Consider the following 57,671-nt stretch of genomic DNA (forward strand, 5'->3'; position numbering starts at 1 on the left):
TGAGAAAAACCCTGAGTTAACGACTTTCGTACAAAAATACGAAAAAATTGCGTTACCAATTTCGCAAGAAGTGATGGGTTCTCTGAGCGCGGATTCAGACAAGAAATTATTGTCTGGTGGGGATTCAACGCTAGGTAAAATCATTGCCGATGGCCAATTGTACGTTGCTTCTGCAAAAGATGCGGGTGGCGCACAAATCGCCTTCATGAACAGTGGTGGTATTCGTGCTGACATGAAAGCGGGTCAACAGACTTACGGTGATATCTTTACCGTTCAACCATTCTCTAACGTTGTGGTAACACAGTCCCTGACTGGTGCTCAAATTAAAAAAGCCCTTGAGCAACAATGGGATCGTGCGCGTCCACAAGTGATGCCAGTTTCTAAAGGTTTCTACTATGAGTGGGATGACAGTCGCGCAGTGGGCGATAAAGTTATCCAAAACTCAATCAAGTTAAATGGCAAACCATTAGACATGAAAAAAACCTACCGTGTTGCTGCTAATGAGTTCTTAGCAACGGGTGGTAGCCGTTTCTCAGCCTTCGATGAAGGTAAAGACCGTGTTTACAGCTTGCCAGATAACGAAGCATTAATGCAATACTTCAAAGATAACTCACCAGTTGCAGTCCCAACTGACGTGCGTATTAAAAAAATCAAATAACAAAAATTGATTTTTGAATAATTGAAACCCGAGGCGCTCAGCGTTTCGGTTTTTTGTTGTTTTTATTCATTCCGCTATCCCACCATACAAAGATAATCAATTGTCTGTCTTAAAATAAAAATGATACAATAATGATTCTCATTATCATTAAATAATGTGTGGATTTAATCATCTGATTGATATTAAACAGTTTCAAGCTGACTCGATTCATGCCCTGACAAAAAATGATTTGAAGAGGGTTGCCGATGCCTTGATAATCAATTAAATTGATGTAAATCAATATTTGGTATTACCAATAGACCAAGCGTGATATTCTAAATTTTCTCTCAAGAATAACGAGAGCGTTAATTATTGTTATCTAAGATTTTTATCACTAGAAACCTTAAATAACTTTAATATATTTGTTCGAGGAATTTATGACCTTATCTCAACCAAAAATCATCGTTGTCGGCGGTGGTGCGGGTGGCTTAGAGCTAGCAACACGTTTGGGCCGAAAATTAGGTAGAAAAAAACGTGCGCACATTACGCTTGTTGACCGTAACCCAAGTCATCTTTGGAAACCTTTGTTACACGAAGTGGCAACGGGTTCATTGGATGATGGTGTTGATGCGATTAGTTACTTAGCGCATGCAAGGCATAATGCATTCAATTTTCAGTTAGGTTCATTAACAAATATTGACCGTGAGAATAAAAAAATCGTGTTAGGCGAACTGCATGATAAGCACGGTGAGTTATTAGTACCTTTACGGGAATTGGAATACGATATTTTAGTGATGGCGCTGGGCAGTACATCAAGTGATTTTGGAACCCCGGGTGTGAAAGAGCACTGTATTTTCTTAGATAATCCGCATCAAGCTCACCGTTTTCATGATGAAATGTTAAATTTATTCCTACGCTATTCTGTGCGTGATAACGCAGAGGAAAAAGTGAATATTGCCATTGTTGGCGGCGGTGCGACAGGGGTTGAATTATCGGCAGAACTGTACAATGCCGTTGAGCAACTCACCAGCTACGGGTTTAAAGGGTTAGATACTGATGCCTTAAATGTGACGCTGGTTGAAGCGGGTGAACGTATTTTACCTGCATTACCACCGCGAATTTCAGGGGCGGCGCATCAAGAGCTGAATAAGCTAGGTGTCAATGTATTGACGAAAACTATGGTGACTAGCGCTGAGGCTGATGGGTTAAATACTAAAGAAGACGGTAAAATTCATGCAGATCTTATGGTGTGGGCTGCTGGCATAAAAGCGCCTGATTTTATGAAAGATATCGCAGGGTTAGAAACGAATCGAATTAATCAGCTAGTTGTTAAGCCTACGCTACAAACAACACTGGATGAGATGATTTTTGCCATCGGCGATTGTGCATCTTGCGCCAAACCCGAAGGGGGCTTTGTTCCTCCACGGGCACAGTCCGCACACCAAATGGCGAGCTTATGTTACGACAATATCCTTGCCATGATGAAAGATAAACCGCTTAAGGATTATATCTATAAAGATCATGGCTCGTTAGTGTCACTTTCGCGCTTTAGTACGGTGGGTAGCCTGATGGGCAATCTAATGCGTGGTGATATGATGGTGGAAGGGCGTATCGCTCGATTCGTTTATATTTCGTTATACCGTATGCATCAAATTGCACTGCACGGCTATATTAAAACGGGTTTAATGATGTTAGTCGGCAGTATTAATCGAATTATTCGCCCAAAACTTAAACTTCACTAATTTTACTCGTAGAAAGATAATTCTAAGTCACCACTGGTTATAATCTAGCCAGTGGTGTTGTCTTTAAGTTGCGAGGCGTGGGCAGAGAAAAGAGAGCACTGATGTAAAAAACGGGTTATTAGTTTTATTCACCTCATTTATTATCTACAAATATGGCTCTCTAGATCAATTCTCTTAATTGTTTAATCATTTAATATCATACAAGTATCATAGTTGATGATTGTATAGCATATTAATTTGTATTAAGTATTATTTAAAATGTATTAATTTAATTAAATACCATTAAATTAATTTGTTATTATTTTTTTATATAACGTTAAAATTGCAATGTTTTGATAAATTCATTTTAGTTTGTTGATATATGAATTTTTTTATTAGGGTTTACAGTGAATTTGAGTGCTCACAACTAGGTAGTTAGCATTTATAATGTATACATAAATAAAGAATTTATCATAGTATATTTGTTTGAAGTTAGGATAATTCTAAAAAAACGATATTTAGGTACGTAATTATCGAATTATCCAGTTCTATAGTTACAATATCTATATGGATATTAAAAAAAGGTGAATGCGGTGAAGCTAAAATTTAAGCTGTTGTTGGCGGCAGTCGCGGTTTGCCTTGTTGTTTTTGCTGTATCAGTGTTGGTCAAAGAGCCTGAAATTAAATTAGCTACAGTGCTCTCAGTTGAACCAATAAAAGAAAATCGCCTTGTCGAGTACGAAAATTGTACATTAACCGGTGTTCTTGGGTCGTTTAATCAGCAGTCGTTATCTCGTTTTCACCCAGCCCAAAACGAATGCAAGATGATTTTTATGATTGAAGCTCTGCAAGGTAAAGGCTTTCCTTCCTTATTTGACGACCGTAATAAAATCTGTGTGAACACACAAAAAATGGAACTGGTGGTGGTGGGTTATGATGTGGTTTATCAGATAGGTAAAACTATTGGTAAGGTTAGAACATCTTATGCCCCCTCGATTTTTATTCCATTAAATGATGACGGGCGTTTGGATTTACCCTCTTCAAATTCTATCTGCGAAACAGTACGTAGTGATGTTAAAGAACTTTTACCATTTTATTGCTTGCATCAAAATGAGTTGCCATTATCAAGCACATCAAACGTGTTGGAATTACAACAAAATAAAAATGCGTTAGGTTTTTTTGAATAAAATTAACGTGGTGTTCCGAAAGCAAAAAGGCTATCTAATGATAGCCTTTTTTAGTTGATTTAAAGAGGGTTAGGCAAGCAGATGTTCTTCAAAATCAGCGAGTAACTGCTTGATAAAATCTAGACGAGTCACTCTGTCAGATAAGTCATGGAAGAATTTCAAGCGTACAGGACCGTCTAAACGATAGGTTTTAGGTTGGTTTTGTAGCAGGCTAATTAAGAAACTTGGATCAACTTTATTTTTCTCACCAAATTCAATAAAACCGCCATTTTCATGCGCTTCGATACGTTTCACACCTAAAGATTGCGCTTGTAGGCGAATAGCTGCTGAGGTAAGTAGGAATTTCCCTGCATCAGGTAAACTACCAAAGCGGTCAATCAGTTCTGTACGCAATTCATTCAGCTCTTGGCTGTCTTTTGCACTTGCAATACGCTTATAAAATGAAAGGCGCATATTAACATCGTGAATATAATCATCTGGCAGCAAGACAGGCATTCGCAACTCAACTTCTGTTTGCTGGCTAGTTAAGTCTTCTAATGATGGCTCTCGCCCCTCTTTTAAGGCATCAACCGCACTTTCCAAGAGCTCCATATACAGCGTGAAGCCGATTGTGGTCATTTGCCCACTTTGATCTTCTCCAAGGAGTTCACCTGCACCGCGAATTTCAAGATCGTGTGTGGCAAGTGCAAAGCCTGCCCCTAAATCCTCTAAAGATGAAATCGCCTCAAGGCGTTTCTGTGCATCAGTAGTCATTGCCTTCGGATGAGGGGTCAGTAAATAAGCATAAGCTTGGTGATGAGAACGGCCGACACGGCCTCGTAATTGATGTAATTGCGCTAAACCGAAGTGGTCAGCACGCTCAATAATAATCGTGTTAGCGGTCGGGATATCGATACCGGTTTCAATTATGGTGGTGCAAATTAAAACGTTGAACCGTTGATGGTGGAAGTCTGTCATGACTCGCTCTAACTCGCGTTCACGCATTTGACCATGCCCCACGACAAACCGCGCTTCAGGGACTAACGTTTCGAGCCGTGCCTTGGCTTTTTCGATATTTTCTACATCATTGTACAAATAATAAACTTGTCCACCCCGTAAGGTTTCACGCAAAATCGCTTCACGAACGACGAGTTCATCATATTGACGAACAAAGGTTTTTACTGCTAAGCGACGTGCAGGTGGTGTTGCAATAATCGATAAATCCCGCATGCCACTCATCGCCATATTTAATGTTCGAGGTATAGGTGTTGCAGTTAGTGTTAAAATATCGACATCAGCCCGCATCGCTTTAATACGTTCCTTATGACGAACGCCAAATCGATGCTCTTCATCGACAACCAACAGGCCCAAATCTTTCCAGACAATATCGCTTTGCAATAATTTGTGTGTACCAATCAAGATATCCACTTTGCCATCTGCGGCATCAGCGATAATTTGTTGTTGCTCTTTTGCCGTTTTAAAGCGAGAAAGCATTTCGATACGAACGGGCCAGTTTGCAAACCTATCTCTAAAATTATCATAGTGTTGCTGAGCAAGAAGGGTGGTTGGAACTAACACTGCGACTTGCTTATTATTATTGATAGCAAGGAATGCAGCTCGCATCGCCACTTCAGTTTTACCAAAACCAACATCACCACAAACAAGCCTATCCATCGCCAATGGCTGGCACATGTCACTCAATACCGCATTAATCGCCATTTCTTGGTCTGGTGTCGTTTCAAAAGGGAAGCCTTGGCAAAATTCTTGGTATTGCTGTTTATCATGCTTGAAAGCAAAACCAGCTTTGGCTGCGCGTTGTGCATAAATATCAAGCAGTTCGGCTGCAACATCACGCACCTTTTCGGCCGCTTTTTGGCGAGCTCGCCCCCAACTGTCACTACCCAGTTTATGTAGCGGTGCATTTTCGTCAGCACCACCTGCATAACGGCTAATTAAATGCAGTGAGGAAACTGGCACGTATAGCTTGTCATTTCCTGCATAGGTCAGAATTAAATACTCAGCTTTAATCCCACCCGCCTCAAGTGTAATTAAACCCTGGTAGCGGCCCACACCGTGTTCAATATGAACGACAGGTTGCCCCGGACGCAGTTCTGCGAGATTGCGAATTAAGGTGTCCGTATTGATCGTGCGGCGGTTATCTGTACGGCGACGAACAACACGTTCGCCTAGTAGGTCACTTTCACAAATTAATGCTTTATTAGCATCTGATTGGATAAAACCGCGTTCTGCTGCACCAATAGTAATCGCGAAGCGTGAGGTGACTGGACTTGTATAGCTTTCAATAATTTCAGGGCGTATTTTTAACCGTGCTAATAACTCCGTTACCGTTTCACGGCGGCCTTCACTTTCCACAGAAAAAACGAGCGTGCCATCGAATTGCTCACTAAACTGGCGCAGCTTTTCTAATGGCGTCTTGCTTTGCCCTTGAGTGCTGATATCAGGTAGCGGCAAATAATCTAAATTGGTATTTGCTGCTTTTTTAGGTAGCGTTTCAGATGAAAGTTGAATACGCGGCCATTGTTTTAAATTTTGGTTAAGTTGTTCAACGGTCAGCCATAAATCCGCAGGAGGAAGCAGGGGGCGCATAGGGTCAACACCGCGGCTTTCATAACGCTGTTGAGTGTCAATTTGGAAACGCTCTGCGGCTTCTTGTAGATGTTGTGAAACAATCAGGCTTGAAGGTGGTAAATAGTCGAACAATGACGGCAGTGGCTGGGCAAAAAATAATGGCTGCCAATACTCAATCCCTGTCGGTAGGGTATTCTTGCTGACTTGTTGATAAATGTGTTCAGGGTCGCGGCGTACTTCAAAGCGCTCACGCCATTGGCTACGAAAACGTTCAATCGCGTCTTTGTCTGTTGGAAATTCGTGAGCTGGCAATAAATTGATACTCGCGACTTCTTCTAATGTCCTTTGGGTATCGACATCAAACGTGCGTAAGCTGTCAATTTCATCATCAAAGAAATCAATGCGAAAGGGGAGTGAGCTGCCCATTGGGAACAAATCAAGAAGAGCGCCCCGAGTTGCATATTCGCCGTGCTCTAATACTTGTTCCACATGGCGATAACCCGCTTTGTCTAACTCATCACGTAAATTGTCACGTGACAGTTTGTCACCTTTTGCCATAACGAGTGCGTGGCCCGTTAAGAAGTCAGGTGGACACACTTTTTGCATTAAGGTATTTACAGGGAGGATCAGTGCGCCTTTTTGCAAAGTGGGTAAACGGTAAAGTGTTGATAAACGATGAGAAATGATTTCTTGATGTGGGGAGAAATTATCGTAGGGTAATGTTTCCCAATCAGAAAGTGTCTCAATAGGGTAATGTGTGAATTGTTGGATTTCATCACGTAAGCGTAATGCATTTTGCATATCTCGCGTCACAATCACAACGGGCCCTTGATGACGTTGTATCATTTCTCCACATTCAAGTGCACCAGCAGCCCCGATGAGGCAACCTAAATGGCGAACATCGCCACTACGACTAGGGAGTTCATAACGAAATTTTGAGGACATAGAAATCTTTGGTATCTCACAGCGATTAGTTAGCAGTTAAACAAGCGTCAGAACAATAATAGACAGCCTTTATATGATTCATACTTAAATAAATTAACAGACAGTTAAACAGCAAAACGAACCGTAAAACAACCTGTTTTTGTCAGTAATTTGTCCGAAATTCAAACAAAAAAGAAATGAAAGAAGAAAAAAAACCGTTGAGTGGTTCCATTCATCAATCGTACCCTTTATTATCGCTGAACACTTCGCTTTGGCAACAGGGGCATTAAAGATTTCATGCACCAATCTGTCTCATTATTTATAGGTCTACGTTATTTGCGTGGACGCGCAGCGGATAAATTTGGGCGCTTTGTTTCCAGTTTATCGGCTATTGGTATCACTCTCGGTGTTACAGCTTTAATTACTGTGACATCAGTGATGAATGGTTTCGAGCGATCACTACAAGATAGCATACTTGCCTATATGCCGCAGGCTATTTTAACGTCACCATCCGGTAATATCGACCCATCAAAACACCCTATGTCTGACTTACAGCACCTGCAAGGTGTAAGTCGTATTGCGCCCATTGTTCAATCTGATGTGGTATTGCAAAGCCGTACGAATGTTGGCGTGGGGGTTATGGCGGGCATCGAACCTGATGCGGATTCATTGTTGCTGGATAAACTCATTAGTGGCAGTCGAAGCGACCTCAAAGAAGGGAGTTATAATGTCTTTTTGGGTAACAAACTTGCAGATACATTGGGTGTGAAGCGTGGTGATGATGTTCGTTTAATTATTCCAGGCGTTAGCCAGTTGACTCCAATGGGGCGTATTCCAAGCCAGCGTTTATTTACGGTTGCAGGTATTTTTCAAACCAACGGCGAAGCGGATACGAGTGAGCTAATTGTTTCTGCTCAAGATGCCGCAAGAATGCTGCGCTATCCTGTGGGAAACATTACGGGTTGGCGCTTATATTTAAATGAGCCATTACAAGTGGATACGCTCAGCAAGCAAATTTTGCCTGAGGGACTTGTGTGGACGGATTGGCGTGAGCGTAAAGGGGAGTTTTTCCAAGCTGTTCGTATGGAAAAAAATATGATGGGCTTGCTATTGAGCTTAATCATTGCGGTTGCTGCCTTTAATATTATCACCTCCCTTTCTTTATTAGTGATGGAAAAACAGGGCGAAGTGGCGATTTTAAAAACCCTCGGTTTAAAGCGCTGGCGTATTTTGGCGATTTTTATGATCCAAGGTGCGGGAGCAGGTATTATTGGTACGTTGATTGGTACGGTTTTAGGCACGCTTTTATCAAGTCAGCTTAATGTGATTATGCCGTTAATTGGGTTATTACCCAAAGGGGTTTCTTTGCCCATTGTACTTGATTATTCAGGTATTTTAATTATTGCAGTTTCTGCGATGCTTATTTCACTGCTTGCGACGCTGTATCCTTCTTGGCGCGCAGCCGCAGTTCAACCTGCCGAGGCTTTACGTTATGAATAAACAACCACTTCTTGTCTGCGAACATTTAAGCAAAACCTATCAAGAAGGTTCTTTGTCGACGCAAGTGTTGAAAAATGTCAGTTTCTCCATGGGGCAAGGGGAAATGATGGCGATTGTCGGTAGCTCGGGGTCAGGAAAAAGTACGTTATTGCATTTATTGGGTGGTTTAGATACACCATCGGAAGGCAATGTTATTTTCCGCGGTCAGCATATTAACCAGCTTTCATCTGATGAGCGTGCGGCTATCCGTAATAAAGATTTAGGTTTTATTTATCAGTTTCATCACCTTCTGCCTGATTTTACGGCACTTGAGAACGTCGCGATGCCTCTGTTGATAGGTGCTATGGCAAAAGAATCTGCATTCGCTAAGGCGAAAGAAATGCTGGAAGCAGTGGGGTTAGAACATCGGGCAGATCATCGTCCTTCTGAGTTATCGGGTGGGGAGCGTCAACGTGTTGCGATTGCAAGAGCATTGGTGAATGAACCTGCGCTTGTGCTGGCGGATGAACCGACGGGGAACCTTGATTTACGCAATGCGGATGCGATTTTTGAGTTATTGGGTGAATTAAATCGTACACAACGCACCGCATTTTTAGTGGTTACCCATGACATGACATTGGCGCGTCGTTTATCACGCCAGTTGGAAATGCGTGATGGTCATTTACAGCAGGAAATCACGTTGGGGGCTCGGTGATGTCTAAATTGCCACTTACGCTCTTAGCTGCGCTGCGGTTTAGCCGAGGGCGCCGACGTACAGGTATGGTGTCTTTAGTGTCGATTGTCTCGACGCTGGGGATTGTGCTCGGTGTTGCAGTACTGATTATAGGCCTAAGCGCCATGAATGGTTTTGAACGTGAGCTGAACAATCGCGTATTGTCCGTTGTCCCTCACGGGCAAATCTACGCGGTAAAACCACCTTATAAAGATTGGGACTTTGCTGAGCAAGTGATCCGCAAAACGCCCGGAGTTGAAGGTGTTAGCCCATATGTGAATTTTACGGGGCTGCTTGAACGCGGTGCAAACTTAAAAGCTATTCAAGTAATGGGTGTATCTCCTGAAACGCAGTCACAAGTCAGTGCCTTGCCGCAATTTGTCTTAAATGATGCTTGGAAAAATTTTGCAGCAGGTAATCAATCGATTATTTTAGGGCAAGGCGTGGCTGATGCGTTGAATGTGAAACAAGGGGATTGGGTGACAATCATGATCCCCAACACCGATGAAAGTTTAAAGATCCAACAGCCTAAACGTATTCGTGTACAAGTCGAGGGGATTTTTAAACTCAGTGGTTTACTTGACCACCAATTGGCACTAGTGCCATTAGCAGACGCACAGCAATATTTAGATTACGGCGATGGCATAAGTGGTTTTGAAATTAAAGCGACAGATCCTTTTGAGGCCGATAAGGTCGTCTACGATGCAGGTTTAAAAACCATGCACCATGTCATTGTAAAAAGCTGGATTGGCGATTATGGCTATATGTACAATGATATTCAAATGGTGCGTAGTATCATGTACTTAGCGATGATTTTGGTTATCGGCGTTGCATGTTTTAATATTGTATCAACGCTGGTCATGGCGGTTAAAGATAAAAGCAGTGATATTGCTGTACTGCGGACTCTTGGTGCGAAGGACAGGCAAATTCGTGCCATTTTTTTATGGTACGGTTTACTCGGCGGTTTAGTTGGTTCCCTGATTGGTGTCGTACTTGGCGTATTGGTCTCTGTTAATTTAACGACCATTATTAAAGGGTTAGAGGCTGTTTTAGGTCATCCAATTCTTTCAGGGGATGTGTATTTTATTGACTTCTTACCGTCTGAACTTCACATTATGGATGTGGTTTATGTATTAATCACAACCGTTATTTTGAGCTTGCTGGCTAGTTGGTATCCAGCTCGTCGAGCCAGTAAATTAGACCCCGCTCGTATTTTAAGTGGTCAGTAGTTTTAGTATCAATGCCAGCGTATCTATTTCACTAAGGTGTAAGGTACGTTGGCATTTTTTCTTATTCTTTTTCTAAAAACATCTGTTTATAGCTGCGTTTTTCAATCATTTCTTCTGTAAAACCATACCCTTTAGCTACAGACATTAATCTTTGATAGTAGTGCCCAAGTAAGCTTTCATCATCCGTCATAATGGCAAATTCAGCAAACCAACCGATGCCATCAAGGTGGTCAACTGTTATGTGGACATCCCCGAGAAAATAAATACTGCGGATTTTTGTCGTTGTTAAATGACAATAATAACCTAAAGTCACTAACATATTTTGCACATGTTGGCAGTCATCAATATTAATGGCTTTGCATTCTGAAGAAGAAGGGCCTTTGACTATCCACAGTTTGATGCCAGATGGCACCATTTCACGAACACACATACTAATATTATTGTTTGAAAGGGGAAGGTTAGTGTTTTCATAGAAGTAATCTGTTTCTGAATTATTTTCAGTAAACGGTTCAGCGTGGTCAGCTTTGATTTTTTGTAGGAATACAGCGTGATCTGTTAAACGAAACTTAATTTCTGCTTCATATTTACCCACGAAATGTTCGCTCATATCAACTTCCTTATTATGCCGTCATATTATTTAGGGTAATCGTAGCATAACAGGGAGAATGGCATCGCGTTAAAGGTGTGATAAAAATGAGAAGGCGCCTACTCTTCACATGAAAAATAGGCACAACAACAGTTTGAATTATTTTTTTGTCATCTTATCTAAGTAGCCCATGACAAAGGCAGAGAGTACAAAGGTGAGATGAATAATGACGTACCACATGAGTTTGTCATTTTCGACACTTTTTAAATCCATAAAGATTTTAAGCAAATGAATAGATGAAATCGCCACAATTGAAGCGGCAACTTTATTTTTTAGGGAAGAGGCATCCATCTTGCCTAACCAGCCTAGTTTCTCGCTGCTATCAGGAATATCCATTTGAGAAACAAAGTTTTCATAGCCAGAAAACATCACCATGACCAATAGGCCACCGACTAGCGCCATATCAATCAATGAGAGCAGCGTGAGGATCAAGTCAGCTTCAGGAATGGACAAGATATTCGGTAAAATATGGTAGAGTTCTTGGAAGAACTTAATCGTTAAAGCTAATAGTGTCAGTGAAAGCCCAAAATAAATAGGCGCTAAGATCCAACGTGAAGCATACATTGCTCTTTCGAAAAACTTTTCCATGAAACCCCTTTAAGTGATGAATTAATACCGCAGTAAATCTGCGGTGCATATCTTAACTGCATGAGGCATCATCAAGAAAGGTTTTTTTATTGTTTTACAGTTGTGCGATTTTTGTGGCTCAATCATGAGAAAATGATGAAATATTTATGATAAAAAGGTGACAAAATCGATACCCTCGATATTTTTATTTGCATTCATCAGTGTGATGCGCTCTAGTGTATTAATATTTAAATAATATAGAAAAGTCGTGTATTAACAGGGGCAGTTTTCAATTTACTGTCTAGATTGTTATGCATTGGTTGCATGGATGAAGGGAAGTTTTTGATGTTGCGATATCGTCATAGACTAAAAAAAGCGCGTAAAAATAAGTGTGTACGTCGGCAGCGGCTCCGCAACCGGTCTTTTTATATAGATAACAGACTTAACGATATGAAAAAAGTGAATATTGTCGTATTAACGGGTGCAGGTATTTCAGCTGAGTCAGGCATTCAAACATTCCGCTCAGCGGATGGGTTGTGGGAGGAACACCGTGTTGAGGATGTTGCTACTCCAGAAGGTTTTGAGCGAAACCCTCAACTCGTACAGCGTTTTTATAATGAAAGGCGCAAACAACTTCAGCAGGAAAATATCAAACCCAACGCAGCACACTTTGCGTTAGCACAACTGGAAGAGTTACTGGGTGATCGCTTTTTATTGATCACACAAAATATTGATAATTTGCATGAAAGGGCGGGAAGCAAACGCATTGTTCATATGCATGGCGAATTATTAAAAGTGCGTTGTAATTGGTCCAACCAAGTTTTGGAATGGAAAGGGGATTTGACCACAGAAGATCGTTGCCATTGCTGTCAATTTCCACAGCCGCTAAGGCCACATATCGTCTGGTTTGGTGAAATGCCCATTGGTATGGATTATATTTACCAATCCCTTGAAAGTGCGACAATTTTTATTTCTATCGGTACTTCTGGGCATGTCTATCCAGCTGCGGGTTTTGTTCATGAAGCGAAATTACATGGTGCGCATACGGTTGAGCTGAACCTAGAGCCAAGCCAAGTCGAAAGTGAGTTTGATGAAAAACATTATGGGTTGGCAAGTCTGGTGGTGGTGGAATATATCAATCAGTTGATCATGGAATTGCAGGTTAAAGACACCGCACAATAAAAATAAGGGAAACGAGGGTTTCCCTTTTTAATTGCTTTTCTGTAAGCCTAAGTTAAACGTTTTCATCCATCATGGCAGGCATTGTAATTTCTTTCACACAGGTTGCATTACTGGTGCTGAGTATAAAACGAACAGCATTAACCACATCCTGTAGTGGAATTAATTGGCCTCCACTTTGTTCAATCACATCATCTACAGGCAAAGATAACGGATATTCAGTTGCCAAATAACCGAGGTTTAGTATCGAAATAGCAATTTTATCTTCTCTTAAGGTTTCCCTTAATGACTGAACAATGCCTCTAAGGGCATATTTTGTCGCTGAAAAGGTGACTTCTTTACCTTTATGGTTATCTAGCCCCCATGTAGAGCCAATTAAAATAATTTTGCTATTTTTTGCTAATCGCAAATTGGGTAGTAATGCTTTCAAATTGAGCAAGCAAGCACTGATATTGGTTTGGATCATATTCAGTATTTCAATATCATCGCTTGTTTCAAACTGGTATTCATCACTAAACGCGAGTTTTTCCCAGATTCCAACATTATAAATTAAGGTATTGATGGGCTGCTGCTTAATAGTATCTTTAATTATGTTAGCGGACTGATTATCGCTTAAATCTGCGGGGATCCAATGAAAGTTGGCCTGCTCGAATGGTGGTTTGGAGCGTGAAACGCCATAAATAATGTCGTTAGGACTAGGTACACCTTCAACGAGCGCCTTACCTAATCCTTTACTAACACCATAAATTAAACAAGTATTTGACATAATATCCTTAATTACTCAGAAATAAATTGATGTTATTTATTTGCTAAATGCCAAGTAAATAATTATTTACCTTGTATAGCACAGTTGTTTAAAAAATTATTGGTTAATAATGCAGTTGTTGATTAACAGTTAACTTAATTTGACACTTTAGGTAAGAAACAAATAAATCATTTTCGACTAAATAATACTCATAGGGTATTACCCTTATTATTTATGAGTACTTTTGTGAATAAAATGCCAACCGTTGTAAAAAATAAAACACGTGAATTAAATATAATTTACGAATTATCATAAAAAAGCATCAGCAATAACCGCAAAGCTGATTTGAAACAATAATTGAATCTGTGATCTTTCCCATAATATAGTTATTGATATTTTAGGGGGATGGGTATGGACAAACTCTTGGAGCGGTTTTTTGAATATACTGCTTTTGATACACAATCAAAACCGAATGCAAAAACAGTACCTAGCAGCACAGGCCAGCTAAAATTTGCCCGCGCACTAGCCAAAGAACTCAATGAATTAGGATTTGAACAGGTGACATTAACCGACCAAGGTTGCTTGATGGCCTCTTTGCCATCAAACGTTGATTGGGATGTTCCTACGATTGGATTTATTTCTCATTTAGACACAGCACCTGATTTTTCGGGTAAAAATGTTTGCCCTCAAGTCTTAGAGAACTACCGAGGTGGTGATATTGCACTAGGTATTGGTGACGAAGTTTTATCACCAGTCATGTTCCCTGTACTGCATGAAATGATTAGCAAAACATTGATCATGACTGACGGTAAAACGTTACTAGGAGCAGATGATAAAGCGGGGATTGCTGAAATAATTACGGCTCTCGTGCGTTTAAAAGGCAATAATGTCCCTCATGGCAAAGTGTGTATAGCGTTTACACCCGATGAAGAAATTGGCCGTGGTGCTCGTCATATTGATTTTAAACAGTTTGATGCATTATGGGCTTACACCGTTGATGGTGGTGGTGTGGGTGAATTAGAGTATGAAAACTTTAATGCGGCAAATGTTGGGATAAAAATTGTGGGTAACAATACTCATCCCGGCACGGCAAAAGGGGTGATGGTCAATGCACTCAATTTAGCTAATCGTATTCACTCCATGTTACCTGCGGACGAAATACCTGAAAATACAGAAGGGTATGAAGGCTTTTATCATTTAACATCGATTAAAGGGACGGTTGAGAAAGCGGAAATAAACTATATTATTCGTGATTTTGATCTCGCCAGTTTTGAAGCAAGAAAGAAAAATATTATTCGTATTGCTGAAAAGGTAGGGGAAAACCTGCACCCAAGTTGCTATATCGAGCTGACATTAGACGATACATACTACAACATGCATAGAGAAGTGATGAAGTATCCACATGTTGTTGAATTAGCTAAACAGGCCATGATTGATTGTGGTATTGAGCCTATTGTTCAACCCATTCGTGGCGGAACAGATGGCGCTCAGTTGTCGCATCGTGGTTTGCCTTGTCCAAATATTTTCACCGGTGGGTATAATTTTCATAGTAAACATGAATTTATTACTCAAGAAGGTATGGAACAGGCAGTAGATGTTATTATACGGATTGCAGAACTGACTGCTATTCATGCAAAACAGCAATAATATTTAAATCGGGTAAAAATACGCTCAGTACATCATTTCTGGGCGTTTTTTGTGGCTTAATATTAAAAAAGCTCATCAGTATGATGAGCTTTTGAATAATAAATAACGTTAAACTTGTGATTTAATCATCAAAGTACCAGTAACCGTTATTCACTAAAGCAGTCATCAGTGCAATGAAATTGACATCATCAATAGCATCACCCAGAGTTTGGCAGTTAACGGAGTCATAACGGCACAGGCTATCAGCCGCTTCATAGCAGGTGGTTTCTAAGCATTCACCGTTTACAAAGAACTGATCGCCAACACGTAATGCCCTGAGCCCATTGAGTTTATATAAGGTCTCTTCCTGCGTTTTCAGCAAGTCATATATTTCATCGTGCTCATAAGGCGGCTCAGGTGGTGCAATATCTAATTCATGACGAGATTGAGAAATAAACTCACCTAACCATTTGCGGAACAAATCAGGGTCGTTAATCAGTGACTCCATCATTTCACGCAGTTTGATTTGCTCGCCCTGTAATATCTCAGCAGGGTTATCACGGAACGATAAATCAGGATCGCTGTAGCGATAGCTGCCTAAATCATTCGAAATTAAATGGTCAGCAAAGCTGCTCATGAGTTCACGAGTATTCGGCGCGCGGAAGCCAACAGAATAGTTTAATGAGGGCTCAATAGCATAGCCTTCGTGTGGGAACCCCGGTGGGATATACAGGATATCACCGGGTTCCATCTCTTCATCAATGATGGCGTCAAAAGGTTGTACTTGCAGAAGATCAGGGTGAGGGCAATGCTGTTTCATTGGGATCTTTTCCCCAACACGCCAACGGCGACGGCCTTCTCCTTGAATGATAAATACGTCGTATTGGTCAAGGTGAGGACCAACACCGCCACCAGGTACGGAATAAGAAATCATCAAGTCATCCATACGCCAGTCGGATAATACGCGAAATGGCTTCATTAAGGCTGCACTTGGATGATGCCAATGGTCCACAGCTTGCACCAACACAGACCAGTTCTCTTCACCGAGGTGATCATAGCTTTCAAATGGGCCATGGGCTACTTGCCAAATTCCCTCTTTATGGCTGACTAAACGGCTATCAACCTCATCTTCCATCGCCAAACCAGCAAGTTCGTCTGGTGAGATAGGATCAATAAAACGCGCGAACCCTTTTTTGATAAGCAGTGGGCGCTTCTGCCAATGACTGTCGAGAAAACTCTGCCAGTCAAGATTGAGTGTATAATCCATCTTATTGTCCCTAGTAAAAAACTTCTTAAATAGTATACCTGAAACGCTTTGCAAAGTAGGGGCTAAACGGACTCACATCACAGATTAGCTATCTTCAATCATGGATTGCTGTCGAAATGTGACGGCTAAACGTGCACCGCCGAGTGGGCTATCGCTAATGGTGATAGCCCCATCATATTGATCAATGATATCGACTGCGATTGACAACCCTAATCCTTGGCCGGGGCGAAGTGTATCTGCGCGTTGCCCACGAACAAAAATCAGGCTACGCTTGCTTTCAGGAACGCCAGGGCCATCATCATCCACAATTAATGTGAGGCTGTCTTGCTCAACGATGGCGGTGACTTCCACAAATTCTAAACAATATTTGCAGGCATTTTCCATAATATTGCCCATCACTTCCATAAAATCATTCGGTTGACCTAACCAAGTGACCTCTGGGGAAATATCTACGGTAATAGAAACCCCTTTGTGTTGATAAACTTTATGTAGTGCGCTTGCTAAGCTGTCTAAGATTGATGGAACAGATGAAATCTCTCTAAGCATCAGGTTTTCATCACCTTGTGTTGATGCGCGATGTAAATAATAACCGACTTGTTGCGAGATTCGGCCAATTTGCTCTAGCATAATAGGCTCTGCTTGGTCGATATTCATCTGTTTGCCTGAGCGTAGCAGCCGCAAAGTTGATTGTAAAACGGCAAGTGGAGTTTTTAGGCTGTGGGTTAAATCAGATAACGTCGTGCGGTATTTGCTGTAACGCTTTCGTTCGTTAGTTAACAAAATATTCAAATTACGCACTAAGCCCCTAAGCTCAGAAGGCGGGTTTTCATCAAGGGTATCTCGCTCGCCTTTTTCAAGACTGCTGAGCTGGGAAACCAAAGATTTAATTGGACGTAAGCTCCAATAGGCAGCAAGCCATAGTAAGGGAATAACTAAAATAAGGTTAGCCAGTAATACATAACCAAACCATTCCCATACTAACCCTGTGTTTTGTAAATCTTGCGGCAGCGTATCGACGACGACAATGGTTAAAGGTGGAAGATTTTCACCCGCAGCATATTGATTTACGGAAACGGAATGAGTGAGTGGTTCATCGTCAGTTTCTATTTTATCCAGTTTATTATTATATTCTGGATTGTCATCAAGGAGTTGGCGAGTTTCGCGGATATCAGTGTCAATCTCGTATAACCCTTCTTTTTTCAGCCAATCGTTACGGATCAGCCGCTCAACACTGGGCACATCGCGTTGACGCCATAATACTTGCCCTTGTTCATCATAAATAATAACAAGTGTAGGGTTATTCAGCGTAAAATTAGGGGGAACACGGATGTCAATTTTATTGTTTTGCCACTGAGCTAGGCTGTAAATAAGGTTACTTTGGCTTCGTAGTAGGGTGTAAGTTGTTTTATCAAAGCTAATTAAATAGCCAAGTATGGCCACAATGCCATAGGACAGGGTTAATGCAAGAATAACAGCCGAGGTTGCGCACAAAAACCGAGCACGCAACGAAAGTGGTTTAACTTTAAATTTGCTTAGCCACATATTAACCATTCACATCAAAACGGTAGCCTTGGCCACGAACCGTTACGATAACTTCATCATTATGAAATTGCTGAATTTTCTTACGTAATCTACCCATTAAAACATCAATGGTATGGCTTTCTCTGAGCTCTGCGTCTGGATAAAGTTGGCGCATTAAGGAATCTTTGCTGACAACTTTGCCATTGTTGCGTAATAAGGTTTCAATAATGGTGTATTCAAATGCAGTGAGTTTGACGGCTTCGCCGTTTACGGTAAATTCTTTACGGGATAGGTCAATAACAAAATTACCTAACTCTAATACTTGTGATGCTAACCCGCTATTTCTACGCATTAATGCCTGCATACGGGCCACAAGTTCTTCCAGTTGAAAAGGTTTGGTGACGTAGTCATCTGCGCCGCTATTTAAAGCTTGGACTTTTTCTTGCCAACTTTCGCGAGCAGTCAGCACTAAGAGGGGGATATTCACATGATTGCTGCGCCAACGTTTGATCATTGATAGACCATCTTCATCGGGTAAGCCTAGATCGACAACGGCGATGTCAGGGCAGCTTTCATGCAAAAAGTAATCTGCTTCTTTTGCGTCTTCAGCCGAATCAACCTGGTGACCCAGCTCTTTAAGTTGAACTGTTAAATGATGACGAAGTAACGCATTGTCTTCGACGATAAGAATACGCATCTGAAACCCTCATAGTAAAAAGAGATAGTGTCTGCCAAGATGATAGTAGCACTAGAACTGCAATGGTAAAAAGAGATCTCAGCCGCGACAAGGGATTAAGTAAATATAAGTCAAACAAAGCAAAAAAAAAGCGGTTTTTTTCGAGCAATAAGGCGGGTTTGGGGTATTTATGGCTAATATAGAAGCTGTGATAATAAAAAAAGGCGGCACATTGGCCGCCTGATTAAATAAACTGAGATTATTTTAGTTCATCAATAAAAGTGACAGCGTAACCAATGTAGTTAGCAGGCGTCATTGCTTTTAAACGTACCTTTTCATGTTCTGGTAGCTCTAAACCATCAATAAACTGTTTCATGCCTTCTGCAGTAACACGCTTACCACGGGTTAATTCTTTTAGCTTTTCATAGGGCTTTTCGATGCCATAACGACGCATAACCGTTTGAATAGGCTCAGCTAATACTTCCCAGTTTTGGTCTAATTCATCCAGCAAATGCTGTTCGTTAACTTCCAACTTGTTTAAGCCTTTCATGGTAGATTGATAGGCAATTAAGGCATAGCCTAAACCCACACCTAAGTTACGCAGTACAGTAGAGTCGGTTAAGTCACGCTGCCAACGGGAGACAGGCAGTTTGCTTGCCAAATGGCCTAAAACTGCATTAGCTAAGCCTAAGTTACCTTCTGAGTTTTCGAAGTCGATAGGGTTAACTTTGTGTGGCATGGTCGATGAACCGATCTCGCCAGCAATCGTTTTTTGTTTAAAGTGATTTAATGCGACATAGCCCCAAATATCACGGTCGAAATCTAACACAATCGTGTTAAAACGCGCGACACAATCAAACAGTTCAGCAATGTAATCATGCGGTTCGATTTGTGTGGTGAATGGGTTCCATTGAATACCTAATGAAGTCACAAAAGTTTCACTGAATTCGTGCCAGTTTACTTCTGGGTATGCGACCATATGCGCATTGTAGTTACCAACCGCACCGTTGATTTTACCTAAAATTTCAACCTGTTGCAGCTGGCGGAATTGACGCTCTAAACGGTAAGCAACGTTGGCAAATTCTTTACCAATCGTTGATGGTGTTGCTGGTTGACCGTGAGTCCGAGAGAGCAGCGGCAGGTTGCGGTACTCATGTGCCATTGCTTTAATTTTATCAATAATTTGACGCCATTGAGGTAAAAGTACCTCTTCGCGTGCAGTTTTGAGCATTAAGGCGTGAGATAAATTATTGATATCTTCTGAGGTACAGGCAAAATGAATAAATTCAGAAACGGCATGCAGCGCAGGAATATGCTCCACTTTTTCTTTGAGAAAATACTCAACAGCTTTAACATCATGGTTGGTTGTGCGTTCAATTTCTTTAATCCGCATCGCATCTTTTTCGCAGAAGTTCGCGACAATTTCATCTAAGTAAGCGATTGCGTCAGCATCAAATGAAGGAACTTCTTTGATTTGAGCGGTTGCAGCCAGTTTTTGCAGCCAGCGAACTTCAACTTGCACGCGAAATTTCAGTAAGCCAAACTCACTAAAAATAGTGCGTAAAGCGCTGACTTTATCACCGTAACGGCCGTCAATCGGGGATACAGCGGTCAGTGAGGATAATTCCATTGGTAGCAACTCCAGATTTAAAGGTGAGACAAAATTTCTTTCGCCTGGTTTGCCAGACGATTGCGAGAAAACATAAGTTGGATGCGACTTCCACCCACTTGCTGCCAAAGTACTGCGGAACGAATGCCAGCAAGCAGAATTGCGCGAACTTTAGCCTGAACTAAGGTGTTTTTCAGAATGTCAGGGGAGCCCGTTACTTGGATTCTTGGACCTGCGGGGCTGACGACATCAACATAAATTCCTGCTAACGCATTGAATACGCCTTCAGAAAGTGGCTCAAAATAGCTCGCTTGACGCTCAAATTGTTCAATGCGCTGACCAAGTTTATTCATTGCTTCGTCGTCTTTATTTAGACGACGTTCGAGGGCCATCATGCTCAGCATATAACGCGTCATTTCGGCGGATAAACCACTATTCCCCCCCGTTAGCATGCCTAACATTGCACCTAAACCCGTTTTGAGATTTGCAGGGTCATTACCATACACATCTAACGTGGAGTTTGGGTTCATGTTGGTTAGGCTATTGACCATCGTTTCGGCATCGCTATCAAGGCAAGTACCTTCGTGGGCCAGCTTTTGAACCATAGCGCCTGCTTGGCAGATCCCCGCCAAGGCAAGTGTAATGTCGTAATAATTTTTCGCCACAACTACTCCTGAATACGGGCTTCAATAATGCCGCCACCAAGGCAGACTTCGTCAATATAAAACACGGCAGATTGCCCTGGGGTGACCGCGGCAACAGGGTAATCAAATGTGACTTCGATTCGCTCTGCATCAATAGGCGTAATTGTACAAGGGATGTCCCCTTGGCGGTAACGCGTTTTGACCGCACAGCGTAATGGTTTGGTTAACGTTTCTCTATCAACCCAGTCTAATTGCTGCGCAATCAATCCGATAGACATCAAACGCGGATGCTCATGGCCTTGTGCAACAATTAAAATATTGTTCTCAACATCTTTATCAACAACATACCAAGGATCTTCTGAACCTTCTTTTGTTCCGCCAATACCTAAGCCTTTACGTTGCCCTAATGTGTGATACATCAGGCCTTCGTGTTGACCAATGGTTTCGCCATCAACCGTGACAATTGGGCCTGGTTGAGCAGGTAGGTAGCGGCCTAGGAAGTCACGGAATTTACGTTCGCCAATAAAGCAAATGCCCGTTGAGTCTTTTTTCTTTGCGGTGATTAAGCCGATTTCTTCTGCAATACGGCGGACTTCAGGTTTTTCGAGTTCACCGACAGGGAATAGGCTTTTTGCCACTTGCTCATGACTGAGTGTGTACAGGAAATAGCTTTGGTCTTTGTTGCCATCTAAACCACGAAGTAACTGACTTTTTCCATCAACATCACGGCGGCGTACATAGTGACCAGTAGCAATATAATCAGCTCCTAAATCTTCAGCGGCAAATTCTAAAAAGGCTTTAAATTTGATTTCTTTATTGCACAGGATATCAGGGTTTGGCGTGCGGCCTGCTTTGTATTCGGTTAAAAAGTGTTCGAATACATTATCCCAATATTCAGCGGCAAAGTTGATGGTGTGTAACTCGATACCGAGCTTGTCACACACAGCTTGTGCATCAGCAAGGTCAGTTGCTGCGGAGCAATATTCCGTATCGTCATCTTCTTCCCAGTTCTTCATAAACAGACCAGCCACCTGATACCCTTGCTGCTGGAGCAAATAGGCGGATACGGATGAGTCAACACCACCGGACATACCGACGATGACTTTTTTCTGGCTGTTATCTGACATGGTACTGTTATTTGACATGGAAATAGTCTCAATGCGGAAAAATCAAGCCCCATACTTTAGCATGTTGACCCCTTGTTGCACCAGAGTTAGAGAGAATATTATTGCTTGGTGACTATTTCACCAAGCAATAGGGCGTTATTGATAGTGAGTGCCATAAGCTGAAAGAATATCGAGTGAATAATTATTTCCAGTTTGAAAGCAACGTAAGCTTTCAGCGACTAAAGGGGAGCGCAGGCAGTCACTTTCTAAAATGTCTTGCGCGTCGACCCAGTGACAACAGGCGATATCGCTATCTTGCGGGTGGGTTTTACAAATAGCATCAAGTTCGACGGCAAATAAAAAACGAATAAATTGGGTACTATCTGGTGCTATCCATTGGTGGATTTGAATTAATTGGGTTGGCGTAGCCTGTATACCCGTTTCTTCAAGTAATTCTCGTTCAGCAGCTTGTAAGAGGGTTTCGTTGGCCTCTAGGTGCCCTGCGGGTTGGTTCCAAGTCGGCTTGTTATTGATCCATTCTTCCACGACCAAAAATTTGCCTTCAGCATGCACAATTGTTGCGACAGTGACATTGGGTTTAAACAACGTTGACCTCCATCCATTCACCTACTGATAAATTCCCTAAATTAAATTCGCCCATTTGATAGCGAATTAAACGCAATGTAGGAAATCCGATATTTGCCGTCATGCGGCGTACTTGCCGGTTGCGGCCTTCATATAAGGTAATTTTAAGCCAGCTTGTTGGAATGTTTTTACGTTCTCTAATTGGTGGGTTGCGAGGCCACAGCCATTTGGGTTCCTCAACTAACTCTACCCCTGCGGGAAGTGTAGGGCCATCATTTAACATCAGCCCTTGGCGAAATTGAACCAATGCGTTTTCATCAGGTATGCCCTCTACTTGAGCATAGTATATTTTTCCTGTTTTTTTCTGGGGTTGTGTCAAACGCGCTTGCAATTTTCCATCATTAGTTAGAATTAATAAGCCCTCGCTGTCTCTATCAAGGCGACCAGCGGCATAAACATCCGTAATGGGAATATAGTTTTTTAAGGTATCGCGGCCTTGTTCATCGGTAAATTGTGGCAGTACATCAAAGGGTTTATTAAATAGGATAACTTTGCGCACTTTCGCGGGCTGGTGACTAGCTGAAGTTGCTAAATGCTTGGTGGATTTGGCATGTTTTTGTTTTATAGGGGATGCGCCAAATTTAGCCCGTTTCTTAGGTGTTATATTCATTTATGGTTAATCAGATAGTGATGCCAGTAGAAAGGTAAACGTTAGAGTATAATCGAAATCAACGAAAAAAAATATTCTAAGGAGATAGGGCAATATGAGCCACAACGCGTTATGGCCCAGATTTTAATTAATTATTCGCTTATCTCATCAATAAAATCACGAAATATTTCGAATGTGCGCTCAATGAGACCTAAGCAAATTGTATATTCTTGATGACTAAAAGGAATGGTATCAATAAGCCCAACTTCACTACCCATAGTATGACCGCTTTCACGACTAAAATGAAGATCACCACAATAAACTAACGTATCAGGGGAATGTTGTGCAATTTCATTTAAATAAGTAAAAAATACACTGCCTGTGGCTTCAATTGACTCAATGATGACTAATCGAATTTTTGCAGGCTGGTTTGATAGCATTTCAATGAGTTGATAAGTGAGTTTACGATTCGCTTCCATTTGTGGTGACCATAGCCACGCTAGTGTATCTGTTATAGGTTGTGACTTATTCATTTTCAATGTGCATAAATCACTGAGATACCATGGCCAATGATTTTCGTCTTCATGTGCGTGTGTATTAACAGCTACCTCTAACGCATTTTGTGGAGAAGTAAAAGGCAAAATAAATTTATTTAAATCACCAAAGCTCATAATAAAAAAGGCTATCTTAGGCAAAAACTCTAGAGATTCAGCGGTAGGGCGCTGAGGGTCGATGGGCCTTAAGAAAAAAGGATGTTGAGCATATTCACTTTTCTTTTTTTCAATAAAAATAGATAGTTTTTTCATATAATCACCTTTTTATGAGTTGTTTATTAATGATTTTATATTCATTTTATATTTGCCAATATTGCGATATTTATTAGTGGGAGTTATTTCTTAGCTTGTTTTATGTACTTATTGTTCGCTTTCACTAGAGATTAAAAACATTAAAATCATAAAAGTAATAAATTTAGGATTTGTTAATTAAAGCTATTGTTTATTAAGGATAAAAAATAACAGGCAACTCAATTTATGTGAGCAGTTCGAATGTTTATTAACGTTATTCCAGATAAAATTAATGTGAATTGAGTTTCAAAGTCGTCAATGTAGTGTTATTGGGTTTCGATGATTTGTAGGGTATGAGTAAGTTATCTTTCTCAGTAACGAAATGATTTTAAAAGGAATTATTCTGTTTTTATTCACGTGTTAGTGCGTTTAATGCGATCAAGACTAAAGCTTAGGTGAGTAATCATTGGCGTTCGACGCAGATTGCAGTAGTATTGACACGTCTCTTACAAAAAATTAACAAGCAAAATACGCAAGTGAAAGGAGAGGTTAATGGAAAGCAAAGTAGTAGTTCCGGCAGAAGGCGCTAAAATTACCATTGATGCAAAAGGCAAACTAAACGTTCCGAACAACCCAATTATCCCTTATATCGAAGGTGACGGCATTGGTGTTGATGTCACTCCAGCAATGTTAAAAGTGGTTGATGCGGCAGTTAAGAAAGCTTACAACGGTGAGCGCAAAATTTCTTGGATGGAAATTTACACTGGCGAAAAATCTACACAAATTTATGGTAAAGATGTTTGGTTACCAGAAGAAACTCTCGATTTAATCCGTGATTACCGTGTTTCAATTAAAGGTCCGTTAACAACTCCAGTTGGCGGTGGTATTCGTTCTTTGAACGTTGCACTGCGTCAACAACTTGACCTGTACATCTGCTTACGTCCAGTACGTTACTACAAAGGCACACCAAGCCCAGTTAAACAACCTGAACTGACGGATATGGTTATTTTCCGTGAAAACTCAGAAGATATCTATGCAGGTATTGAGTGGAAAGCCGGCAGCGCAGAAGCTGACAAAGTGATTAAATTCCTGAAAGATGAAATGGGCGTGACAAAAATCCGTTTCCCACAAGATTGTGGTATCGGTATCAAACCATGTTCAGAAGAAGGAACAAAACGTTTAGTTCGTGCTGCAATTGAATATGCAATTGATAACGGCCGTGATTCAGTGACTTTAGTTCATAAAGGCAACATTATGAAATTCACTGAAGGTGCATTTAAAGATTGGGGCTACCAATTAGCACAAGAAGAATTCGGCGGCGAATTATTAGACGGTGGTCCATGGGTTAAAATTAAAAACCCTAAAACGGGCAAAGATATCATCGTTAAAGATGTGATTGCTGATGCATTCTTACAACAAATCCTGCTGCGCCCTGCGGAATATGATGTTATCGCATGTATGAACCTAAACGGTGACTACATTTCTGATGCATTAGCAGCACAAGTTGGCGGTATCGGTATTGCACCAGGCGCTAACATCGGTTCTGAGTGTGCATTGTTCGAAGCAACTCACGGTACTGCACCTAAATATGCAGGTCAGGATAAAGTAAACCCTGGCTCTATCATCCTTTCCGCTGAAATGATGTTACGCCATATGGGTTGGACTGAAGCGGCTGACTTAATCGTTAAAGGTATGGAAGGCGCAATCGCGGCTAAAACTGTAACTTACGATTTCGAACGTCAGTTAGAAGGCGCTAAATTACTGAAATGTAGCGAATTCGGCGATGCAATGATCGCACACATGTAATTTATTACGTGGTGTGATTAATAACGGGAGCCTAAAAACTCCCGTTTATTTTGCCTAGAAAAATTCTTCTGCAAAACTCTTCTGCAAAACAGACTACAAAATAATCGTTATTTTATAGCTAAAACCTGCCAATTTTTCCCTCTGTCATCATGATATTTATCGGTCATTGCTTGGCTCTTATGTCCCAATAATGTTTTAGTATCGATGCCTTGATCTCTATATAACCTTTCCGATAAAGAACGTTGCTCATAAAATGAAGCTGGCGTTCCTTCCCCTCAGTCAATATCAGTTTTATTTAGCGTCGTCTTAAAATTTGTTGTTATTGTATTTGCAGTGACTTGGTCACCGCGATTTGCTTGAGAAGTCGTGCGTAAGTAATGGACTAGATACGGACTGAGAACACGGTCTTTTTTATGCCAAAATAAACATAAAGCTTGCTGTTACCTTTGTTCAGAGTTACATGTGTAGTTATGCACAATATGGTCAAACAAAGGTTTATCGTATGATTAAAAAAATCACCCTAATGCTGTCTTTGCTTTTTATGCTATCAGCATGCTCAGTTAAAACACTTCACTTAACACAGGAACAAGCAAGCAGAATTCCACCTATGGGAAATGTAAAGGTGATTTTGCCTGAACTAAGTAAGCACAATATTCAGTTTGCAAGCACACCTTCACTTTTTATTACATATCGCTCCAGCGATTTAAATAAAATAAAGACGGAAAAATATCTTTTCATTTCTCTTGATGAAGCGACTAATAACCAAGAATATGTCATTAGTGTACCAGACTACGAAGGAGTCACTGTTGGCAGTATTTCATTATTGATTGCATATAGCGTTAATGGAGATTCAACTATATATGCTAATGCACCCATAAAGTTAAATGCTATCTATTATGAAGATAGATATGAGATAGATAAGCTGTTGAAAGAGAAACACTATAAAAATGGAGATAGCATTGACTATATTTTTGATATAAAAATGCAGCCAAATTTAAAACTAAAAGAGTTATATTTCTATACGGATAAAGATGTTGTCTATGGTTCAGGGCTTTCATCAGTGTAATGATATGCAGTGCTTATAAGTGAAACCTATACGGCAAGAAAGTTTAAGCAAGCACACTATTTCGAACAACAAAATATCCCCAAAATTATTCTAATGGCTACGCATTGCGTGGCCTTTTTTCGCATATAGTCATCGCAAATCGCTATCAACATATTTTATTAACACAATAGCGTTTTATCGAGCGAGTTTTTATAACTATAAGGTAACATCAAGTATTAGCCCTGACGCTCTTGAAATCCACCCGCAAAGCTAAGAGTTACCTTATCATTGTGGAGAATGTTAAGATTGATTGGATAACTATTATTTTGACCTGATTAATATTATAGTGTTTCTAAGTTAAATTAGCGGATGCAAACCAAATGAAAACACTAAGAATTAAAAAATATATTGAAGGTAGTTTAGATGAAGAGATAAACGTTCCTGTGGTCTTTATCTCTATGCTTAATGGTATTTTACCAAATCAGGCTGTTGTCTCATTAAGAAACGCTGGCTTTGATTTTGATGAAATCATTAATGCAGCTAAAAATAAGCAGAGCTATAAAGCAGAAGCGGTTATTGATGAAAAAGGTGTTACTAAACGAGTAGAGCTTTCGATTAGCTAATAATATTGTTTAGCATTTTAAGAGGCTGCCTAGAGCAGCTTTTTCTATTTAAGAGAGATAGTTATGACTATTCAAGATTAATTTAATTTTTATAGCCGTCAGCTAATAACTGGTGGCTTTTTCATTTTTCGAGGAAAACAAAAAAGCCTCGACGCCGGGGCTAAATAAAAAGAAGCAATAGTTTTGAACACACTATCAGGATAGGTGATTAGAAAAGTTTTCACATGAATTAAGCGTAAGCAAATACGAAAAAGAAAATACGAATGTGAAGACATGGCAGGCGTTAGTTTTATCTAGTCTTCATTTTCTATGTTATTTTTAGTGTCTTCTTGTTGAGTAGCGGTCTTAGGGGGGTTACTCAGCATCAATACTAACCATACAAGAAATGCGATCGCTGAAAATACCAAGACATTAACAATCCATACAAAAATTTCACCAATATCCGTATACGACTCCATAGAAATTTATTAAATTTAGATTAAGTTAGTTTAATGTGATTTAAATTGCAAATATATTAAGTATGTTGACTTGGTTAAGAAGTTACTGTGGGCTGGTGTTGCATTGAAAGTCGTACTGGTAATGACAGTAGAAACAATGAAGTTAACACCAGCTGAAGCGGAGTGGCAGAACATTACTGTTGTAGCTGGCTATTCGCAAGACCATACAGAGAAATAATGGCAATAGACGAAGAGTATGGTTAAAGGGAAATTTCTAAATCATGTGGCAATATGCCATTGGATATTAAATAGATAACAATAACTCACGATGACCCGCCTACAGCAGGTTTTTAATATAAATTAAAATTGTACAAAAATACTGCAATAAAAATAATTAGTGGAATCAAAAATGAAGCAAAGAATGAATTAAAGCATCCTGACATAGATGTGTCGCCTTTATATTTATTATCCATATAAAGCGCTATAGCTATGAAAGAAATAAATGAAACAAGGAAAGCGATGAGAAGTGCGGAAAAAACCTCAGCCATAAATCACATAATCTTTAAGTTATTTTAAGTTACCAGTACTATACATAAGTTAAATATTTATAGCCATTAGCTAATCATTGGCGGCTTTTTTATTGCAAATTACCAAGTCAGTTCATGCGGACTGGTTTTCTAATTTGTTATGAGGGAAATATTATGGCTAAACCGGGTTGGGGGACGCTACATTACGATTTCGAAAGTCAATTAGAAGGCACTAAATTACTGAAATGTAGCGAATTCGGCGATGTAATGATCGCACACATGTAATTTATTATGTGATGTGATTAACAACAGGAGCCTAAAAACTCCCGTTTTATTTTGTCTAAAAATATTCTTCTGCAAAATGATTCGAAATCGGTGCATCAATTTTCAATAGTTAGAGAACAAACTATTAGGTGTCATTTAATGTTTTGATTTTCTTATGAAAATATATATTTGCTGTTCATTTCTAAGTTGAATCATCGCAATAAATAGCACTTATCGTTTAAGTTGTTCTTTAAAATACTCAGCGCCATCTCTAATGGCTTCATCAGCAATATCCATCATACGGCTATAATGTAAAAATGCATGTAATGTACCTGGGTACATTTTATATTTGCAGGATATCTTATTGGCATTTAATACACCAAATAATGCGGTGCTATCATCCAGTAAAGGGTCAAATTCTGCACTGGCAATAAAGCAAGGCGGAATATTATGCGTTAAATCATTATTGAATAAACAGTAATATGGGGATCCGCGGCTTCCTGACTCACCAAGATAGGCATTATCATAACTTTCAAGGTCTTTTTGTGTTAAGCCATCCCATTCCCCACCATAAAGTCGGCGACTTGCTGAATCTTGTAAACCATAGAGCCCATACCAAAGTAAATTGGCTTTAATCTCTTGATTTTCAATGTTATTGTCGCGAAGCCAAAGCGTTGTTGCCAATGACAGCATAGCCCCAGCGGAGTCGCCTGCAAAGCCTGTTTGCGCCATATTAATATTATACTTATCGGTATTAATAGAATAAAACTGATATACCGCAGATATTTCCTCAATTGCTTGGGGATAGCGGGCTTCAGGTGATAAAGAATAGTCCACACCAATGACAGTGCAGCCGGTATATAATGCCAGCAAACGCATTATCCTGTCGTGGGTATCAAGGTTACCTAAAATAAACCCGCCACCGTGGATATAAAACAATGTCGCTGGCGAATTGATTACAGGCTGAAATATGCGTGTAAGAACGCTTCCATAAGGGGTTTGGATGCAGACATCGCGGGTTGATTGCATGGATGGTGCGCCGGCATTCCAATGTTTTCTATCTTTATTATAAGCATCTCGTAACGATGCTAAATCAGCATCTTGGGGGGTATTGGAAGTTACTTTTGAATAAAAATCAATAACTTTCTTCATTTCTGTTGAAATAAGGTCAAGCACTTTTACTTTATTTTTTTGGTTCATTTTTCCTCCTACCATCGTGGTTTTTATTGTAGATGGACTAGAGTATTAAGATGTGACCTTGTTATCCAATATTAAAGAATATTTAATTTGTTATATGGTGACATAGCTTTAATTAACAAAAAATAATATAAATATGTTATTTGTTAAAATCATTGAAAGCCCAGGGGGAAGTGTGACTTTACCTTGGGCTTTCATCATGGCTAGTTCAAGTAAACTTCAATAAAATTCTTTATGTCTTTTTTTAATATTTTAGATATAAAAAAAAGGTGCTCTGCATAAATAGAACTATCGCCATTTTCATATTCTATATATAATTTATCTGATATTTTTAGTGAACTGGCCATTTCATGAATTGAAATTTTGTTCAGTATTCTGTTTTTTTGAATGTATAACCCAAGGTTTTTGTTGTTTTTTTTCATTTTTATAAGCTGTCTTGTTATTCTCTAGTGTTGGTGGTTAATACTATTTTTATTAAATGTATAGGTATTGGTTCTTTTTTGATGAAGGGTCTAAGTATAGTTTTAATCCCAAGTCTATTATCTCACCTTCACTTTCTAGTTCTCTTAATAAAGAAATAAAAAAAGATTCAACGCTGATATTTAGTTTCATTAAAAATAATAAAATAAGACTAAATGAAATAGTGTTAATTCCATTTTCATAACGAGAAATTTGTTGTTGACTAACATGGAGTAATTTACTGATTTCAGCGCCAGTCATATCATTTTCAATGCGCTTTTGCCTTAAATAGTTCCCCACTAATATATTGACTTTGCTATTTAAAATAGCACGATCCATATTGACTCCTTTTTTGATTAAGAATTTTCTGAGGTAAAAACTAGTCAAATATTTATATCAAGTACAATCGTTTTAAATGTTTTTTTATCAGTTTTTCAATTGATAAAAACTATCAATTGAAGTCAATCAATTGTTTGATATAGATGGAGCTTTGATTAAAAATTTTTTTAAAACAAGAGAATAGATAAATTTACCTATTTTTTATTTTTTTTAGAGATATTTATTGACAATTGCAGATACGCGCATAAGGAGTATATGCAAAGGCATTTTTTTTGTATCTATAAATAATAATATGAATCAGTAATTTCTAATTATTGTGTGGAGTTTTATTTTATTGCTATTGCATTTATTTTTTTTGTTATTTTTTTTACAAAAAAATTTTATATTTTGAATATTACGATTTTTTTTGAAATAAAATGTTACTCCCTGAAATTATTGGTTACAAATATTTTTTGTAAGAAAAGAAATTACTGTTTCATCACTAGTTTAGAATGGGGGAGTGTACAGAAACAAACAGGTACCCTATATCAGAATTAGGCGGAATAATTTAGGTTATCAGTGGATAGGACTAAAGCCTAATTCTTTGATGAAGAAAATGAGACTAGGCTTAGTTACATAGAAGCATTCAGTATTAAACAAGAATTAATATTACCCATTAGAGCAACGTTCAAAATTATGCTTAGCTTGCTTAATTGCTTGCTTTTCAATATCCCTTAAACTAAGGGTCATCATATCTAACCCTTTGATATCCATCTTGAAGTTGTGGGTAGACTTATCATCCCCTGTTAAGGTGATATCTAATCCTATAATTTTGGAGTTTTCTTCTAAGATACTTATTTGTGTTAAATTAAACCTCATAGCAAAGCCTTATATAGAGTTAACCTAATATTAGTCTAGGTAAAGGTAATATTAATTTACGTTAAAAAATCATGTATTACCTTAACAAAGGGTTAAATAATGTAACGGCTAAGCAATGAACTTTGGATAATTGACATTCATTAGCGAAATATATTGCAATTAACTCTAGAAGGTTAAAAATTGTTGTTTAACATCGTCACAGGCTGAAATTAAATGAATATTCACCAGCATAAACGGATATATTCCATGTTAACTCTTTTTTAGCTACATATTTATGAGCATATCCTATGCTACGACAAGTGCGTCATCGGAAGCTTTTGTAAGAGAATTCCAACAAGACTATCTAAACTGGACAACCAATCGTTTAATCGTAAAGGTGCTCAACCGAAACAGTATGTGGTATTGGCTCAGAAGGAGTGGAACTATATTTTGTATAAATACACGTTACCTAATTTTTCTGGGGAAAATATTGCTTACGGATCTGAGTCAAGTCACCATCCAGTAAAAGAAAAGTTTTTATTTATAAAAAAGGACAAAGATAAAACAATCGTCAGGACTCAATTATTGGAAGAAGGGCATTATTCACCTATCTATGAGTATCACCTCATTTTTAAGGAAAACCGTTGGTATTTGACACAAATTTATGTTGTAGACGAAACTGATGGGCAGCTATACCCAGGTTTATGAGCTCTTTGAACGCAAAAATGAAATAGTGCTTTACAGTAAAATTAAATAAGTAAATAATACTGTTTATTTGTACAGTATTATTGGTGGCGTATGAATTTTGAAAAGATAGAGTCTATGGTGTTACCTGTAAATCTCCCTTTGTTTCTTAGCGGAGTTCCTGCGGGGTTTCCATCTCCTGCAACTGACTATATTGAAGAGAAAATCAATCTAAATCATATCTTAATTAAACATCCTGAAAGTACGTATTTACTTCGAGTCGAAGGCCATTCAATGATCGATGCAAACATCAAAGATGGGGACATCATTATTGTTGATAGCGCCATTACAGCAAAAGATGGTGATATTATTATCGCGAGCTTGGAAGGGGAGTTTACAGTTAAAAAGTTGCAACAATATCCCCTTAGACTATTACCAATGAATAATGCATATTCGCCCATTTCTATTGAAGAAAATAATGATTTTCAAATATTTGGTGTTGTTACGTACATAATTTATCAGGCTAAATAATGTATGCATTAGTTGATGTTAATTCATTTTATGCCAGCTGTGAGAAAGTTTTTCGGCCTGATTTAACCCATAAACCCGTTATTGTCTTAAGTAATAATGATGGATGCGTAATTGCACGTTCTTCTGAAGCGAAGGCTTTAGGGGTAAAAATGGGGGAGCTTTACTATGAACGTCAACCATTTTATCAACGTAATCATATTCATGTTTTTAGCTCAAATTATGCACTGTATGGGGATATGAGCCAAAGGGTGATGGCTTTATTATCATCTTATAGCCCACATACTGAAATCTACTCTATTGATGAAGCTTTTTTAGACCTTACGGGAATAGAAAACCTTTTTAAACTAGAAGAGTACGGGCGAAATATTCAAGCAACAATATTAAAATGTACTCATCTTCCTGTTAGTGTTGGTATTGCCCCTACAAAAACATTAGCAAAAATGGCAAATCTAGCTGCAAAGCGTTGGAAAAAAACAGGCGGTGTTGTCGATTTATCTGTTAGAGAGCGTCAGCGAAAATTAATGGCTCTTATTTCGATAGAAGATACTTGGGGTATTGGACGAAAAATTTCCGCACAATTAAGAGGTATGGGAATTTATACTACTTTAGATCTCGCTAATACTTCACCTACCATGATGCGCAAATCGTTTAGTGTCGTAGTTGAAAGAACAGTTAGAGAACTTAATGGTGAAGCCTGCATTGCTATAGAAGAAGAAAGCAAGGTAAAACAGCAAATCCTTTTTTCTAGATCCTTTGGTGTTAAAGTTTTTGATTTTGAAACAATGCGAAGGGCCGTGTGTGATCACGCAGAGCGTGCAACCGAAAAATTGAGAAAAGAAAAACAGCGTTGTAAGTGTATTAGTTTATTTATTCAAACAAACCAGAGAGCTATAGGGCTAAATTATTCTAATAAAATCAGCGTGCCACTGGAGTATCCTAGTAATGATACTAGGGATATTATCCAAGCCCTAATGAAAGGATTGTCATTAATCTGGCGTGATGGTTATCGCTATTGTAAAGCAGGGATTATTTTATCTGATTTTACAGATAACGATATTACACAATTTGATATGTTTTCGACCCAAAAAATGTTTAAGAACAGTGATAAATTAATGCAAACATTGGACATGATAAATCGCAGTGGGTTAGGAACAATAGGTTTTGCAGGGAAGGGAGGAGCTTATGGTTATAAAATGAAAAGAGAGTTACTGTCTCCTGCGTACACAACAAACCTTGCAGAAATTCCTATTGTTAAGAGCTAATTATATTATGTAAAAAAAAGCCCCTGCAAGCAGGGGTATCTAATGGAAATGTATCTGTATAATTATAGTTATCTATTCATCCACCCTTGGGTAGATAGATTGATAATACCAGTGTTTATCTTTTAATCCAATTTAGAGTGAATATAAATATAAAAATGCGAGGGAAATGTCGCTAGGCTCGAGAAGAACCAAGTGTATAGTTAGTTGTATTGAGCGTGTTTTCAGGGTGTTTATAATGTTAAAAAAGCAAAATCCTTATTACTTTTTAACATTAAAGAGAAAATAATTACAATTTTTTAAAGCGAAGTTAGCACATTAAAATCAAAGTGAAATGCCTGAAAATGACATAAAGCCTAAAGACATTAAACCTACAGTAATAAAGGTTATTCCTAATCCTCTTAAGCCTTTTGGAATATCGGAATATTTCATTTTTTCACGAAGACCAGCGAGTGCAATAATTGCAAGCATCCAGCCAATCCCACAACCTGCACCATAAACAACAGATTCTGTAAATGTGTAATTTCTTTCCACCATAAAGATTGTTGCGCCGAAAATAGCACAGTGGATCGTTAATAACGGTAGGAAAACACCCAATGAGTGATAAAGTGAAGGAATAAATTTATCAAGAAACATTTCTAAAATTTGTACTAACGCGGCTAAAACAGCAATAAACGTTACAAAAGATAAGAAAGAAAGGTCAATACCTTCAGCTATAGCCCCATCTCTTAGAGCATAGTTATAGATCAAGTTATTGATTGGTGTCGCGATAGTGAGCAAAGCGACTACAGTTAATCCTAGCTTAAAGGATGTTTTCACTTCTTTAGACACTGCAAGGAATGTACACATCCCAAGGAAGAAACTCAGCGCCATATTTTCAATGAATGCTGCCCGGATAAATATGTTTAAATGATTTTCCAGCACAAACCCTCCTTTATATATATTATGGCAATATTTAACAATAAAAACAGTTCATTGTATTAAAAATTACCAATGTTAATGGGGGCAGAGATCTGTATAAGATAGCCCTCCAATAAATTATAGATGTCATTTTCAGGACTTATCCAAGATTACTTGAAAAAACTGAATGGCATGAAATTACAAAAACAGTAGTTATCATTGTTTAATATTATGGATAAAATGATAAAAATTAGCAAGATGCATTGTTTTGGAAAAACGTGAAATTTTTGGTAATTATCATGTTTTATATGAATTTTGTGATCTAAATAAAGAAAAGGCTCAAATAGCTTAAAAATAGAAAGTTAATAAGTATTAAAAGTTAGGTTTTTGGCTAGGTTTTAAAAAAAACCTGAATATACTGATATGAATTATATGGGTATTATTTGTGGGTTATATGTACTTTATGTGTTTTTAAGGTTTTTAAGTTGAAAATAAGCAATTTAAAAGCAAGGCCTACCCTGCATTAAAACATAAGACCCCTTGAAATAAACGATTTGCAACATATAAAGGATAAAGAAACTATTGTTAAGAAAAGAGGACAGAATGAATAGCATGCAATTGGTTAAGCTGGCGTTGGATTCAGTGTTAGGGGCTCAAATTGGCAATCTGTCGGTGATAGAGCAGTTTTTTTCTAGAAGTTATGTTCAGATTGTAGATGGTAAAAAAATTGACTTTGATGGATTCGTTAAGCATATGCAAGTACTAAAGGAAGCCACAGAGTCAATTAATATAACAATAAAGTCTATTGCACAAGAAGGCTACCGTGTTCACACACAACACTATGCAAAGGCAATTAAAAAAGATGGTTCTTGCAGCGAGTATGAAGTATTTGCTTGCTTTAGTCTCTCGGATGGCAAAATTGTGCGTTGCGAAGAGTTAACGAGAATGATCCAAGGTGCTAACTCTGACCATAATTTAGGTTCGAGAACCTAAATTATTCAAACATTGATTCCCCGTCTTATGAATGTAGTTAATTAACGACAAAAAGGTAAAATTAACTGCATTAATCTATCTTATTGATTTTCAAATAAATTATAAATCCCTCTCAGTCCAGACAAAACAAAAAAAGCATTATTTTTTTGCCTATCTATTACTAAATGTTTCTACTCCTTAAGGGTTATTTAATTGATTTATAAATGAAATATAACTTAAGTTCGATTTGTAGTGTGTAATAAATTAACATTTTACGCTTAATTTGATACACATTTAAGGTGTATTTGCGGGTTATTACATTGTATCTTTATTTCATCGAAATCTGGTGATTAATACTTTAATAGTAAGTTAAATTAGACTATTAAGTTGCTAGGAATTTTCTTAACGAATATAAATTCTATTTTTAAAATTATAAATTAAATGGGGATACACATATGTCAATGTTCAAAAAATTAACACCTGCGTTCATTATTTCTAGCATCTTATTAAGCCCAACTGCGTTTTCAGCAAGCCAAGGTGCAACCGTAACATTTGAAGCTATGGTGCGCACAGCAAGTTGTACTGTTTCATCAACAACAGAAGGCGCTATGGTTAATTGGGGCGTATTCACAACGCAAGACCTCGCCAATACAGAGGCAGGTAATGCATTAGGTGAAACTAAAGATTTTAATCTGACACTGACAGAATGTTCATCAGAAAACGAGATTGGTGATACGGCTGTCCATGTGCATGCTTCTGGCTCCGCTTCTGCATTTAATCCTAATTTATTTGCAAACGCTTCATCTAAGTCTCTAGCAGTTAAATTACAGGCAGTAGATACAAAAAATACCCTTATTGATGTTAAGCCAAACAAAGATGCCGAAGTGACAATTGCAGATACATTAGCAGAACAAGGTTTTGCACTTATTCCAATGAAAGCGTCACTAATTATGGTTAATAAAGCGTCTGTAGGTGATAGTTTAAAAGTACCTGTCACATTTACAGTTTCTTATAACTAAGGATTACAGGTGTTGTCAGTATTAGTAAAACAATAAGCGAGATACTGTCAACACCTAAAATGTGTAGTAATATAGACAAAATAATGTGGAAATTTATGTTTTATTAAACTTACGCATAAAGCATAAATTCTGACATAACAATTTGAACGTGTGAAAATTGGAAATAACAATGAGAATACAAACAGCAAGAGCAGTTATTGTATCAAGTTTATTTGCGTTTATGGTACCTACCTTAGCCTGGGCCAAAGGTGTTAGTTTAGATGCAACACGCATTGTTTATCCACAAAATGAGAAAAGTGTTTCTATCGCTGTTAAAAACACGGATCCTCAAGTGACATATTTAAGCCGTTCATTCATCACGGATAAAGACAATAAGCCAACTAAAATATTTGAGGTAACGCCACCTGTATTCAAAATTACGCCAGGAATGAAACAGGATGTTAGGATTATCAGCAAAAATAATTCACTGCCAACAGACAGAGAAACATTGTTCTATTTTCATGCCACAATGATTGCAGGGCAAAATGCACAAGTCGATGGTGATGCGTTGAATATTGGTTATGATCACGTGGTCAAATTATTTTATCGTCCACAAAATCTATCAATGACATCAGCACAAGCACAAGAATTACTTAAATTTAAAATTGATGGGCAAACTCTTAAGGTTACTAATGATTCCCCATACTATATTAATTTAGCTCAAATTAAGCTAAATAATCAGCGTGTTGATATGAGTATGGAAAAAGGAAATACGATGGTCGCCCCATTTGAATCAGTGAGTTATCCAATTTCATCATCGATGATAAAGGGAACAGTAACTTGGCGTGTACTCACGGATTTAGGTGGAACAAATGAATTTAAAACACAGATTTAATAATAAAACTAATTGGCTAATTTTACTTTTATTGCTTGGTAATATAAGCGTTATGGCATATGCAGTAACAGAACAAGACCAGCAGACTGATTTGATTGTGAAGGGCAAGGTTTCAAAAGGAACTTGCTCTTTTGCTTTTTCTAGTAAAACAGTGGAATTTACCAAACCTTTAGTTTCGGCAGAAATAGGTAATGTAAAAGATACTCAGTCCCCTCTAGAGCCATTTAGTATTCAATATATTTGCCAAGACTACTCTGAAGAAATCATTCCTGATTTGCAGGTTGCAATAAAACCTGATGGAAACTCGAATATTATAGACGGAAAGTTATCTCCCAAAAATAATGTGACGAATGCGGCTTTTGTTTTGCAGCAATGTAATGAAGGAAGTGCAGATTGCTCCTTTATGAACTTTTCAAACCAAGGTGCTGAAGTGGGATTTCCGGTCCAAAATGGTGAAAATGAAAAACATTTTAAAGTTCAAGTAGTGAAACTAGATGGAGCCCCGATAAAATCAGGAAAATTAAGTGCGAGTGTTGTTTTTTCATTCATTCAACCATAAGAAGCAAACGTTATGAGAAATTTATCACCTCTATTTACATTATGTTTGTTACTCGCAGCCCCTCAGCTTGCTTTTGCTAGTAATACAGCGAACTTTGATTTTAATATCAAGATTATCGCACAAATGTGTAAAATTTCGATTGTTGGTACATCTCTCAATGAGGTGGATTTTGGTAATGTGACTGTCGCAGATATACGTGGAAATAAAGTCCAGCCTATTCAAACTAAAATTATATTAACTGATTGTACAACAAGCAATTTTATTGGCGCACATGTTAAAATATCACCTAAAAATTATTTGGATGGAATTACGTTTATTGATGACCCAAATAAAGGTTTTGGGATCAGCTTTTCTGATAAAAGTAACATCATGAATTCAACCTCGACTACAGACTTTTATGAAAGAGAAAGCAATGTCTGGAGTAACATCAGCGAAAATCAGCTTGATAAAACGCTTTATACTTATGTAAGGTGTAAACAGGGTAATGAATGTGCACCACAGGTCGGTGATTTTCAATCGACTATTACATTTTCATTTGTTGTTGATTAAATGAGGTAGGCATGAAGCATACAGCGTTACTTACATTGGCCATATTTTGTTTTTGGTTAATTCCAAATGCTGTATTTGCAGATGGTATCCGTTTGGAGCAAACCCGAGTTATCTTTAAAGATGATGCAAATAACCAATCAGTCACAGTATCGAACGATGAAAGTTCGCCATATTTAATTCAAGCCGGGGTAACAACACATGTTGATGGTGGGCGAAATCAGCATTTCGTAGTCACTCCTCCGTTGTTCAGAATAGATGCTAAAAGTAAATTTACATTACGTATTTTTTTAAAAAATAAAAGTGGATTACCTGCTAATGAGGAATCCATTTTTTATTTGAGTACAAGAGCAATTCCTGCAACGAATGTAGCTGAAAACTCAGAAAATAATGCGAAATTAGTTTTTGTTACAAATATAATAATTAAATTGATTTATCGTCCAAATGGTCTCGAAGTGCCTGATGATAGCATATTTAAACAGGTAAATATTGTGTACAAAGAAGGGCAATGGCAGTTTATTAATCCAACCCCTTATTATATGACACTCGTGAATATCCACGTGAATAATAAGCCTTATAAGCATAGTGTCCTTATTGCGCCATTTAGTCTGTTACCTATTGAGGGATTCTCTGGGAATATTACACAAGGTCAGTGGCAAATGCTAAATGACTATGGTGGGCTAACATCAGTATATATGCTAGCTTCAAAGTAATATGGGTAAGGTAGACTAATGTATAAAAAAACAATGTTTTTTATTCGATTTATATTTTTATTGGTGTTTTGTTCACAATATTCCTATTCACTCGCAGCAGAAAACGGCCTTAAATTTTCTTTGCAACGTTTAACTTATGTTTCAGGGGCTAAAAGTATTTCTGTAAGTTTACGAAATACAGATAATCAGCCTTACCTGATGCAAGCAAATATGAAATGGCTAGACGAAAAAACGGGTTTAAATATTATAGAAAAAAATGTCAATCCACCTTTTACTGTTACACCACCTTTGTATAAAATTTCTCCAGAAGAGTACCACAGCTGGCGAATTTTTTTTACAGGCAAACGGGATGTATTACCAGATGATAGAGAAAGTGTCTTTCTTGTTCAGTTGAAAGCCATTCCATCAACAGCTCCATCTCAGGAAACTTTGCAATTTACTGTCATGAGAGCGTTATTATTCAAAGTGTATTACCGGCCAAACTCATTAAAAGATATAAAACTGACCGAAGTTGCAAAGCAATTAAATTTTCGAAGAGAAGGTGATCAACTCATCGTTAAGAATAATATGGGAATATATGCCACATTTAATTCATTATCTGTGGGAGGGTACCGTTTAAAAGATGAGCAACTTTATGTTTCGGTTGCCCCATTTAGTGAGCAAAAATACGAGATCCCCAAGGATGTAATGGGCAATGTAGTTTGGGATATTCTTGATGAAAATTTATTTCCGACAGAAAAATTCACAGCAGAACTTAACTAAAATAAATGCTAAGCACAGCAATTAAAGGAACGTCATCAATAGAAATGATGGTGAAATAACATGAGAAGTAACCTTATTAAAACATATTTATTATGTTCGTTTATATTGCTGCCATTTTCTAGTCGTAGTGATGTTTACTTCGATCCCAGTTTACTTGATGAACAACTAGGTATTGACCCAAATGAAGTTGATTTAAGCCATTTTTCACAGGAAAGTAGTGTTCCAACAGGAACTTATACAATGCTGGTTTATGTCAACCAAGCGTTAAAAGGTGAGTACACTCTCAAATTTGTTGCGAACGAGAAGAATGCAGTTGTTCCTGAGTTTACACCTAAATTTTTAGCCTTAATTGGCGTGAAAGTAGACAGCATTGCTGATCTTCGAGCGCTACCCGAAGAATATGTTATCACCGATTTACCACATTATATTGTGGACTCCAGCGTTAAAACGGATTTAGCGAATGTTAGCGTTAATATTAGTATTCCTCAAATTGCAATGGAACAAACGGCGAATGGTTATATTGACCCATCATTATTAGATAATGGTGTTCCAGCATTTTTAACAAATTATATGTTTAGTGCGAACCATGCGGTAAATAAGTCGACATCTAGCCAAAAACAAAAAAGTGACAATTTATTTGCAAGCTTACGTATGGGGGCAAATGCAGGCGCATGGCGTTTACGTTCTACTATGACCCATACTTATAATAGACAGGATAGTGCGGGAAACAGCATTACGCGCAACGAAAATAATTTTTCAAACACATATGTCTCTCGAAACTTATATGCGCTTCGTTCAGATTTGCTAGTTGGTGAAAGCACAACAGATGGCGAAATTTTTAATTCAGTTCCCTTTAAAGGGATTAAACTGGGTTCAAATGAGCAAATGTTACCAGATAGTACAAGGGGCTTTGCTCCAGATGTGAATGGCATTGCACAATCGAATGCGCAAGTCACTATTAGGCAGAATGGTTATGTCATTTATCAGACATATGTTGCTCCAGGGCCTTTTAGTATCAAAGATCTAACTACAGGAAGTAATTCAGGTGCTCTCGATGTAACGATAAAAGAGGAAGATGGTTCAGAAAGAACATTTATTGTTGCTTTCGCCTCATTACCTGTTATGCAGCGACCGGGCGGCTGGAAATATGAATTAACAGCGGGACGATATGATGGTGGTATAACGGTCGGCTCAAAAGAAGCTGATTTCATTTTAGCCACGGGAAGTTATGGTTTACCTAGGAATATAACGCTGTATGGTGGGTCATTAATCGCAGATGATTATTGGTCAGGTTCTTCTGGCCTAGGAATATCGTTAGGAAATATAGGTGCTATTTCAAGTGATATTACATATGCTCAGGCAAAAATAGATAGTGAAGAGTCAAAGGGGGCTCAAGCCTACCGTCTGCGATATTCGAAGAATATAAATTCTACCAGTACATCTATTGATGCATCTACAACACGTTATTCATCGAAACATTATTATTCGTTTAGTGATTTTAATAATTTAAATTATCGTCTAAAAGAGGATGTTGCACCTTGGTTAGCATCCCGAGAGAAAAACCAATATTTTATCTCACTCTCTCAACCGTTAAGTAGCTACGGAAATGTTTATATTTCGGCAAGCAAATATGAATATTGGGATAATGCTCAAAATATGGTTCAGTTGTCTACAGGATATAATAATACATTCAAGGATATGTCTTATAGTATTAATTACAGTATTGACCGGGTGAAGAATAAAGACAAATGGCCTGAAAATAGGCAAATTAGTTTTAACGTAAGTGTACCATTGAGTGTTTTATCTAATGACCCTAGACTAAAAAATATGAGTAGTACTTACTCAGTTAGTCATGACAATACAGGAAAAACAAATCATCAAGCGGGTATAAGCGGTAGTTTATTAGAAAATAAATTAACCTATGGCCTTTCTCAAGGATGGGGAAATCAAGGGCAAAACCCAAATGGGTCTGTTTACGCTAATTACGCTGGAAATAAAGGCACAGCCTCTGCAGGTTATAATTACTCAAAAGACTATTATTCTGTTAATACCAGTTACAATGGTGGAGTCGTTGCTTATTCTGATGGCTTTATTTTGGGGCGCACTATGAGTAATAGCATTGCTATTATTGAAGCTGATGGGGCTGAAGGAACGGCCTTATCCACGAGTAATGCCTATATCAATCAGCAAGGAAAGGCCATTTACCCATATTTAGCTGATTATGCGAAAAACACCGTGGGATTGAATGTAAATACACTACCAGACGATGTGACTTTACAGCAAACAACATTAAATCTATATCCAACAGCAGGCGCTGTCATTAAGGCAAAATTTAATACAAAAGTTGGGTACCAAGCGCTTATTAGTTTACTTTATGATAATAATGTTGTGCCATTTGGCGCCGTTGCATCCGTAATATCCCATGACGCTTTAGAAACTGAAAATACAGGCTTAGTGGGGGATGATGGAATGCTATATATGAGTGGTTTAGCTGATTCAGGTGAATTGCGTATTCAATGGGGCAAAAATAATAAGCAAAGCTGTTTAGCCTCATTTAGTGGGTTGAAAGAGATTGAGTTGAGTGTGGATAACCCAATAAGAACATTGGCAATCAAGTGTGTTACTGAGCAGGGGCATAATAATGACTAAGATAATTAAATTTATTTCCCAATCGGCTATTATCGCACTATTTAGCCCAAACATTGTATTTGCTGGTGTCGTTGGTACTGCGAATTTATATTTAAATGGCATCCTTGATATGACATTGGATACACGAGAGGAACATGAAGTTACTGGAGCGTTGACGGGGGACAATTCATTTAGAGTTGAACCGATTTATTCAGCTAAAAATTTATCTTACTGGACAGAGACAAATCCATTTATTGGAATTAGTAATTCACAAACAAATTGCACTTCTACAGGGTTTGAGGTGCGACCAGGAACATTTACATTTAGAGCTATCCCTTTAACCAATAATTCAGGTATCGGTGGAAAAGCATTCATATTACCTGCAATTAATTTTGAGATTTTGACTGAAAAGAATAACCGTTTTTTACCTTATTATGCAGGAACATTCTTCGCGACACCACCTGAAGGCTTAACCGTGAGTGCGTCTCAGGTTAGTAATAGTTGTTATATTCCTACAAAGAGTTATTTAGATGTTCCCGCTGGGGGCGTTAAAACAATAAATATTTCGTCGCCAAACAAATATACAATATATGTCGATAAAGATATTTCACCTGGTGACTTTTCATATGCAAATACAACAGCGCCATTATATATTATGACTGGTGGAAGTGCTGCCGCTTCAAGAGCAGCGTTACGATTGAATATCTCCGCGAAGCTGACTGTATTGCGCTATTGTGAAGTAAGTAGCGTTACGAATACAAAAATTGAACATCAATTTGCCAACGAAATGGAGAATATACAGAATTCCTCACTAACCGTAAGATGTAATGGAAGTAGGCTCGATACATTGAATATGGTGGCTTTAGCAAAAGAGACAACTTATGATGCAAATGAGCCAACGAAACTCCTCTTACAGCCTACGGATAACGCAATAAAAACGGATACACTCCCATGGGTATTAGGGCGAATATTCCCAGAGGGTACCTCTTCGTCTTTAAAATGTAGTGATGTAGGTCGGGATGAACTTATCCATTTTGATGGTCGCGAAAAAGATCTTGGTATTAGAATTGAACCCAATAAACCAATGATATTAAATATTAAATGGGCACTTTGCCGGACTCCAGAAGTAAAACCTGGAAACTACCATGGAAAAGCGGAATTAAGTTTTTTCGTGAAAAGCTGATTTCATTATTTTATCAGATAATGTGTCGTAAATGCCCAGATGATGCTGGGCATTTTGCTTATTAGCTGGGATATGTTAATTGCAAGCCTGTGCCAACTTCTTTTACAGGGGCATACTTGGATAAATGGATTTTGGCAGCAAGATCAGTGCAGTGACAAGGGTGGAGCTGTAATAAATCTTGTTGATTAAAATAGTTAGCTGTGTGCTCTAAAACTTCATCAGAGGCCTGCTGCAGGTGAAATCCACCGATAACAGTAACAATTTTATCTATTCCGGTTATATATTTTGCGTATTCAACAATGTTGCAAATCCCTGAATGAGAGCAGCCTGTTATGATGATTAGACCTTCAGTGGTTGTTATAGCGATAGCTGTATCATCAAGTACATAATCATCAATACTCTGTAGGTTTTCATTTATTGTGCTGCCAATAGGTTCTTTTCCTTCAAAGTGGTTATTACGCGGAATTTGCCCTAAAAATATAACGTTTTTGGATAAATGATATGGTTTGATTGATTCAATACACGTGAAGTATGCCTCAAGTATATTTTTGGGCGTGTTAGTCCCAATAACTTTTGATTGAAACTTTTTGGGTTTGAGTGCATCTGGGTGATAAACAAGCTGCTTAGGGTGTTTTGTTTCAACATTACGACGATCAAAATGTTGAATGAGATGACCCAATCCCCACGTGTGGTCATTGTGTCCATGGGAAAGAATTAAGTCTGTTATATCAGCTAGGTCAATACTGAGTATTTGGGCGTTATTAATGAAAATATCGGAGTAGCCGGTATCGAATAATATTTTTCTGTTATCGGCTTCAATATAGTAGCAAACACCTGGCTCACCACAAAAATAACTATCAATTAGGGTATTGTTATCAACGAGAACGGTAATTTTAATTGTCATAGTGTACTCATAGTCATTCAAAGTAATCGTAATATGTTATATCAGATAATGTGTGAGTAATATTAAATAACAAACAAACACGAGCAAAGAAGGGGGATTATGAGAGGAAATATAATAAGGGCGCAATAAAATAGCGCCCTTAAGTTGAATAACATTATTTAGTTCAGTTTTTGCTCTTTTTTTACTTGGTCGTCTCAGTTTCTTTTGTCTCTTTGGCTTCAATATGAAATACAGCGATGATCTCTTCCAATAAATCAGATTGTGACTCTAAAGCTTTTAATGAAGATTGCAGTTCACGAGTCATTGAAGCATTTGCCTGCGTTGTATTATCGAGTTCATTGATAGCAAGATGAATTTGGCTCACACCGTGAGTTTGCTCATTAGATGCGAGGGCAACACTTTGGATCATTTCGTTAATGTTGGATGTGTCTTGGGCAATCGAAACAATATTATCGTTTGCATCCGCAGCTAATTGGAAACAGTGATTGATTTTATCATTTGAGTTATTGATGAGTAATTTGATTTCTTTTGAAGCCTGTGTACAACTAATTGATAACTCACGAACTTCATTCGCTACTACGGCAAATCCCTTCCCATGTTCACCGACCCGCGCAGCTTCAACCGCTGCATTTAGTGCCAACAAGTTGGTTTGGAAAGCAATGTTATCAATAGTAGAGGTGATTTTGCTGATTTCCTTTGAAAAATCAACGATATCATCCATGTTTTCTACGACATCAGAAATGAGTTCATTGCTCTTATCAATAGTGATACTGGTTGCTGACATGAGCTGGCAGGATTGGTTCGTATGTGCGGTATTGAGTTTAAATGAAGAGTCTAGTTCTTCTACACTGGCAGCTGTTTCAACAATTGCAGCAGCTTGCTGATCTGCTCGAATGGATAGGTCATGATTCATTTGAGTAATATCGCCTAACTCAACTTTAATATGATGTGTATTGTCATAGATATTTTTAACAATATCTATGAGCTTGGATTGCATATTAGAGACATGATGTTTAAGCAATTTTATTTCAGAAAGACCTTTATTATCAAAGCTGTGGTAAAGAATGCCTTGACTCACTTTCTCAATACCATCAATGACTTGGTTAAGCGGGCGGATAAAGAAAAATTGCAAAATAAAGCGTATAAATAGCGTGACAATGGTGATTATTACCATAATTACAATAAGACCAATAATGCTTTGGTTATAAAGTTTTTCGCTTGCAACTGCGATGTCATGATAACTGGTATTAAGCTGTTGGTGATAATTTATGTAATTCTTTTCAAATGCATCTTGAAACGATTGGGTGGGTTGATTTAAAAAGTCATAAGTTTTGCCTTCGACTAAGAATACAGAAAGCTCATTCAGTGCTGCATATAATGTGTTGTAAGATTTTTCTAAATCGGTGAAAGCGGCATTGTTTTGATACATGGAACTGTCAGAAAAACGTTTCCAATACGCGCTAGTTTGTGTCATTTTTTGATGATAAAACTGGATAAGACTATCGATATCAGTATTCGATGTTTTCATTTTATTGATAATCAATAAGTGGCGTGAACTCGCTCGATTTAAGGTATTACGAGCTTGGAGGAGTGACTGCCACGTATTGTTTAATTCAGTTTGTTCGTTATAAATTATATCCAGGTTATTGAGCGTTGTTTGATACTGTTTTAACGAGCTAAAGAAAAACCAGCAAGTTGACAGTAGAAGAACAATCAGCAGTCCTGAAATAAACCAGACTAACGTTGTCGTTTTGAGGCCAGTGAAGGTGAATTTAGCCGAACTGAATTTAGTTTTTTTTGAAGTATCAGACATCATTGATTATTTCCTTTCATACCATCGAGCAGTATGCTTTGAATACATACAAATAACGACTTTCAGACATAACGTTGTTAACCAGGAGCAAATCAAAGCTGTCCAATAGGCTAAAATGTTATATATAGTCACGCGAAAGCATCAGGCGTAGGGACTAGTTGAATGTATCGGCATCTATGATGGATACTTTATGGTCAGTAATATGACTTAGTTCATAAAAACGAATGAAAACTAGATGAAATTGCTTAATTTTCGGTTTGGTTAACAAAATGAAAATAGTTTATAAACGCTGTTATTGTTTATAGTGATACTGTTAACGTTTAAATATTAGTTGATAATAATTAGCAGAAATAAAAAGGGATTGGTTAGGATGATTTCGTTATTTTTGAAATGTCTCATTGGTGCTGTTGCTGTGCTTATTATTGCCTTGTTTTCGCGAAGTAAAGTTTATTATATAGCTGGTTTAGTGCCATTATTTCCAACATTTGCACTTATTGCACACGTGATTGTGGTGCAAGAACAAGGGACAGAAGCATTAAGAAAAACTGCATTATTTGGGTTATGGTCACTGATTCCATATGCTATGTATTTGCTCACGGTATATTTATTCGCAACAAAAATGACAGCTTGGGGGAGCTTAAGTTTGGCGACAGTCGTTTGGGTAATTACAGCCGCAATTTTAGTTTATGTTTGGCAACTTACTCAGTAGGTCGTAAAAACTGATATCAAGTTTGGTTTTTAGTGTGAAATAGCATTTAATAAATGAGAGTGCGATAAAAATAAACAACTTGCTTGCTCTTTGAGGTCGCAAAATTATAGGCATAAACTATAATAGTATTTAATGTTTTCTCTTGGTCATATAAATAAAATGTTATTAAGGTCTTTAGTTCTGTTACTCGTTGCTGGATGTGCATATATTGCCGGTATCATGACGGAAGTGACTCTGGATCCAGAGTTGGATACTGAAAGTAGAGTGAGAAGTTCTGTTGAAGATTTTTTAGCGTATCCGTCTGCTGCTACGTATAAAAATGTGAAATATTATGTATTAACAAAAAGTGATGAAGGTGAGGAAACAGGGTACTATTGTGGTGAAGTTTTCGGTTTTGAAAATGAATTACCGCATGGTTATAAGCGATTTATTGTTAGGTTACATAAAAATAGAACGGGCAAAGTGATGATTTCAATTCCATTTGTTGAAAAAACAGATGATATTATTCCCCCCGAACAATTTGAAGCTGTCTGGGATCGTTATTGCCACCGAGATGAGTAATCTATTCTAATAAATTTACATTCGTTAGCTATCCGGCCAACGAATGTAAGATATTTAGCGAATTTTAACTGCCATCGTTGATAGGAATGTTGGCAAATAATGGTCAACAACAAAACGTGGATGAGGCTGCCAATCTTCCTCAAAGCCTGCAATATGAAACCCTACTTTAATCTGCCCACCAATTAAATCAGTTAAAGAATGACCAAATACAAAAGCTTCTTGTTTTTCATTCTTGAGTGCGATTTGTTCTTCAGATAAAGTGCTTAATTCAGAAAAAGGCATAGTGTAACTGGGTTTGATGATACCTTGCTCATAGTACTTTTTATCCCGATCACCTATAAAAACGATGGGGTTGAAAAAACTAGATAATAATTTTCCACCCATTTTTAATACACGGTGGCATTCCTGCCAAACTGGCGCTACGTTCGGAATATACAGGTTTGATATAGGGTGGAAAATAATATCAAACTCTTCATCAGCAAACATTGATAGTGAGCGCATATCACCTTGTACGGTCTCTAATGTTAAGTGGTCTCGCTCTGCGACCATTTTGTCTTGCTCAAGCTGCTTTATTGAAAAATCGAAAACAGTAACTTGTGCACCCGCAGCAGCTAATACAGGGCCTTGTTGGCCACCGCCAGATGCGAGGCAAAGAATTTTCTTCCCTTTAATGTCACCTAACCAATCTTTTGAGACAGGGGAGGGAGTAAGGTGAACTTGCCAATTACCCTGTTTAGCTTCAAAGATAGTTTTTGAATCAACGGGTGTGGACCATGCTTGCTGTGATTCAGCTTGTTTATCCCATGCTTTTTGGTTCACAGAAAGAAAGTCTGTCATAAAATGTACTCCTTAATACAGTAATTTATTTAGTTTATCAAAATATGAACAAAATGAAATAAAAATGCACTAAGTAGTACTGAATTAATTTCCTATCATAAGATGGTACTCGGTATTATCAAAAATAAAATTTGTGGCAACATGCATACCTAATTTTTGGTGGGCAGCTAATGACCGTTGATTTTGAGTATTAATAAAGGCAATAGGCTTACCTGTATTCAAGGCGCAGATTTTGGCATATAAATTCTTAAGAATATCTTTGCCTCTGTAAGCGTTATCAATACAAACGGGCCCATAAAGCCAATTATCTTTGATAAGGTCTGGAAAGTGTTCAAGGATAAAAAGAGCAATAGGAGGGAGTGGGGAAGATAACGGATTAAAACTGAAAACAACACCGATCACGTCTTGAGGTATGAAGGCGATAATGGTTCCTGAACTTCCTTTAAGCATAGCTTCAACCTTAGGAAGTGGAAATTCACCGAGAAGTTCACCATGGTTAGATGGCGCATTAGCTTGTAATAAATGAGCCACTTTAGGACTATCTGCAAGCGTCATTAGGCGATATTGAATAAACATGTAGTTCTCCATTTAGCTAAATTAAAATGGCTTTTAGAATGAATAATAGGCTTAATATACCGCATTGAAATTGTGATTGTTTAATTTCATAATAATGCAAATAACCTTCTTACTATGAAAAAAAATGTTAGCAAAATTATATCCTATATTTTTACTTATCGTTTCAAATGTTTTTATGATGTTTGCTTGGTATGGTCACTTAAAATTTACCACTAAACCTTTATACATAGTGGTGTTCTTTAGCTGGTTAATTGCCTTTGTTGAATACTGTTTTGCGGTCCCTGCAAATCGTATTGGGCATCAGTTTTACAGTGCAGCCGAATTGAAAACTATGCAGGAGGTGATCACTCTGTGTGTGTTTGTACTTTTCTCAGTTTTATACTTGGGAGAGAGTATCACAATCAACCATATTATTGGGTTTATACTCATATTTGCAGGTGCATTTTTTATTTTTAAAGGACCATTTTAAAAATAAAAAGAACAGGTTAGCGCCTGTTCCTTTTACTTTATAGCACGGGATTGGGGGTATTATGCCCAGCCTTTTTTATGAAATTCTTTTAAAACCGTGACGAATTGTTCCATTTCCTCAGGGGTTCCTAGTGTTAAACGGTTCCAACCTACAGCAGGAGGGAACTCTCGCCCAACCATCACGTTAGCATCTGCCATGCGCTGCTTATAGGTTTTTACATCACCTTTTACTTTATGAAAAATAAAGTTTGCTTGGGAAGGCGCATATTCTAACCCCAATTCATTCAGTGCTGTTTCGACAATTTTACGCGATAAATTATTGGATTTAAGACTATGTGCAATAAATGGCTTATCTTTTAGTGAGGCAATGGCAGCGACTGCACCGGCAGTATTTGTATTATCTATAGATAAAAACTCATCGACTGCGGCAATAACCTCTGGTGCTGCTACGCCGTAGCCAACACGTAACCCTGCTAGCGCAAATATTTTTGAAAACGTTCGTGTCACGACAAGGTTTTGCTGACCTTTTTTAACTAACTCTATTGCACTGACAAAGTCAGGGTCTTCAACGAATTCAGCATACGCTTCATCAACAATAAAAAACTGGTTATCGGGAGCTTTACTCATCCAGCCATCTAACTGGCTATGAGGAGTGATCATGGCCGTTGGGTTATTTGGGTTACAGATATAAATCATGGATAAACCATCAAAATTATTTGCGGCTTGCTCCATTTTTTCTAAGTCAAAAGACAAATCCGCTTTTAGAGGAACTTTTGTAATTTGTACGCCAAGTGGAAGCGAGTATAACTCGGCATAATTGAACGTAGGATCAGGGGTAACCAGTTGGATTTTGATCCCTTGGTTTTTAGCTTTATTTACCAACATGGCAACGGCAGCTTGGATGGTTTCTGATGAACCATTACCGATACTAATATGCTTATCAGATAAATTATAAAGCGAACCAATGTTGGTGATTAATTCAGCCCGTGCATCGTCAGGGTAGCGAAATGAATTTGGTAAAGCAGCGATAATGGCGTCTTTCGCTTTTGGGGACATCCCTAATGAGTTCTCATTAAAATTGAGTAATAGCGGATGCTTAGCATCTGGTAGCTGTATCGATGCTGTATTAGCAGAAGCTTGATTTATAAGTGTATTTAGCGCTAATCCACCAGCTACTAATGACGTGGATTTTAGAAATGAACGACGATCCATAATTATTCCCTGAAATTATTATTCTTGAGCTTATTAGATTACTCAAAATAATTTCAAAGTAAATAATTATATAATAAAAATGATTTTTTATTCATTTTTTATGCTACTGACAGTGATGCCGAGTAGAGGACGTAATGTGAACAAAACGAATATAATGAAAAGGATAAGTAAAAATTTAAGTTGTTATTTTCCTACAAAATGGAAGATTATGAATTGAATTATAATGGTTGTATAATTAAGTATATAACCATGGTAATAAATTGGAGTTAGAATGAAATTATTTATGTTTTACATTGGTGGGAATGCAGGCAAATCAAATATAGAGGTTCACGATATCCAGTTTGTTGTTGCAGAAAAACCGAAGGATGCCTGGCCAACATTGAGAGAAGCTTGGTTTGGTGATAAAGATAAGATTCATATTGATGGTTATGCAATTATTACATGGGTTGATGGTTTTGATGTGACTCTAAGCCGAGAACCCTCAAAAACTAGCCATAAATTGTATTTTGTTAATGTCGGTGGGTATACCCCAAACAGCTTAGCAGAATTACACGAATTTGATCTTTTTGTTGCGAAAACAGCCGATGAAGCAAAGCAAAAGGCCATTAAAAAGTTATTAGTTAACAGTGAACAACAGCATAAAGATAATTTAAAAGATGTAGATGACTGTTTATTGCTACAACAAGTGGGGGATTTTTATATTCACCTTGTTGAGAAACAAAACGGGGAGCATTTTATGCCAAAATGGCAAGGTTATCAGCCTATTGGCCTATAAAAATTATTAGATGTATGTAATATACAGGGTAGCTTTAGCTACCCTGTTTTTTCAATTATTGAGCTTGTACGGGGGTAGGGGGTGTGATTTCGACCACGGCAACTTTAACCATGTACTGTTTGCCATTTTCACCTTTAGGAACATCAGCCACTATTTTTTTAAGTGCTTCTTCAGGTTGAGTCGTTTGAATTGAGGTTGAATATTGCATCATACCCCGATGACGTCCATTATAATTATTATGGCGGTAGTTATCACAAGGACGGTTATTATATTGCTGTTGGTTTTGATATTCGCCACGATGCCAAGACCCATTGCCATTTCCGTAACCATCTCCGTGATAAGCAAAAGTTGAGAAACTTGCCACCAATAAACTTGCTGAAATAATTAATGGTTTAAGTATGTTCATATTTCATCTCCTTTGGAATATTTATTAATTATTATATTGGCAGCTTAATTAATTAATTCAATTGGATTTACTTATCTAAATACATAAACCATATTTGATGCAATATTCATTCATTATTTCTACATAATGAAAATAGGTTGTTAAAATAATTGAAAATTAGTTAACTTACTGGTTTTCAGTGAAAAATTTAGCGAGCTTGCTGAGTGAGGTTATTGAGGCGACAGCAATGTCTTTATTATAATCATCACACAGATTTAATAACCGGTCGATAGCATGTTGTTGTTCAATAGAACATTTATAATCACCTAATGCATTGATAGCGGCAATTTTAACATCATTATTTGTGCCATAAGTTAATTCAACTAAATTTTTAACGATTTTTTCTTTCATAAAATAATTGACGGTCAAAATACGGGAATACGCTAAGTATAAAACTAGAAATGAAAACTTAAAATGTTTTTTTTATCAATGATTAACAAAATGATATAAAAACAACTAATATTAATAAAAATAAATAATAGAAAGATAAAAAATATTATTTGTGCATAGTAAAATATAAATGAATGCTAAAAAAGTGTAGGGTAGTGTATCTGTGGCAGCTGAAAGGCTCATTTTGCTCACTGTTACAGTGACTAAACCTCTATAATGATGAGTATTAACATTTTACATGAAGGGTAGTCGATTGAAGCGTATCAAAACAAAACTTTTAATCGTTGTGTTATTAGCTTTGGGGGTTTTTGCTTACCATTTTTTTACCACAATTGGGGATTCAGACGTTGAAAGTGAAGCTAAGCAATTGGTTGAGAAGAAGTTAAACCAACCAAGCAATATTACATTTAATGATGTCAGAATTGTTTTAAAGAGTGAATACAAAGAGGGGGAAAGCTACCGAGTTTGTGGGTTATATAGCACTTCCACTCAAAATGACAGATTGCCTTTTATAGCTAATGTTAGTGTTCAAGATGGTAAATTTTCTGAACATAGCCAGCTAATTATCAGTGAAACACCTGAGTTGCAGTTCTCAATAGAAAATCTATGTGTTAAAAAATGATTAAATGAAAAAGAGCGCGATTTTATGTAGCGCTCTTTTTAGTTTGTGGTGAGAACTGTTTTGGTTACGATTTATTTAAAAGCAATTCTGTCTGGATCTTACACGCTGATATTGAATCATTTAATGATTTAGAAAACTCGGCTTCATTTTTGAATTGAGATTTGTTGCTGCGAATTGCATCAATCGCTGATGTAAGGTTTTGACGAAGATCAGTTTCAACAGTCTCTAGTTTTTTCAAATCGACGTTTTCGCGTTTCAATTTCGCAATTGTTTCACGGGTTAAGTCGTCACTACTCTTATTAGTGCTGTATGCCTCACTTAGCGCCTGACCTGTTATTTCACAATAATCCTTGGCAGTTTCACTAATGTTTAACGGGGCATTGGCTGCCATAGCTAATGCGGGTGACAGGCAAAGAGCCAGTAATAAACGCTTCATAGTCATACCTCAGTTTGCACTCAATGAATAGTTACTCTAAATAAACACTCGGAATTACTATAGCAGATTAGGACTAAAACGGGGGAGGTTGAGGTGCTTTTCGCATCATTTCATAAAAAAGAGCCAGTATAAATACTGGCCGCTATAATTAGCAAAAGCAATGTAAATGAAAATTACGTTATATACTCTAGCATATAACGGTAAAAAATAAAGGCATTTTACTCAAGTACATTAAAATAGAAGGTTAATTATGATCTGGATCAGGCTTTAGGAATGCAAAGATGAATATTGGGGGATTTGGAGGAGATAAAAAACTGACTGAAGCCTTACAGCAACAGCCAGTAATGGTTAATCGTGGTGCTTAGTTATTTTTTAGCCAATGACCATGTTTCAAAACATCTTCAACGAGTTCATGTAAAACGATATGAGCTTCATTATCGTTATGGAAACCTTTGGTTGAGAAAGTTGTTGGTCCGCTATCATGGGTAATCAATAAGTTGCTGCTAGGATAAACTTCTAAAACGCGAGCTTTTAACTCTGCACAAAACGCATCGTAAGTTTTAGCAGGGAGCTGTTCAATTGAATCATCAGATACTGTAATCGTAATTTCCATATGTTAACCTCTTGTCAATAAAGCGAATTTGCGTTCAGTGTATTGTTATCGGAATGCATAAGCAATATTCATTTTAAGACTATCATTATTTGATGGTAAAGTACTGTAATTATATAAAAAAATATATTCTTTATAATTTAAATAAATTAATTTTTATTTTTAAATATAGTTTTTATTTAATTTTGGTGTGAAATTGTATTAAGCATATTTTGGTTAAAATGTAATGAATTAAGATTAACCATTATCTTAATTAGTTAATGGTTTAAAAAAATAGCTAAAAATCAAACGATTGATTTTAGATTTTAAAGTGAAATTATTTATTGGTTAACTTATTGATATTATTGTGAATATATATTTGACTGTTTCTGTTTTAATCACTTTGTTTTGTGTTTTTCGATTTTAAAAATTTTCAAAAAGCGAAATGAATTTACATCAAAGATAAAAAAATATAATTTCATGGATAGGCTGTTTTTATATTAAATATATGGTTGTTTTACTTTTAGTGGTTATATTTAAATGTTTGGCTGATATGGGGCAAGCTTAATTACCAACTAGTTGTCTTAGTTGATTTAATAAAAAAGGAGAGTAATTTGATAGAATTTATAAACTCATTAACGAATATTATTTGGGGCTCACTGCTCATTTATTTATTACTTGGCGCTGGGCTATATTTTACTATTCGTTCAGGTTTTATTCAAATCAGGCATTTTGGCCATATGTTTGGTATCCTGAAAAATAGCAAGCAATCTGATAGCGCAGGGATTTCTTCATTTCAAGCGTTGTGCACCAGCCTCGCTGCAAGGGTTGGCACTGGAAACTTAACAGGGGTCGCTATCGCATTAACGGCAGGAGGGCCTGGTGCAATATTTTGGATGTGGGTAGTTGCATTACTTGGAATGGCAACGTCATTCGTTGAATGTACATTAGCTCAATTATATAAAACGAAGGATGACCAAGGAAATTACCGAGGAGGGCCTTCTTATTATATGCAAAAAGGTTTAAATCAACGCTGGATGGGGATCCTGTTTTCTATATTTCTTATTATCGCATTTGGGTTGGTTTTTAATGCCGTTCAAGCTAACTCAATTGCTCAAGCGACCGCAGTTGCTTTTGACTTCAATCCACTTTATGTCGGTATTGGCTTAGTTATCCTTAGTGGTGTCATTATTTTTGGCGGATTAAAATCAATAGCAAAAGTGGCAGAACTTGTTGTACCTATTATGGCTCTTGCCTATTTATTGTTAGCTTTTTGGGTTGTTGGCCACCATATTGAGCGCTTACCCGATGTGTTTATGATGATTATTCGTAATGCATTTGGGCTGCAAGAAGCGGCGGGGGGAGCTGTAGGTTATGGTGTCGCTCAAGCGATGACTCAAGGCATTCAGCGCGGTTTGTTCTCCAATGAAGCAGGGATGGGGTCAGCACCAAATGCAGCGGCTTCTGCATCGCCTTATCCGCCGCATCCTGCTTCCCAAGGGTATGTTCAAATGCTTGGTGTCTTTATGGATACAATTGTTATCTGTAGTGCGACAGCGATTATTATTTTATCGTCTGGGGTATTAGATAGTGGAGTTGATAAAATTAATGGTATTGAATTGACTCAATTAGCATTGTCATCGGCTGTAGGCAGCTGGGGAAGCACATTTATTGCAATTGCGATATTTTTCTTTGCTTTTACATCAATCATTGCAAATTATGCTTATGCTGAAAGTAATATGATCTTTTTAGAGAATAATAATATATAGTCATTGTCAGTCATTATTAATCATGAAATTTTAATTTAAATTCATAACTAACAGATAAGTATAAATAAAATATAAATCCTTTCATCCGTATAGTCACGAGTAGTCATAAATTATCACTTGTTATCATAAGAAATGTGTACATAATGGTGTACATAAAAATGATGCTTTGAGGGGAATTTGATGGCATTAACTGATTCATGGCTACGTTCTATTAATGGAAAACCACAAGAAAAGGTTATTACAAAATCTGATAGGGATGGCCTGTCTGTTCGTGTCACGCCAAAAGGAAAGGTAATTTTCCAATATCGCTACAGATGGAATGGTAAGGCCGAGCGACTTGATATTGGTACTTACCCGGCAACCTCATTAAAAGAGGCTAGGGATTTGACCTTATCATACAAGGGAAGTCTCGAACAAAACAAAAACCCGAAAGTTGTTAAACTGACTCAAAAGCAAACGGCAATAACAGCATATACAGTTGAGTCGTTAGTTACAGAATGGTACGAAAAATCCTTAAAGCAAGATCAGGTTAAAGCGGATAAGATATTTAGGTCATTTCAATTGCATGTGTTTCCATCAATTGGGAAATTGCCTCATGATGATGTGGACCTTCACACATGGCTTCCTTTGCTAGAAGAAATCACAGAAAGAACACCTTCGATTGGCCATCAGATTTTAAAGTATGCGAAAAAGTCTCACTTTTGGGGGTTTCGACGGGGTGTAATTACTAACCGCCCACTTAGTGACTTAAATCCATCAGATTTAGGAATTAAGATTGAACAAGGTGAAAGAGTACTGACAAATGAAGAACTATCGCTTTTATTCCAGTTTATAGATCAAGATAGATATAATCCAAGGAATGAAATCATAATAAAGTTGTGCCTTTTATTTGGTAATCGTGTAGGTGAATTACTAAAGGCAAAAATAACAGATTTTGATCTAAAAGAGGGAATTTGGACTATCCCACCAGAAAACCACAAGAGAGGGCGGCTATCAGGACAGCCATTAATTAGGGCGATTACCCCAGCAGCCCAGCAATTAATTCAACGAGCTATTAGCGTTAGTCGTGGCGATTATCTTTTTACATTAATGAATGGTCAGCCGATGAGAGAGGGCGGACATTTAGGGATGATTGATGTACTGAGCAAACGTATGAGCAAGAAAGTCGAAAGTTGTAAACCTTGGTCTATTCACGATTTAAGACGAACAATGAGAACAGGGGTTTCCAATTTAACGGCACCTCACATTGCCGAGATAATGATAGGGCATAAATTACCAGGAGCATGGCAGGTGTATGATAAATACACCTACCTTGATG

The 57,671-nt window shown here is 37.7% G+C and carries 56 protein-coding genes and 3 pseudogenes (2 of these 59 running past the window's edge); 32 read left to right on the forward strand and 27 right to left on the reverse strand.

Features of this window, described 5'->3' with window-relative positions:
* From AC4IFT_RS05340 to umoD, 3 genes are all read left to right on the forward strand, one after another.
* Window positions 1–658 carry the 3' portion of a bifunctional metallophosphatase/5'-nucleotidase gene (locus AC4IFT_RS05340; protein ID WP_490731094.1) on the forward strand. Its footprint begins 962 nt before the window's first position, so the window shows 658 of its 1,620 coding nt (coding positions 963–1,620); its start codon lies beyond the left edge, outside the window; it ends in the stop codon at window positions 656–658.
* A 416-nt stretch (window positions 659–1,074) separates the two neighbouring features.
* Complete coding sequence (locus AC4IFT_RS05345) at window positions 1,075–2,379, forward strand: NAD(P)/FAD-dependent oxidoreductase (protein ID WP_490750779.1); 1,305 nt, start codon at window positions 1,075–1,077, stop codon at window positions 2,377–2,379.
* A 572-nt stretch (window positions 2,380–2,951) separates the two neighbouring features.
* Window positions 2,952–3,545 carry a UmoD family flagellar biogenesis regulator gene (gene umoD, locus AC4IFT_RS05350; protein WP_490731090.1) on the forward strand — a complete coding sequence of 198 codons (594 nt, stop codon included), beginning with the start codon at window positions 2,952–2,954 and terminating at the stop codon, window positions 3,543–3,545.
* Window positions 3,546–3,614: 69 nt separating this feature from the next.
* Here umoD and mfd read toward each other — a convergent pair whose 3' ends face one another.
* Window positions 3,615–7,058, reverse strand: a complete 3,444-nt coding sequence (gene mfd / locus AC4IFT_RS05355; protein WP_490750780.1) for a transcription-repair coupling factor — start codon at window positions 7,056–7,058, stop codon at window positions 3,615–3,617.
* 276 nt (window positions 7,059–7,334) lie between these two features.
* Here mfd and lolC point away from each other — a divergent pair, with 276 nt between their 5' ends.
* From lolC to lolE, 3 genes are read left to right on the forward strand one after another with little or no spacing between them, the layout of a single operon-like run.
* Window positions 7,335–8,537, forward strand: a complete 1,203-nt coding sequence (gene lolC / locus AC4IFT_RS05360; protein WP_490750781.1) for a lipoprotein-releasing ABC transporter permease subunit LolC — start codon at window positions 7,335–7,337, stop codon at window positions 8,535–8,537.
* The gene (gene lolD / locus AC4IFT_RS05365; protein WP_490750782.1) at window positions 8,530–9,231 is read left to right on the forward strand and encodes a lipoprotein-releasing ABC transporter ATP-binding protein LolD; all 702 of its coding nucleotides are present in this window, start codon (window positions 8,530–8,532) and stop codon (window positions 9,229–9,231) included. The genes lolC and lolD overlap by 8 nt, the downstream gene beginning before the upstream one ends.
* The gene (gene lolE / locus AC4IFT_RS05370) at window positions 9,231–10,478 is read left to right on the forward strand and encodes a lipoprotein-releasing ABC transporter permease subunit LolE (protein WP_490731082.1); all 1,248 of its coding nucleotides are present in this window, start codon (window positions 9,231–9,233) and stop codon (window positions 10,476–10,478) included. The genes lolD and lolE overlap by 1 nt, the downstream gene beginning before the upstream one ends.
* 61 nt (window positions 10,479–10,539) lie before the next feature.
* Here the strand turns inward: lolE and AC4IFT_RS05375 are convergent, their stop codons facing one another.
* Entirely contained in the window at window positions 10,540–11,085 is a 546-nt protein-coding gene (locus tag AC4IFT_RS05375; protein ID WP_490731080.1) for a class IV adenylate cyclase, read from the reverse strand.
* Between the two features lie 138 nt (window positions 11,086–11,223).
* Window positions 11,224–11,712, reverse strand: coding sequence for a TIGR00645 family protein (locus AC4IFT_RS05380; protein ID WP_219247404.1), 489 nt, complete (start codon window positions 11,710–11,712; stop codon window positions 11,224–11,226).
* A 327-nt stretch (window positions 11,713–12,039) separates the two neighbouring features.
* Between AC4IFT_RS05380 and cobB the strand changes: the two genes are divergently transcribed.
* On the forward strand, window positions 12,040–12,873 hold the full coding sequence (gene cobB / locus AC4IFT_RS05385; RefSeq protein ID WP_490750811.1) for a Sir2 family NAD+-dependent deacetylase: 834 nt from the start codon (window positions 12,040–12,042) through the stop codon (window positions 12,871–12,873).
* A gap of 52 nt (window positions 12,874–12,925) precedes the next feature.
* Here cobB and AC4IFT_RS05390 read toward each other — a convergent pair whose 3' ends face one another.
* The gene (locus tag AC4IFT_RS05390; RefSeq protein ID WP_490731078.1) at window positions 12,926–13,636 is read right to left on the reverse strand and encodes an SDR family oxidoreductase; all 711 of its coding nucleotides are present in this window, start codon (window positions 13,634–13,636) and stop codon (window positions 12,926–12,928) included.
* A 390-nt stretch (window positions 13,637–14,026) separates the two neighbouring features.
* Between AC4IFT_RS05390 and pepT the strand changes: the two genes are divergently transcribed.
* The gene (pepT, locus tag AC4IFT_RS05395) at window positions 14,027–15,262 is read left to right on the forward strand and encodes a peptidase T (protein ID WP_490750783.1); all 1,236 of its coding nucleotides are present in this window, start codon (window positions 14,027–14,029) and stop codon (window positions 15,260–15,262) included.
* A gap of 121 nt (window positions 15,263–15,383) precedes the next feature.
* Here the strand turns inward: pepT and AC4IFT_RS05400 are convergent, their stop codons facing one another.
* From AC4IFT_RS05400 to AC4IFT_RS05440, 9 genes are all read right to left on the reverse strand, one after another.
* Window positions 15,384–16,508, reverse strand: a complete 1,125-nt coding sequence (locus AC4IFT_RS05400) for a ribosomal protein uL16 3-hydroxylase (protein ID WP_490731074.1) — start codon at window positions 16,506–16,508, stop codon at window positions 15,384–15,386.
* An 84-nt stretch (window positions 16,509–16,592) separates the two neighbouring features.
* Entirely contained in the window at window positions 16,593–18,050 is a 1,458-nt protein-coding gene (phoQ, locus tag AC4IFT_RS05405) for a two-component system sensor histidine kinase PhoQ (RefSeq protein WP_490750784.1), read from the reverse strand.
* Between the two features lies 1 nt (window position 18,051).
* Complete coding sequence (gene phoP, locus AC4IFT_RS05410) at window positions 18,052–18,726, reverse strand: two-component system response regulator PhoP (RefSeq protein WP_490731070.1); 675 nt, start codon at window positions 18,724–18,726, stop codon at window positions 18,052–18,054.
* Between the two features lie 238 nt (window positions 18,727–18,964).
* Complete coding sequence (purB, locus tag AC4IFT_RS05415; RefSeq protein WP_490731068.1) at window positions 18,965–20,335, reverse strand: adenylosuccinate lyase; 1,371 nt, start codon at window positions 20,333–20,335, stop codon at window positions 18,965–18,967.
* A 17-nt stretch (window positions 20,336–20,352) separates the two neighbouring features.
* Window positions 20,353–20,979: a high frequency lysogenization protein HflD gene (gene hflD, locus AC4IFT_RS05420; protein WP_490750785.1), complete on the reverse strand. Its 627-nt coding sequence runs from the start codon at window positions 20,977–20,979 to the stop codon at window positions 20,353–20,355.
* A gap of 2 nt (window positions 20,980–20,981) precedes the next feature.
* Window positions 20,982–22,085 carry a tRNA 2-thiouridine(34) synthase MnmA gene (mnmA, locus tag AC4IFT_RS05425; protein ID WP_490731487.1) on the reverse strand — a complete coding sequence of 368 codons (1,104 nt, stop codon included), beginning with the start codon at window positions 22,083–22,085 and terminating at the stop codon, window positions 20,982–20,984.
* Between the two features lie 135 nt (window positions 22,086–22,220).
* A complete protein-coding gene (locus tag AC4IFT_RS05430; protein ID WP_490731064.1) occupies window positions 22,221–22,670 on the reverse strand; it encodes an NUDIX domain-containing protein in 450 nt (149 codons plus the stop codon).
* Window positions 22,663–23,319: a 23S rRNA pseudouridine(2457) synthase RluE gene (gene rluE, locus AC4IFT_RS05435; protein ID WP_490750786.1), complete on the reverse strand. Its 657-nt coding sequence runs from the start codon at window positions 23,317–23,319 to the stop codon at window positions 22,663–22,665. The genes AC4IFT_RS05430 and rluE overlap by 8 nt, the downstream gene beginning before the upstream one ends.
* A gap of 131 nt (window positions 23,320–23,450) precedes the next feature.
* Window positions 23,451–24,104, reverse strand: a complete 654-nt coding sequence (locus AC4IFT_RS05440) for a hypothetical protein (RefSeq protein ID WP_490750787.1) — start codon at window positions 24,102–24,104, stop codon at window positions 23,451–23,453.
* A gap of 531 nt (window positions 24,105–24,635) precedes the next feature.
* Here AC4IFT_RS05440 and icd point away from each other — a divergent pair.
* Window positions 24,636–25,889 (forward strand): NADP-dependent isocitrate dehydrogenase, encoded by a 1,254-nt coding sequence (gene icd / locus AC4IFT_RS05445; protein ID WP_225818816.1) that lies wholly within the window; start codon window positions 24,636–24,638, stop codon window positions 25,887–25,889.
* A gap of 107 nt (window positions 25,890–25,996) precedes the next feature.
* On the opposite strand, the pseudogene AC4IFT_RS05450 reads toward icd, so the two are convergent.
* Window positions 25,997–26,299 (reverse strand): annotated as a pseudogene (locus AC4IFT_RS05450) (site-specific integrase); the annotation flags it as partial.
* Window positions 26,300–26,391: 92 nt separating this feature from the next.
* Here AC4IFT_RS05450 and AC4IFT_RS05455 point away from each other — a divergent pair.
* The 4 genes and pseudogenes from AC4IFT_RS05455 to AC4IFT_RS05470 form a co-directional block, all read left to right on the forward strand.
* A complete protein-coding gene (locus AC4IFT_RS05455; protein WP_490750788.1) occupies window positions 26,392–26,955 on the forward strand; it encodes a hypothetical protein in 564 nt (187 codons plus the stop codon).
* A gap of 359 nt (window positions 26,956–27,314) precedes the next feature.
* Entirely contained in the window at window positions 27,315–27,557 is a 243-nt protein-coding gene (locus tag AC4IFT_RS05460) for a hypothetical protein (protein WP_490731056.1), read from the forward strand.
* Window positions 27,558–28,085: 528 nt separating this feature from the next.
* On the forward strand, window positions 28,086–28,232 hold the full coding sequence (locus AC4IFT_RS05465) for a hypothetical protein (protein WP_490750789.1): 147 nt from the start codon (window positions 28,086–28,088) through the stop codon (window positions 28,230–28,232).
* A gap of 451 nt (window positions 28,233–28,683) precedes the next feature.
* Window positions 28,684–28,806: pseudogene (locus tag AC4IFT_RS05470) on the forward strand (hypothetical protein); the annotation flags it as partial.
* Between the two features lie 210 nt (window positions 28,807–29,016).
* On the opposite strand, the gene aes reads toward AC4IFT_RS05470, so the two are convergent.
* From aes to AC4IFT_RS05485, 3 genes are all read right to left on the reverse strand, one after another.
* A complete protein-coding gene (gene aes, locus AC4IFT_RS05475) occupies window positions 29,017–29,985 on the reverse strand; it encodes an acetyl esterase (RefSeq protein WP_490750790.1) in 969 nt (322 codons plus the stop codon).
* A gap of 471 nt (window positions 29,986–30,456) precedes the next feature.
* Complete coding sequence (locus AC4IFT_RS05480; RefSeq protein ID WP_490731048.1) at window positions 30,457–30,780, reverse strand: helix-turn-helix domain-containing protein; 324 nt, start codon at window positions 30,778–30,780, stop codon at window positions 30,457–30,459.
* Between the two features lie 648 nt (window positions 30,781–31,428).
* The gene (locus tag AC4IFT_RS05485; protein ID WP_490750791.1) at window positions 31,429–31,638 is read right to left on the reverse strand and encodes a hypothetical protein; all 210 of its coding nucleotides are present in this window, start codon (window positions 31,636–31,638) and stop codon (window positions 31,429–31,431) included.
* Between the two features lie 429 nt (window positions 31,639–32,067).
* Here AC4IFT_RS05485 and AC4IFT_RS05490 point away from each other — a divergent pair, with 429 nt between their 5' ends.
* The 3 genes from AC4IFT_RS05490 (at window position 32,068) to umuC (ending at window position 34,094) form a co-directional block, all read left to right on the forward strand.
* On the forward strand, window positions 32,068–32,325 hold the full coding sequence (locus tag AC4IFT_RS05490) for a hypothetical protein (protein ID WP_490750792.1): 258 nt from the start codon (window positions 32,068–32,070) through the stop codon (window positions 32,323–32,325).
* Window positions 32,326–32,415: 90 nt separating this feature from the next.
* Complete coding sequence (gene umuD / locus AC4IFT_RS05495) at window positions 32,416–32,832, forward strand: translesion error-prone DNA polymerase V autoproteolytic subunit (RefSeq protein ID WP_490731042.1); 417 nt, start codon at window positions 32,416–32,418, stop codon at window positions 32,830–32,832.
* Window positions 32,832–34,094, forward strand: coding sequence for a translesion error-prone DNA polymerase V subunit UmuC (gene umuC / locus AC4IFT_RS05500; protein ID WP_490750793.1), 1,263 nt, complete (start codon window positions 32,832–32,834; stop codon window positions 34,092–34,094). Before umuD ends, umuC begins: the two co-directional genes overlap by 1 nt.
* 321 nt (window positions 34,095–34,415) lie before the next feature.
* Here the strand turns inward: umuC and nqrE are convergent, their stop codons facing one another.
* Window positions 34,416–35,015: an NADH:ubiquinone reductase (Na(+)-transporting) subunit E gene (nqrE, locus tag AC4IFT_RS05505; protein WP_353241434.1), complete on the reverse strand. Its 600-nt coding sequence runs from the start codon at window positions 35,013–35,015 to the stop codon at window positions 34,416–34,418.
* A 579-nt stretch (window positions 35,016–35,594) separates the two neighbouring features.
* Here nqrE and AC4IFT_RS05510 point away from each other — a divergent pair.
* The 9 genes from AC4IFT_RS05510 to AC4IFT_RS05550 all read left to right on the forward strand — a co-directional run bounded on the left by AC4IFT_RS05510 (window position 35,595) and on the right by AC4IFT_RS05550 (window position 44,247).
* A complete protein-coding gene (locus AC4IFT_RS05510; RefSeq protein ID WP_490731037.1) occupies window positions 35,595–35,984 on the forward strand; it encodes a nuclear transport factor 2 family protein in 390 nt (129 codons plus the stop codon).
* Window positions 35,985–36,418: 434 nt separating this feature from the next.
* Window positions 36,419–36,982 (forward strand): fimbrial protein, encoded by a 564-nt coding sequence (locus tag AC4IFT_RS05515; RefSeq protein ID WP_490731035.1) that lies wholly within the window; start codon window positions 36,419–36,421, stop codon window positions 36,980–36,982.
* A 169-nt stretch (window positions 36,983–37,151) separates the two neighbouring features.
* Window positions 37,152–37,856, forward strand: coding sequence for a fimbrial biogenesis chaperone (locus AC4IFT_RS05520; RefSeq protein WP_490750794.1), 705 nt, complete (start codon window positions 37,152–37,154; stop codon window positions 37,854–37,856).
* Complete coding sequence (locus tag AC4IFT_RS05525) at window positions 37,834–38,415, forward strand: fimbrial protein (RefSeq protein ID WP_490731031.1); 582 nt, start codon at window positions 37,834–37,836, stop codon at window positions 38,413–38,415. Before AC4IFT_RS05520 ends, AC4IFT_RS05525 begins: the two co-directional genes overlap by 23 nt.
* 12 nt (window positions 38,416–38,427) lie before the next feature.
* A complete protein-coding gene (locus AC4IFT_RS05530) occupies window positions 38,428–38,964 on the forward strand; it encodes a fimbrial protein (protein WP_490731029.1) in 537 nt (178 codons plus the stop codon).
* An 11-nt stretch (window positions 38,965–38,975) separates the two neighbouring features.
* Complete coding sequence (locus tag AC4IFT_RS05535) at window positions 38,976–39,674, forward strand: fimbrial biogenesis chaperone (protein WP_490731027.1); 699 nt, start codon at window positions 38,976–38,978, stop codon at window positions 39,672–39,674.
* An 18-nt stretch (window positions 39,675–39,692) separates the two neighbouring features.
* Entirely contained in the window at window positions 39,693–40,436 is a 744-nt protein-coding gene (locus AC4IFT_RS05540; RefSeq protein WP_490731025.1) for a fimbrial biogenesis chaperone, read from the forward strand.
* 60 nt (window positions 40,437–40,496) lie between these two features.
* The gene (locus AC4IFT_RS05545; RefSeq protein ID WP_490750795.1) at window positions 40,497–43,085 is read left to right on the forward strand and encodes a fimbria/pilus outer membrane usher protein; all 2,589 of its coding nucleotides are present in this window, start codon (window positions 40,497–40,499) and stop codon (window positions 43,083–43,085) included.
* The gene (locus AC4IFT_RS05550; RefSeq protein WP_490731021.1) at window positions 43,078–44,247 is read left to right on the forward strand and encodes a hypothetical protein; all 1,170 of its coding nucleotides are present in this window, start codon (window positions 43,078–43,080) and stop codon (window positions 44,245–44,247) included. Before AC4IFT_RS05545 ends, AC4IFT_RS05550 begins: the two co-directional genes overlap by 8 nt.
* A 61-nt stretch (window positions 44,248–44,308) precedes the next feature.
* Here AC4IFT_RS05550 and AC4IFT_RS05555 read toward each other — a convergent pair whose 3' ends face one another.
* The gene (locus AC4IFT_RS05555; protein WP_490731019.1) at window positions 44,309–45,151 is read right to left on the reverse strand and encodes an MBL fold metallo-hydrolase; all 843 of its coding nucleotides are present in this window, start codon (window positions 45,149–45,151) and stop codon (window positions 44,309–44,311) included.
* Between the two features lie 181 nt (window positions 45,152–45,332).
* Window positions 45,333–46,967 (reverse strand): methyl-accepting chemotaxis protein, encoded by a 1,635-nt coding sequence (locus AC4IFT_RS05560; RefSeq protein ID WP_490750797.1) that lies wholly within the window; start codon window positions 46,965–46,967, stop codon window positions 45,333–45,335.
* A gap of 367 nt (window positions 46,968–47,334) precedes the next feature.
* Here AC4IFT_RS05560 and AC4IFT_RS05565 point away from each other — a divergent pair, with 367 nt between their 5' ends.
* Together AC4IFT_RS05565 and AC4IFT_RS05570 are read left to right on the forward strand one after the other, a co-directional pair.
* Window positions 47,335–47,673, forward strand: coding sequence for a GlpM family protein (locus AC4IFT_RS05565; RefSeq protein WP_490731015.1), 339 nt, complete (start codon window positions 47,335–47,337; stop codon window positions 47,671–47,673).
* A 219-nt stretch (window positions 47,674–47,892) separates the two neighbouring features.
* Entirely contained in the window at window positions 47,893–48,234 is a 342-nt protein-coding gene (locus AC4IFT_RS05570; RefSeq protein ID WP_490750798.1) for a hypothetical protein, read from the forward strand.
* 54 nt (window positions 48,235–48,288) lie between these two features.
* Here AC4IFT_RS05570 and AC4IFT_RS05575 read toward each other — a convergent pair whose 3' ends face one another.
* Together AC4IFT_RS05575 and AC4IFT_RS05580 are read right to left on the reverse strand one after the other, a co-directional pair.
* Window positions 48,289–49,071, reverse strand: a complete 783-nt coding sequence (locus AC4IFT_RS05575; protein ID WP_490750799.1) for a class I SAM-dependent methyltransferase — start codon at window positions 49,069–49,071, stop codon at window positions 48,289–48,291.
* A gap of 84 nt (window positions 49,072–49,155) precedes the next feature.
* A complete protein-coding gene (locus AC4IFT_RS05580; protein WP_490750800.1) occupies window positions 49,156–49,647 on the reverse strand; it encodes an N-acetyltransferase in 492 nt (163 codons plus the stop codon).
* A 124-nt stretch (window positions 49,648–49,771) separates the two neighbouring features.
* Here AC4IFT_RS05580 and AC4IFT_RS05585 point away from each other — a divergent pair, with 124 nt between their 5' ends.
* Entirely contained in the window at window positions 49,772–50,116 is a 345-nt protein-coding gene (locus AC4IFT_RS05585; RefSeq protein ID WP_490750801.1) for a DMT family protein, read from the forward strand.
* A 59-nt stretch (window positions 50,117–50,175) separates the two neighbouring features.
* On the opposite strand, the gene AC4IFT_RS05590 is transcribed toward AC4IFT_RS05585, so the two are convergent.
* Complete coding sequence (locus AC4IFT_RS05590) at window positions 50,176–51,327, reverse strand: pyridoxal phosphate-dependent aminotransferase (protein WP_490750802.1); 1,152 nt, start codon at window positions 51,325–51,327, stop codon at window positions 50,176–50,178.
* A 271-nt stretch (window positions 51,328–51,598) separates the two neighbouring features.
* On the opposite strand from AC4IFT_RS05590, the gene AC4IFT_RS05595 reads away from it, so the two are divergent.
* A complete protein-coding gene (locus AC4IFT_RS05595) occupies window positions 51,599–52,102 on the forward strand; it encodes a DUF1543 domain-containing protein (protein ID WP_490731003.1) in 504 nt (167 codons plus the stop codon).
* Window positions 52,103–52,157: 55 nt separating this feature from the next.
* On the opposite strand, the gene AC4IFT_RS05600 is transcribed toward AC4IFT_RS05595, so the two are convergent.
* Together AC4IFT_RS05600 and AC4IFT_RS05605 are read right to left on the reverse strand one after the other, a co-directional pair.
* Window positions 52,158–52,508 carry a hypothetical protein gene (locus tag AC4IFT_RS05600; RefSeq protein ID WP_490750803.1) on the reverse strand — a complete coding sequence of 117 codons (351 nt, stop codon included), beginning with the start codon at window positions 52,506–52,508 and terminating at the stop codon, window positions 52,158–52,160.
* 165 nt (window positions 52,509–52,673) lie between these two features.
* On the reverse strand, window positions 52,674–52,898 hold the full coding sequence (locus AC4IFT_RS05605; protein WP_219247452.1) for a HEAT repeat domain-containing protein: 225 nt from the start codon (window positions 52,896–52,898) through the stop codon (window positions 52,674–52,676).
* A gap of 292 nt (window positions 52,899–53,190) precedes the next feature.
* On the opposite strand from AC4IFT_RS05605, the gene AC4IFT_RS05610 reads away from it, so the two are divergent.
* On the forward strand, window positions 53,191–53,559 hold the full coding sequence (locus tag AC4IFT_RS05610; protein WP_490750804.1) for a hypothetical protein: 369 nt from the start codon (window positions 53,191–53,193) through the stop codon (window positions 53,557–53,559).
* A 64-nt stretch (window positions 53,560–53,623) separates the two neighbouring features.
* Here AC4IFT_RS05610 and AC4IFT_RS05615 read toward each other — a convergent pair whose 3' ends face one another.
* Together AC4IFT_RS05615 and AC4IFT_RS05620 are read right to left on the reverse strand one after the other, a co-directional pair.
* Window positions 53,624–53,995: a hypothetical protein gene (locus AC4IFT_RS05615; RefSeq protein WP_490730997.1), complete on the reverse strand. Its 372-nt coding sequence runs from the start codon at window positions 53,993–53,995 to the stop codon at window positions 53,624–53,626.
* A gap of 361 nt (window positions 53,996–54,356) precedes the next feature.
* Window positions 54,357–54,608 (reverse strand): penicillin-binding protein, encoded by a 252-nt coding sequence (locus AC4IFT_RS05620; RefSeq protein ID WP_490730995.1) that lies wholly within the window; start codon window positions 54,606–54,608, stop codon window positions 54,357–54,359.
* A 590-nt stretch (window positions 54,609–55,198) separates the two neighbouring features.
* Here AC4IFT_RS05620 and AC4IFT_RS05625 point away from each other — a divergent pair.
* Window positions 55,199–56,347, forward strand: a pseudogene (locus AC4IFT_RS05625) (alanine/glycine:cation symporter family protein); the annotation flags it as partial.
* A 186-nt stretch (window positions 56,348–56,533) separates the two neighbouring features.
* Window positions 56,534–57,671, forward strand: partial view of a tyrosine-type recombinase/integrase gene (locus tag AC4IFT_RS05630; protein WP_490750805.1) — the 5' portion only. 71 nt of this gene lie beyond the right edge of the window; 1,138 of the gene's 1,209 nt are visible here — the first part of the coding sequence; its start codon is at window positions 56,534–56,536; the stop codon falls past the right edge of the window.

Source organism: Providencia sp. UF-183, from assembly GCF_058246155.1.

Bases quoted from the DNA above. Each gene is read 5' to 3' on its own strand.
- AC4IFT_RS05345 (WP_490750779.1), top strand. From the start codon at position 1,075: ATGACCTTATCTCAACCAAAAATCATCGTTGTCGGCGGTGGTGCGGGT.
- mfd (WP_490750780.1), bottom strand. From the start codon at position 7,058: ATGTCCTCAAAATTTCGTTATGAACTCCCTAGTCGTAGTGGCGATGTT.
- lolC (WP_490750781.1), top strand. From the start codon at position 7,335: ATGCACCAATCTGTCTCATTATTTATAGGTCTACGTTATTTGCGTGGA.
- lolD (WP_490750782.1), top strand. From the start codon at position 8,530: ATGAATAAACAACCACTTCTTGTCTGCGAACATTTAAGCAAAACCTAT.
- lolE (WP_490731082.1), top strand. From the start codon at position 9,231: ATGTCTAAATTGCCACTTACGCTCTTAGCTGCGCTGCGGTTTAGCCGA.
- AC4IFT_RS05375 (WP_490731080.1), bottom strand. From the start codon at position 11,085: ATGAGCGAACATTTCGTGGGTAAATATGAAGCAGAAATTAAGTTTCGT.
- AC4IFT_RS05380 (WP_219247404.1), bottom strand. From the start codon at position 11,712: ATGGAAAAGTTTTTCGAAAGAGCAATGTATGCTTCACGTTGGATCTTA.
- AC4IFT_RS05390 (WP_490731078.1), bottom strand. From the start codon at position 13,636: ATGTCAAATACTTGTTTAATTTATGGTGTTAGTAAAGGATTAGGTAAG.
- pepT (WP_490750783.1), top strand. From the start codon at position 14,027: ATGGACAAACTCTTGGAGCGGTTTTTTGAATATACTGCTTTTGATACA.
- AC4IFT_RS05400 (WP_490731074.1), bottom strand. From the start codon at position 16,508: ATGGATTATACACTCAATCTTGACTGGCAGAGTTTTCTCGACAGTCAT.
- phoQ (WP_490750784.1), bottom strand. From the start codon at position 18,050: ATGTGGCTAAGCAAATTTAAAGTTAAACCACTTTCGTTGCGTGCTCGG.
- phoP (WP_490731070.1), bottom strand. From the start codon at position 18,726: ATGCGTATTCTTATCGTCGAAGACAATGCGTTACTTCGTCATCATTTA.
- purB (WP_490731068.1), bottom strand. From the start codon at position 20,335: ATGGAATTATCCTCACTGACCGCTGTATCCCCGATTGACGGCCGTTAC.
- mnmA (WP_490731487.1), bottom strand. From the start codon at position 22,085: ATGTCAGATAACAGCCAGAAAAAAGTCATCGTCGGTATGTCCGGTGGT.
- rluE (WP_490750786.1), bottom strand. From the start codon at position 23,319: ATGAATATAACACCTAAGAAACGGGCTAAATTTGGCGCATCCCCTATA.
- AC4IFT_RS05440 (WP_490750787.1), bottom strand. From the start codon at position 24,104: ATGAAAAAACTATCTATTTTTATTGAAAAAAAGAAAAGTGAATATGCT.
- icd (WP_225818816.1), top strand. From the start codon at position 24,636: ATGGAAAGCAAAGTAGTAGTTCCGGCAGAAGGCGCTAAAATTACCATT.
- AC4IFT_RS05455 (WP_490750788.1), top strand. From the start codon at position 26,392: ATGATTAAAAAAATCACCCTAATGCTGTCTTTGCTTTTTATGCTATCA.
- AC4IFT_RS05460 (WP_490731056.1), top strand. From the start codon at position 27,315: ATGAAAACACTAAGAATTAAAAAATATATTGAAGGTAGTTTAGATGAA.
- aes (WP_490750790.1), bottom strand. From the start codon at position 29,985: ATGAACCAAAAAAATAAAGTAAAAGTGCTTGACCTTATTTCAACAGAA.
- AC4IFT_RS05480 (WP_490731048.1), bottom strand. From the start codon at position 30,780: ATGGATCGTGCTATTTTAAATAGCAAAGTCAATATATTAGTGGGGAAC.
- AC4IFT_RS05485 (WP_490750791.1), bottom strand. From the start codon at position 31,638: ATGAGGTTTAATTTAACACAAATAAGTATCTTAGAAGAAAACTCCAAA.
- umuD (WP_490731042.1), top strand. From the start codon at position 32,416: ATGAATTTTGAAAAGATAGAGTCTATGGTGTTACCTGTAAATCTCCCT.
- umuC (WP_490750793.1), top strand. From the start codon at position 32,832: ATGTATGCATTAGTTGATGTTAATTCATTTTATGCCAGCTGTGAGAAA.
- AC4IFT_RS05510 (WP_490731037.1), top strand. From the start codon at position 35,595: ATGAATAGCATGCAATTGGTTAAGCTGGCGTTGGATTCAGTGTTAGGG.
- AC4IFT_RS05515 (WP_490731035.1), top strand. From the start codon at position 36,419: ATGTCAATGTTCAAAAAATTAACACCTGCGTTCATTATTTCTAGCATC.
- AC4IFT_RS05520 (WP_490750794.1), top strand. From the start codon at position 37,152: ATGAGAATACAAACAGCAAGAGCAGTTATTGTATCAAGTTTATTTGCG.
- AC4IFT_RS05525 (WP_490731031.1), top strand. From the start codon at position 37,834: ATGAATTTAAAACACAGATTTAATAATAAAACTAATTGGCTAATTTTA.
- AC4IFT_RS05530 (WP_490731029.1), top strand. From the start codon at position 38,428: ATGAGAAATTTATCACCTCTATTTACATTATGTTTGTTACTCGCAGCC.
- AC4IFT_RS05535 (WP_490731027.1), top strand. From the start codon at position 38,976: ATGAAGCATACAGCGTTACTTACATTGGCCATATTTTGTTTTTGGTTA.
- AC4IFT_RS05540 (WP_490731025.1), top strand. From the start codon at position 39,693: ATGTATAAAAAAACAATGTTTTTTATTCGATTTATATTTTTATTGGTG.
- AC4IFT_RS05545 (WP_490750795.1), top strand. From the start codon at position 40,497: ATGAGAAGTAACCTTATTAAAACATATTTATTATGTTCGTTTATATTG.
- AC4IFT_RS05550 (WP_490731021.1), top strand. From the start codon at position 43,078: ATGACTAAGATAATTAAATTTATTTCCCAATCGGCTATTATCGCACTA.
- AC4IFT_RS05555 (WP_490731019.1), bottom strand. From the start codon at position 45,151: ATGACAATTAAAATTACCGTTCTCGTTGATAACAATACCCTAATTGAT.
- AC4IFT_RS05560 (WP_490750797.1), bottom strand. From the start codon at position 46,967: ATGATGTCTGATACTTCAAAAAAAACTAAATTCAGTTCGGCTAAATTC.
- AC4IFT_RS05565 (WP_490731015.1), top strand. From the start codon at position 47,335: ATGATTTCGTTATTTTTGAAATGTCTCATTGGTGCTGTTGCTGTGCTT.
- AC4IFT_RS05570 (WP_490750798.1), top strand. From the start codon at position 47,893: ATGACGGAAGTGACTCTGGATCCAGAGTTGGATACTGAAAGTAGAGTG.
- AC4IFT_RS05575 (WP_490750799.1), bottom strand. From the start codon at position 49,071: ATGACAGACTTTCTTTCTGTGAACCAAAAAGCATGGGATAAACAAGCT.
- AC4IFT_RS05580 (WP_490750800.1), bottom strand. From the start codon at position 49,647: ATGTTTATTCAATATCGCCTAATGACGCTTGCAGATAGTCCTAAAGTG.
- AC4IFT_RS05585 (WP_490750801.1), top strand. From the start codon at position 49,772: ATGTTAGCAAAATTATATCCTATATTTTTACTTATCGTTTCAAATGTT.
- AC4IFT_RS05590 (WP_490750802.1), bottom strand. From the start codon at position 51,327: ATGGATCGTCGTTCATTTCTAAAATCCACGTCATTAGTAGCTGGTGGA.
- AC4IFT_RS05595 (WP_490731003.1), top strand. From the start codon at position 51,599: ATGAAATTATTTATGTTTTACATTGGTGGGAATGCAGGCAAATCAAAT.
- AC4IFT_RS05600 (WP_490750803.1), bottom strand. From the start codon at position 52,508: ATGAACATACTTAAACCATTAATTATTTCAGCAAGTTTATTGGTGGCA.
- AC4IFT_RS05605 (WP_219247452.1), bottom strand. From the start codon at position 52,898: ATGAAAGAAAAAATCGTTAAAAATTTAGTTGAATTAACTTATGGCACA.
- AC4IFT_RS05615 (WP_490730997.1), bottom strand. From the start codon at position 53,995: ATGAAGCGTTTATTACTGGCTCTTTGCCTGTCACCCGCATTAGCTATG.
- AC4IFT_RS05620 (WP_490730995.1), bottom strand. From the start codon at position 54,608: ATGGAAATTACGATTACAGTATCTGATGATTCAATTGAACAGCTCCCT.